Here is a 55538-nt window from a genome sequence, read left to right as displayed (position 1 = left end):
ACGCGCACCAGCTCAAGCTCGAACTCAACGTGTCCGACGCCGAACTCGCGAAGCGCCGGGAAGGATGGAAGGCCCCTGCCCCGCGCTACACGCGCGGCGTGCAGGCCAAGTTCGCGTTCAATGCATCGAGCGCGAGCTCGGGTGCGGTGCTCGACAAGTACTGATCACCCTGCCAACACCCACGCGCTGGTGCCGAACACGACAAAGCCCAGGCCGACGACGCTGTTTCGGGCTCTAGCGTCCGCCGCGGCGGCGGCGGTTGGAACGGCTGGTCAGAAGGCCCAGATTGCTGCGCTGCCGGTCGATGCGGTCCTGCCGGCGCGCGTTTTCGCGTTCGACCACCTTGCGCTTGGTGTAGCCTGACCAGTCGGCCCAGGCCCACCAGGCCGCGGCCAGCGCGAAGGGGAAGAGCACGATCCACCAGTCCCACTGGGCCACGAAGCCGACTTCGAAGTATTTGAGGGCCACGCCAAGAAGGCCCAGCAACAGAAACCACATAGAGAATCCCTCCGGTTTTCCAGGCCCGCATCGCGGCGGACCGTGCACCGCGCTACCTACAATCGCGTTGGATCGACTTTAACGCACCCACGCGACAAGGACTTCATGAAAAGAGCGCTTCTGCTGGCCGCCCTGGGCCTGGCTTCCGCCGCACCCGCCCTTGCCGACCTGGCCCTGGCCACCTCGAAGAACTGCATGAGCTGCCACGCGGTCGAGCGCAAGATCCTCGGCCCTTCGTTCAAGGAAGTCGCGGCCAAGTACAAGGACAACAAGGGCGCGGCCGACATGCTCGCCGGCAAGATCATCAAGGGCGGATCGGGCGTCTGGGGACAGGTGCCGATGCCGGCCAACAACCAGGTCAGCGAAGCGGACGCGAAAAAGCTGGCGGCCTGGATCCTGTTGACGAAGTAGCGCGGGCCTCAGACCGGCGGTGGCATGCCCACGGGCGGCGAAGACGCCACCGTCGCCGTCGCCGCCCGGCGGTCGACGCGATCTTCGAGCTGGCCGATGTGGGCTGCCAGCGTGTTGTCGGTCCGGTCGGAGCGCAGCTTGATCATCGTCTCCAGCTGCTCCACGCGCGCCAGCAGCGCCGCATGCCGCTCGGCATTGCGCGCCATGTGGACGTTCTCCTGGGTCTCGAGGAAACTGCGCAGCTCGGTGAAACGAGAAGCCTCGGCCCGGTCGGCCAGGCTGCGCTGGGCCTGCATTTCCTTCGTGTGGCGCCGCGTTTCGAGCAGCACCGTGGTCTGCAGGTAGACGATGTAGGCCACGAAGAAGATGCTCAGAAGCACCGTGAGGCCCAGCATGATCAACCCGAAGGGCGCCGTGATCTGCATGAAGCCGACCGACATGGCGGTGGGCGTGACGAGCAGGCCCCAGTTCAAGGCCGCGAGCGCCGCGATCAGCAGCACGACCACCAGCAGCACGCCTGTTCTCAATCCCATGGATGTCTCCTCAACAATCAATGGGCTGTTGTAACGCATCCGGCGCCAATGCCCTGTCGGACAGGGGCGCGGCTGCGAATCCCCAGGCCGGCGCCGGGCCGCCCAAGGCGGCCTGCGGCCCCCTCGGGGGGCAGCGAGTACACGCAGTGACGGAGCGTGGGGGCCGTTAGTAAGCCTGGCCGAGCTGTTCGAGGATGGCGGGGTTCTCGAGCGTCGAGGTGTCCTGCGTGATCGCTTCGCCCTTGGCGATGCTGCGCAAGAGGCGCCGCATGATCTTGCCGCTGCGCGTCTTCGGCAGGTTCTCGCCGAAGCGGATGTCCTTCGGCTTGGCGATCGGGCCGATTTCCTTGGCCACCCAGTTGCGCAGCTCGGCGGCGATCTGCTTCGCCTCGTCGCCGCTCGGGCGGCCGCGCTTCAGCACGACGAAGGCGCATACCGCCTCGCCGGTCACGTCGTCGGGCCGGCCGACCACGGCGGCTTCGGCCACGAGGTCGGTCTTGGCGACCAGCGCGGATTCGATTTCCATCGTGCCGAGCCGGTGGCCCGACACGTTGAGCACGTCGTCGATGCGTCCCGTGATGCGGAAGTAGCCGCGGTCGGCGCTGCGCACCGCGCCGTCGCCGGCCAGGTAGACGGTCCCGCCCATTTCCTCGGGGAAATAGCTCTTCTTGAAGCGCTCGGGGTCGTTCCAGATGGTGCGGATCATCGAGGGCCAGGGCCGCTTGATGACCAGCATGCCGCCGGCGCCGTGCGGGATGTCCTTGCCGGTCTCGTCGACGATCGCGGCCATGATGCCCGGCAGCGGCAAGGTGCAGGAGCCCGGCACAAGCGGCGTGGCGCCCGGCAGCGGCGTGATGACGTGGCCGCCGGTCTCGGTCTGCCAGAAGGTGTCGACGATCGGACATTTCTCGCCGCCGACGTTCCGGTAGTACCACATCCAGGCTTCGGGATTGATCGGCTCGCCCACGGTGCCGAGGATGCGCAGCGACGACAGGTCCCAGTTCTTGGGATGCACCTTCTCGTCGCTGTCGGCCGCCTTGATCAGCGAGCGGATCGCGGTCGGGGCGGTGTAGAAGATCGTGACCCCGTGCTTCTCGATCATCTGCCAGAAGCGGCCCGCATGCGGGAAGGTCGGGACGCCCTCGAACACCACCTGCGTCGCGCCCGCGGCGAGCGGGCCGTAGGCCACGTAGGTGTGGCCGGTGATCCAGCCGATGTCGGCGGTGCACCAGAACACGTCTTCGGGGCGCACGTCGAAGGTCCAGTCCATCGTGAGCTTGGCCCACAGCAGGTAGCCGCCGGTCGAATGCTGCACGCCCTTGGGCTTGCCGGTCGAGCCCGAGGTGTAGAGGATGAAGAGCGGATGCTCGGCGCCGACCGGCACCGGCGCGCATTCGGTGCTCTGGCCCTGGAGCGCCTCGTCGAAGGTCTTGTCGCGGCCGGCCACCATGTTGCAGGCGGTCGCGGTGCGCTGATAAACCAGCACGGTCTTGATCGATTCGCAGCCGCCGAGCGCGATGCCGTCGTCGACGATGGCCTTGAGCGGCAGTTCCTTGCCGCCGCGCAGCTGGTAGTTGGCCGTGATGACCGCCACGGCGCCGGCATCGATGATGCGTTCCTGCAGCGCCTTCGCGGAGAAACCGCCGAACACCACGCTGTGGGTGGCGCCGATGCGGGCGCAGGCCTGCATCGCAATCACGCCCTCGATGGCCATCGGCAGGTAGACGATGACGCGGTCGCCCTTCTGGATGCCTTGCGCCTTCAGCGCATTGGCGAACTGCGAAACGCGAGCCAGCAGCTCCTTGTAGGTGATCTTGGTGACAGCGCCGTCGTCGGCCTCGAAAACGATCGCGGTCTTGTTCTCGACCGCGGTGCCGATGTGCTTGTCGAGGCAGTTGGCCGAGGCGTTGAGCTCGCCGTCGTCGAACCATTTGTAGAAAGGCACGTTCGATTCGTCGAGCGTGCGGGTGAAGGGCTTGGTCCACACCACGTTGCTTCGCGCCTGGCGGGCCCAGAAGCCCTCGAAGTCGTCGGCGGCTTCCTTGCATAGCGCGTCGTACGCCGCCATGCTCGCGATGCGCGCACCCTGCGTGGCACGGGCATCCGGCGGAAACACGCGGTTCTCGACCAGGGTGGACTCGATCGTCGTCGGTGCACTGCTCATTCTTCGTCTCCTGTACCTGTCAATTGACGGGCGTTAATGTCGGCGGCCGCACTTACGGATGACTGACGCTCCATGTTAACGACAGGAGCGTGACACCGGGGCGCTCGCGCACACCCTAGAATCGCGCGTTTCCCGCCCACAACGACCCGATGTCCACCCTCGACCCCACCACCTCGAACAGCGGCAACGTCTCGCCCCTGCGCCCGCTGCCCAACCTGATCTTCGCCAGCCGCTGGCTGCAGCTGCCGCTGTACCTGGGCCTGATCGTCGCACAGGGCGTGTACGTGCTGCACTTCCTGGTCGAACTCTTCCACCTGGTCGAGGCCGCGTTCGGCAGCCAGGATGCGCTGCAACTGCTCATCACCAGCATCGGGTACAAGACCGCCGCGCCGATCACGACGCTCAACGAAACCGTGATCATGCTGGTGGTGCTGGCGCTGATCGACGTGGTCATGATCTCCAACCTGCTGATCATGGTGATCGTCGGCGGCTACGAGACTTTCGTGAGCCGCATGAACCTCGAAGGCCATCGCGACCAGCCCGAGTGGTTGAGCCATGTGAACGCCTCGGTGCTGAAGGTCAAGCTGGCCACCGCGATCATCGGCATCAGCTCGATCCACCTGCTCAAGACCTTCATCAACGCCGACAACTACACCGACCGGGTGCTGATCGCGCAGACCGCGATCCACATCACCTTCCTGCTGTCGGCGATGGCGATCGCGGTGACCGACAAGCTGATGGCACCCTCGCCCTCCGCCAATCACTGAGCGTCTATCGCCCGGTCATGTTCTCCGGCACCACCCAGGCATCGAACTGCTCCCCGGTCAGGTGACCTGAGGCTACCGCCGCCTCGCGCAGGCTCGTGCCTTCCTTGTGCGCCTTCTTCGCGATGAAGGCCGCCTTGTCGTAGCCGATGTGCGTGTTGAGTGCCGTCACCAGCATCAGCGAGCGCTGTACGAGTTCGGCGATGCGCTCGCGGTTGGGCTCGATGCCCACCGCGCAGTGGTCGTTGAAGCTCACCATGCCGTCGGCCAAAAGGCGCACGCTCTGCAGGAAGTTGTGCGCCACCATCGGGCGGAATACGTTGAGCTCGAAGTTGCCCGAGGCACCACCGATGTTGATCGCGACGTCGTTGCCCATCACCTGCGCCGCCAGCATCGTGACCGCCTCGCTCTGCGTCGGATTCACCTTGCCGGGCATGATCGACGAGCCCGGCTCGTTTTCGGGAATGCTCAGTTCGCCGATACCGCTGCGCGGGCCGCTCGCGAGCCAGCGCACGTCGTTGGCGATCTTCGTCATGCTCGCGGCCAGGGTCTTGAGCGCGCCGTGCGCATGCACCAGCCCATCGACCGAGGCCATGGCCTCGAACTTGTTCGGTGCGGTGACGAAAGACAGGCCGGTGAGCCTGGCAAGCTCGGCCGCCACCTGCTCGGCATAGCCCCTGGGCGCGTTGAGCCCGGTGCCGACCGCGGTGCCGCCCAGCGCCAGCTCGCACAGGTGCGGCAACGCGGCGCGCACGTGGGCTTCGCCGTGCGCGAGCTGCGCCACGTAGCCCGAGAATTCCTGGCCCAGCGTGAGCGGCGTCGCATCCTGCAGATGGGTGCGGCCGATCTTCACGATGTCGGCGAAGTCCTGCGATTTCTTTTCCAGCGTTCCGCGCAGCCTGGCGATGGCGGGCAACAGCCGGTTGGTGATCGCGTCGACCGCCGCCACGTGCATCGCGGTCGGGAACACGTCGTTCGAGGACTGGCTGCGGTTCACATCGTCGTTCGGATGCACGAGACGTCCTTCCCCGCGCTCGCCGCCCAGCAGCTCGCTCGCGCGGTTGGCCAGCACCTCGTTGACGTTCATGTTGGTCTGCGTGCCGGATCCGGTCTGCCACACGACCAGCGGGAACTCCTCGGGATGCGTGCCGGCGATGACTTCGTCGGCCGCAGCGACGATGGCCTTCGTCTTCGTCTCGTCCTGCAGGCCGAGCGCATGGTTGACCACTGCCGAGGCGCGCTTGACCTGCGCCAGGGCCTTGATGATCTCGCGCGGCTGCTGCTCGCCCGAGATGTCGAAGTTCTGCAGCGAGCGCTGGGTCTGCGCGCCCCAGAGCCTGTCTGCCGGTACTTCGATGGGGCCAAAGGTGTCGCGTTCGGTGCGTGTCTTCATGGGCGGGCCTGAGCTGTCAAAATGGAGGACCCGCCAGTATCCGTCCAAGCAAAAACCCCCATGACCACCACGATTCAACAAGCCGACCTGATCGAGTCGGTTGCCGCCGCGCTGCAATACATCAGCTACTACCACCCGACCGACTACATCGCCCACCTGGCCCGTGCCTACGAGCGCGAGCAAAGCCCGGCGGCCAAGGACGCGATGGCGCAGATCCTCACCAACAGCAAGATGAGCGCCACCGGCCAGCGCCCGATCTGCCAGGACACCGGCATCGTCAACGTCTTCCTCAAGGTCGGCATGGACGTGCGCTGGGGCGGCTTCACCGGCAGCCTCGACGACGCCATCAACGAAGGCGTGCGCCGCGGCTACAACCATCCCGACAACATGCTGCGCGCCTCGGTCGTGGCCGACCCGCAGTTCGATCGCAAGAACACGAAGGACAACACGCCGGCCGTGATCTTCACCGAGATCGTGCCGGGCAACACCGTCGAGGTGACGGTGGCCGCCAAGGGCGGCGGCAGCGAGAACAAGAGCAAGCTGGTGATGCTGAACCCCGGCGACAGCGTGGTCGACTGGGTGCTCAAGACCGTGCCCACCATGGGCGCCGGCTGGTGCCCGCCGGGCATGCTGGGCATCGGCATCGGCGGCACCGCCGAGAAGGCCGCCCTGCTCGCCAAGGAAAGCCTGATGGACGACCTCGACATGCACGAGCTGCTCGCCAAGAAGCGCTCCGGGGCCGAACTCGGCAAGGTGGAGGCGCTGCGCGTCGAGCTTTACGAGAAGGTCAATGCGCTCGGCATCGGCGCGCAGGGCCTGGGCGGCCTGGCCACCGTGCTAGACGTCAAGATCAAGATGTACCCCACGCACGCGGCGAGCAAGCCGGTGGCGATGATCCCGAACTGCGCGGCCACGCGCCATGCGCACTTCGTGCTCGACGGCTCGGGACCGGTGTACCTCGAAGCGCCCTCGCTGGACCTGTGGCCCAAGATCGAGTGGGCGCCCGACTACAACAAGAGCAAGCGCGTCGATCTCGACAAGCTCACGCCGGCCGAGGTCGCTAGCTGGAAGCCGGGCGACACCCTGCTGCTCAACGGCAAGATGCTCACCGGCCGCGATGCCGCACACAAGCGCATCGCCGACATGCTGGCCAAGGGCGAGAAGCTGCCGGTGGACTTCACCAACCGGGTGATCTACTACGTCGGCCCGGTCGATCCGGTCAAGGACGAGGCCGTGGGCCCGGCCGGCCCGACCACCGCCACGCGCATGGACGGCTTCACCGAGATGATGCTGGCGAAGACCGGCTTGATCGCAATGATCGGCAAGGCCGAGCGCGGGCCGGTCGCGATCGAGGCGATCAAGAAGCACCAGAGCGCCTACCTGATGGCGGTGGGCGGTGCCGCCTACCTGGTGAGCAAGGCGATCAAGACGGCCAAGGTGGTGGGCTTCGCCGATCTCGGCATGGAGGCGATCTACGAGTTCGACGTGGTGGACATGCCGGTCACGGTGGCAGTGGACGCCGGAGGCACCAGCGCCCACATCACCGGCCCGGCCGAGTGGCAGAAGCGCATCGCCAGCGGCGAGTTCAAGACCATCATGATGGAAGCCGCTTGAGCCACTTTCCGATCGGCGTGTTCGACAGCGGCGTCGGGGGGCTCTCGGTCCTCAACGCGCTGCGCGAGGAGCTGCCGCACGAGCGCTTCGTCTACTTCGCCGACACGGGCCATGCGCCCTATGGTGAGCGCGGCGATGCCTACGTGGCCGAGCGGACCCGCACGGTCGCGCGCTACCTGCTCGATCGGCATCGGATCAAGGCGCTGGTCGTCGCTTGCAATACCGCGACGGCGGCTGCCATCCATGAACTGCGGTCTTATCATCCGGCGCTGCCGCTGGTCGGTGTCGAACCGGCCCTCAAACCCGCGGTAGCGACGAGCCGCACCGGCCATATCGCGGTGATCGCGACCCGCGTGACCCTGGAAAGCCGCAAGTTCGAGACCTTGCACGCGTCGCTGGCCAAACAAGCGGTCTTCCGCATCGTTCCCTGCGACGGCCTGGCGGGCGCCATCGAGCGTTCCGACAGCGCCGAGATCGCGGCACTGAGCCAACGCTATCTGAGCGCGGCGGGCACGTTCGGCAGCGCACCGGGACAGATCGACACGCTGGTGCTGGGCTGCACCCATTACCCCTTCATCGCGGCCGAGTTGCGCCGCCATACCGGCGACACGGTGCACTTCATCGATACCGGCGCGCCGGTCGCGCAGCAGACGCGGCGGCTGCTGTCCCAGGCCGGGCAACTCGCCGAAGCAGACGACGGCGCCGTCGCACTCGTCAGCAGCGCTGCACCCGATGCGCTCGATGCCGCGGCCGCACGCTGGCTCACGCGCCCAGCCGGCCCTGCGACGACTGCCGGCGCATCGACGGCAACAAGCACCTGATCCTGTCCATGCGCGGCCGCCTGCTTCTCGCCCCGCTGCTGGCCGCCTTCTGCGTTGCCGGCCACGCCGCCTGCGATACCGGCCTTGCGGAGCGCATGCATGCCAAGCTGCATCCGAAGCGCCTGCTCGACCATGAACGCGCCGTGTGCCAGCCCTGGCGCGGCTTCGCGGGCCGCTTCATCGTGGTGCTGCCGATGCCGCGCCCATCGTCCGAACCGAACTTCACCGAGTTCGATCTCGACGTGCTCGTGGTGCAGCAGGCCGACAACGGCAACACCGAGCGTGCAACGGTCGTCAGCCGCTTGTTTCAGCCCGCAGCGCTGACCGAAGACGCGATCCGCATCGGCGAGATCAAGGTCGACACCGCGCGCTACGCGCTGGCCGGCGACGCGCGCGCATTCGGCGTGCGGGTCGTCCACCAGGGCTCGTCGCGTGCGAACCCGTACTCGAACGAAACGCTCACGCTCTACGTGCCGCAGGGCCCGAAGCTCGCCAAGGTGCTCGACGGGCTCGAGACGGCACTCGAGCGCGGCGAGTGGGACACCAACTGCGCCGGCAACTTCGAGACCGTGCGCGGCAGCCTGTCGATCGCGCGCAGCACGAGCAACGGCTATGCCGACCTGCTGCTGCGCCAGACCCGCACTCTAAGTCGCTCCAGCCCGCAGGGCGAAGAGTGCGTGACGCAGGAACGGCCGGCGAAGTTCACGTCGATGACGCTGCACTACGACGGGACGATCTACCGTGCCTCCAAGGGCACGGCTTCCGACTGAGACACTTCGCGCAGCGCAGCGGCGCGGCCGCGCCGCATGTCGATCGGTATCAACAGCAAGAGGCCGCCGACAAACAGCGCGGCGGTCGAGAGGATGGCGATGCGCTGGTTGCCCCCGGTCATCCACGTGATGGCGCCGTAGCTCAGCGGCCCGATGATGCCGGCCAGCCGCGTCGCGAAGGTCCAGAGCCCGAAGAATTCGGCGAGTTGGCGCGGCGGGGCCAGCACGCCGGTCATGGCGCGGCCGGCCGACTGGCTCGAACCCATCGCCAGGCCGGCGATGGATGCAGCCCACCAGAAGCCGCCCTTGGTCGTGACCGAGGCGGCGATCACGCACACGGCGATCCAGGCCACGAGCGCACCCGACAGCGCCCGCCGGTGGCCGATGCGATCCTGCAGGTAGCCGAAGCCGAAGGCACCGAGCGCGGCCGCGACGTTGAGCACGAAGATCAGCACCATGGTCTCGCTCGGGACGAAGCCAATCACCTGCTCGGCATAGATCGCCGCGAGCGTGATCGCCACCGCCACCCCACCCTGGTAGCAGACGGTACAGGCCAGGAGCCACATGAAGTCGCTGTAGGCGCGCGCCTCGCGGAAAGTGTGGCGCAGCTGCCGCCAGGCGCTCTGCCGCGCGCCGGCCGGCTGCGGCAGCGCACGCTCGGGCAGCAGCGCGAAGGTGGCGCAGGCCGCCGCGCCATAGAGCGCGGCCGTGATCAGCATCGCGACCGGCACGAAATGCGCGGCAGGCAATCCCTTGGCCTGCGCCGAGAGCACATAGGCCAGGCACAGGCCGAGCGAGAGCATGCCGCCGATGTAGCCGAAGGCCCAGCCCCAGCCGCTGACCTTGCCCATGCCCTCCGCCGTGGCGAGTTCCGGCAGGAAGGCGCCGGTCAGCGATTCGCCGTAAGAGTAGAAGGTGTTGGAGAAGATCACCAGGCCCATCGCCAAGGCCACCGCATACGGACCGCCGAGCTTCGGCGTGAGCGCAAGGGCCGCGGTGCCGAGCACACAGCCGGCAGTGACGATGGCCAGCAACCTCTTCTTGGCCGCATGCAGATCGGCCCAGGCGCCGATCGCCGGCATCGACAGCATCACGATCGCATAGGAAATGCTCAGCGCCGCCGTCCACGCGAAGGTGGCCCAGGGCTCGCCCTTGGCGATGCCGCCGACGAAGTAGGCAGCGAACACCGCCGTGATGACCACCGTGGTGTAGCCCGAGTTGGCGAAGTCGTACATCGCCCAGCCGAAGACTTCGCGCTTGCGCACGCCGGGACGGAGGGCAGATTGTGAAAACAAGGCCAAGCGACTCTCCTCGAACAGAAGGTCGCCGAGCATAGCGGAGCGGCTTGACCGCTCCGTGGCACGCTCTTGCTAGTGCAGGTGGCGCGGGCGGCGTCCGCCACCGTGGCCGCCCGTACCCGGACCACCGGTGCCGCCGCGGGGGCGCTTGCCGATCTCGAGCGAGTTCACGAGCGCATCGAAGCGGTCGCCGAAGAGCTTGTCGATTTCCGCCACCACGCCGCCGAGTTCGGAACCGTCGAAGTGGCGCTCCATGAGGTTGACCACGTCTTCCACCAGGAGGTCGCGCTGCACCTGCATGATCGCGGCCGGGTTCGGCCCCACGAAGAGCATGAGGAAGTCGTCGCGCGACTCTTCGTCGGGGTCGCCCTCTTCCTCGTCGAAATCGGTGTCGTAGAAAGTGACCTCGAGCGCAGCGCCTTGTTCGGCGAGCTCGTTGAGTGCCATGCACATCTCGTCGAGTGCTTGGCGGAAATCCTCATCGCCGGCGACCGTCCAGCAGATCTGGAGCATGTGCTCCTTCTGCTCGAAACGGATGCCCGGCTCTTCTTCGTAGACGCTGGTCGCGCCATCGGCCAGCGACTTGGCGCCGGCATATTTCCAGAGTGGACTGAGCGCTTCCTGGATCTGCTCGAAGCTCACATCGGAGCGCAGCGGCACATCGCCGTGCACATGGATTTCGAACGGAGCGTTGTAGCGAGGCATGTCATTGCTCCCTTGTATGTGATGGTGCCCGGAACCGGGGTCGAACCGGTACGCCCCTTATGCAGGAAGCGGCGGATTTTAAGTCCGATGTGTCTACCAATTTCACCATCCGGGCGGCCGGGCAGATATGCACGATACCCGAAACGAAAACAGCCCCGGCAACGATGGTTGGTGGGGCTGTCGGATCGATATCGATATGGATGGAGGCGCGACCCGGAGTCGAACCGGGCTAGACGGATTTGCAATCCGTTGCATAACCGCTTTGCTATCGCGCCCTGCTGTTTGAACTCGCGAAAAAAAGGGAAGCCCGAAGCTTCCCTTTTTCAAAACTGGAGCGGGAAAAGAGTCTCGAACTCTCGACCTCAACCTTGGCAAGGTTGCGCTCTACCAACTGAGCTATTCCCGCGTTTCGAGCCTCGAATTATATAGTATTTTTTCGAGGTCCCGCAAGTCTCGCGACTCAATGTTTGACTGAACCTTCCGCGGGTTGCGAGCCGCGCTGTTTCGCGAGCTCGGCCACGGCCGCTGCAGAGGCTGCGACCTCTTCATCGGACAAGGGCGTGGGCGTCTTTTCGAGCGCGATCTCGAGCACCTTGTCGATCCACTTCACGGGCACGATCTCGAGGCCGTTCTTCACGTTCTCCGGAATGTCTTGCAGGTCCTTCGCGTTCTCTTCGGGAATCAGCACGGTCTTGATGCCGCCGCGCAATGCGGCCAAGAGCTTTTCCTTCAGGCCGCCGATGGCCGTGACCTCGCCGCGCAGCGTGATCTCGCCGGTCATCGCGACGTCGCCGCGCACCGGGATGCCGGTGAGCGCCGAAACGAAGGCCGTCGTCATCGCAGCGCCTGCGCTGGGGCCGTCCTTCGGCGTTGCGCCATCGGGCACGTGGATATGGATGTCGCGCTTCTCGAAGACCTCGTCCTTGATGCCGAGGCGCCGTGCGCGGCTGCGCACCACCGTGCGCGCGGCCTCGACCGATTCCTTCATCACGTCGCCGAGCGAACCGGTGCGGCTGATGACGCCCTTGCCGGGCATCGTGACCGCTTCGATCGTCAGCAGATCGCCGCCCACTTCGGTCCACGCAAGGCCGACCACCTGGCCCACCTGGTTCTGCTTTTCGGCCAGGCCGAAGCTGTACTTGCGCACGCCGAGGAAGTCATTCAGGTTCTTGCCTTCGACGATGACCTTGGGCGTCATCTTCTTGAGCAGCAGCCCCTTGACCACCTTGCGGCAGATCTTCGAGAGCTCGCGCTCGAGCGAGCGCACGCCGGCTTCGCGCGTGTAGTAGCGCACGATGTCGCGCACGGCTTCTTCGGTGATCAGGAGTTCTTCTTCCTTCACGCCGTTGTTCTTCATCTGCTTGGGCAGCAAGTACTTCAGCGCGATGTGCGTCTTCTCGTCTTCGGTGTAGCCCGCGAGGCGGATGACTTCCATCCGGTCGAGCAGCGCCGGCGGGATGTTCATCGAATTCGAAGTCGCGACGAACATCACGTCGGAGAGGTCGAAGTCGACCTCGACGTAGTGGTCGCCGAAGGTATGGTTCTGCTCGGGGTCGAGCACTTCCAACAGCGCGCTCGACGGGTCGCCGCGAAAGTCGGTGCCCAGCTTGTCGATCTCGTCGAGCAGGAACAGCGGATTGCGCGTGCCGACCTTGTTCAAGCTCGACAGCACCTTGCCCGGCAGCGCGCCGATGTAGGTGCGGCGATGGCCGCGGATCTCGGCCTCGTCACGCATGCCGCCCAGCGCCATGCGCGTGTACTTGCGGCCGGTCGCCTTGGCGATCGACTGCCCGAGCGAGGTCTTGCCCACGCCCGGCGGGCCGACCAGGCACAGGATCGGGGCCTTCACCTTGTCGACGCGTTGCTGGACCGCGAGATATTCGAGGATGCGGTCCTTGACCTTCTCGAGCCCGTAGTGGTCTTCGTTGAGCACCTCTTCGGCGTGCGCGAGGTCGTGCTTGATCTTGGTCTTCTTGCTCCACGGCAGGCCGATCAGCACGTCGATGTAGTTGCGCACCACGGTCGCCTCGGCCGACATCGGCGACATCAGCTTGAGCTTCTTGAGTTCGCCCTCGGCCTTCTTGAGCGCTTCCTTGGGCATCTTGGCGAGCTTGATCTTCTTCTCGATCTCCTCGATGTCCGCGCCCTCCTCGCCTTCGCCGAGCTCCTTCTGGATCGCCTTGACCTGCTCGTTGAGGTAGAAGTCGCGCTGGTTCTTCTCCATCTGGCGCTTCACGCGGCCGCGGATCTTCTTGTCGACGTTGAGGATGTCGACCTCGCGCTCCAGCTGCCCGTACAGGTTCTCGAGCCGCGACTTGATGTCGGCCAGGTCGAGCACCGCCTGCTTGTTGTCGAGCTTGAGCGGCAGGTGGGCGGCGATGGTGTCGGCCAGGCGGCCCGGATCGTCGATGCTCGAGATCGAAGTCAGGATCTCGGGCGGGATCTTCTTGTTGAGCTTCACGTACTGGTCGAACTGCTGCATCACCGCGCGGCGCAGCGCCTCGACCTCGGTGCCCTTCTGAGCGGCGGCCTCGACCACTTCCACCGGCGTCACGTTGGCCGAGAAGTGGGTTTCGCCGTCGTCGATGCGGTTGACGCGCGCGCGCTGCTGGCCTTCGACCAGCACTTTGACCGTGCCATCGGGCAGCTTCAGCATCTGCAGGATGGTCGAGATGCAGCCGACCTCGAACATGTCCTCGACCGAGGGCTCGTCCTTGGCGGCGGCCTTTTGCGCCACCAGCATGATGCGGCGCTCCGCTTCCATCGCGAGCTCGAGCGCCTTGATGCTTTTCGGGCGACCGACGAACAGCGGAATCACCATGTGGGGGAAGACGACCACATCGCGCAACGGAAGCAGCGGCAGGTCGAGTTCGGTGGCAGGCAGGGGGGTATGACCGGACATGGGAATCCTTTACTTGATCATGGAAAGATGGTCGGCCACGCGCGCTTTTCAAGCCCGCGGGCACGGTAATCGCCGAAGACGCCGGTCGCCTGTATCGGAGGAGCCGGCCAGGAAGTCACTCAGTCAGGCCTTCTTGGCCGCCTCGCGGTACACGAGGAGCGGTGGCTTGTTTTCGTCGATTGTCGATTCTTCGACCACGACCTTGTCGACGTTGGTGGCATTCGGCAGTTCGAACATGGTGTCGATCAACGACTGCTCCAGGATCGAGCGCAATCCACGCGCGCCGGTCTTGCGGGCCAGCGCCTTGCGAGCGATGGCCTTGAGCGCCGTCGGACGAATCTCGAGGTCGACGCCTTCCATCTGCAGCAGCTTGGTGAACTGCTTGACCACGGCGTTCTTCGGCTCGGTCAGGATCTGCACCAGCGCGTCTTCGCTGAGCTCGGCCAGCGAGGCCACGACCGGCATGCGGCCGACGAGCTCGGGAATCAGGCCGAACTTGATCAGGTCTTCGGGTTCGACCTCGCGGAACACCTCGGTGATGCTGCGCTGCTTCTTGCTCTTGACCGAGGCGCCGAAGCCGATGCCCGAGGCCTCGGTGCGGTTCTCGATCACTTTTTCGAGCCCGGCGAAAGCGCCGCCGCAGATGAACAGGATGTTGGTCGTGTCGATCTGCAGGAAATCCTGGTTGGGATGCTTGCGCCCGCCCTGCGGCGGTACGCTGGCCATGGTGCCTTCGATCAGCTTGAGCAAGGCCTGCTGCACGCCCTCGCCCGACACGTCGCGCGTGATCGAGGGGTTGTCGGATTTGCGCGAGATCTTGTCGATCTCGTCGATGTAGACGATGCCGCGCTGGGCGCGCTCGACCTCGTAGTTGCAGCTCTGCAGCAGCTTCTGGATGATGTTCTCGACGTCTTCGCCCACGTAGCCGGCCTCGGTCAGCGTGGTGGCGTCGGCCATCACGAAGGGCACGTCGAGCATGCGCGCGAGGGTCTGGGCCAGCAGGGTCTTGCCCGAGCCCGTGGGGCCGATCAGAAGGATGTTGCTCTTGCTGAGCTCGACGTCGTCGCCCTTGGCCTTGTCCTTGTGGCGCAGGCGCTTGTAGTGGTTGTAGACCGCGACCGACAACATGCGCTTGGCCGGCTCCTGGCCGATCACGTAGTTGTCGAGGTTGGCCTTGATCTCCGACGGGGTCGGCAGGTCGCTGCGCGCCTCGCGCGCCTCTTCGCCGGCGGGCAGCTCGTCGCGGATGATCTCGTTGCAGAGATCGATGCACTCGTCGCAGATGAAAACCGACGGTCCTGCGATCAGCTTCTTGACCTCGTGCTGACTCTTCCCGCAGAACGAGCAATAAAGCGTTTTTTCGCTGGAGGAGCCTTTTTTCTCGGCCATGGACAGATGCCTCGTAACAGGGGTTTAACAATGATAGCGAAGATGAAAGCCCCCCGAACCGGCGAACACCGGAACAAAAACGGCGCTTTCCACACGGAAAGCGCCGTTTTTTCCTGGGCGCCTCGGCGCCGGGGTACCTTAACTGCGCTTGGCGATCACCTGATCGATCAGTCCGTATTCCTTGGATTCGTCGGCCGTCAGGAAGTAGTCGCGCTCGGTGTCGCGGGCGATCTTCTCGAACGACTGGCCGGTGCGCTCGGCCAGGATGCGGTTCATCTGCTCGCGCGTCTTCAGGATGTCGCGGGCATGGATCTCGATGTCGGTGGCCTGGCCGCGGGCGCCGCCCAGCACCTGGTGGATCATGATCTTGGAGTTGGGCAGCGAGAAACGCTTGCCCTTCTCGCCGGCTGCCAGCAGGAAGGCGCCCATGCTGGCCGCGAAGCCGATGCACAGGGTGGACACGTCGGGTTTGATGAACTGCATGGTGTCGTAGATCGCCATGCCGGCGCTCACGCTGCCACCCGGGGAATTGATGTAGAACGAAATGTCCTTGTCCGGGTTTTCACTCTCGAGGAACAGCAGCTGCGCCACCACCAGGTTGGCGGTCTGATCGTTGACCTCGCCGACCAGGAAGATCACCCGCTCCTTGAGCAACCGCGAATAAATGTCGTAGGACCGCTCGCCGCGACCCGATTGCTCGATGACCATCGGAATCATGCCGAGGCCCTGAATTTCCTGTGCGCTCATGTTTTGCTCTCCAGAGAGGGGTTGTACTGTACCCAGACGAAATGGGGCTCGCGCATCAAAGCACAAGCCCCATGGGAACGCAGCGAACCGGCGTTCAGCCTTGCTGGGCCATCAGTTCGTCGAAGGACACCGGCTTGGCGTTGACCTTGGCCTTGCCGAGCACGAAATCCGTGACATTGTTCTCGATCACCACCGCCTCGACCTCCGCCAGGCGGCGGTTGTCGCTGAAGTACCAGCGCACCACGTCGGCCGGCTTCTCGTAGCTGGCGGCCAGCTCGTCGATGTGGGCCTTGATCTGCTCGGGCTTGGCCTGCAGGTTGTTGGCGCGCACGAGTTCGGCCACCACCAGGCCCAGGCGCACGCGGCGCTCGGCCTGCGGGCGGAACATGTCGTCGGGGATCGGGGCCTTGTCGGCATCCTTGATGCCGCGCTGCTTGAGCTCGGCGCGGGCGCCTTCGACCATGCGGTCGACTTCGGCCTGCACGCTGGACTTGGGCAGATCGAGTTCGGCGTTGGCGATCAGCGCGTCCATTACCGCGGTCTTGTTGCGGGCCAGCAGGCGGAACTTGACCTCGCGCTCGAGGTTGCGCTTGATGTCGGCGCGCAGGCCTTCGACCGTGGCGTCGGCGATGCCGAGCGACTTGGCGAGCTGCTCGTTGACTTCGGGCAGGTGCGAAGCCTCGACCTTCTTCACGGTGACCATGAAGTCGGCCTGCTTGCCGGCCACGTCCTTGCCGTGGTAGTCGGCCGGGAAGGAGAGCGGGAAGGTACGGCTGTCGCCGGCCTTCAGGCCGCGCACGGCATCTTCGAACTCCTTGAGCATCTGGCCTTCGCCGACGATGAACTGGAAGTCCTCGGCCTTGCCGCCCTGGAAGGTCTCGCCGTCGATCTTGCCTTCGAAGTCGACCGTCACGCGGTCGCCGTCCTGCACGGCCGCGTCCTGCGCGCGCTGCGCGAAGGTGCGGCGCTGCTTGCGCAGGATCTCGAGCGTCTTGTCGATCGCGTCGTCACCCACTTCGGCGCTGAGCTTTTCGACTTCGGCGTTGGCCAGGTCGTTGATCTTGACGTCCGGGAAGACCTCGAACACCGCGTCGAAGGCGAGCTGGCCTTCGGGCGACTCTTCCTTCTCGGTGATGCGCGGCTGGCCGGCCACGCGCAGCTTGGCCTCGTTGGCCGCCTGCGAGAAGGCCTCGCCGACCTTGTCGTTCATGACTTCGTAGTGGACCGAGTAGCCGTAGCGCTGGGCCACGACGTTCATCGGCACCTTGCCCGGACGGAAGCCGTCCATCTTGACGGTGCGGGCCAGCTTCTTGAGGCGCGAATCGACCTCGGACTGGATGGTGCCGACAGGCAAGGTCAGCGTGATCTTGCGTTCGAGCTTGTCGAGGGTTTCAACGTTCACGGTCATTTGAATCTTCCTTGAGAGGGTCTTGTGCTGGTGCGCGGGGCCGGACTCGAACCGGCACGTTCTTGCGAACGTCAGGACCTAAACCTGGTGCGTCTACCAATTTCGCCACCCGCGCGGTTCCAGTTTTTCAGGTGATGAATACCGAAGGCGGCCCGGAGGCCGCCTTCGGTCATTCGCGGCGGGCGGCCTGTGAGGCCTCCCGCCTGAAATCGGTCAACCGCGTATTTTAAGCGCGAACCAGGGCCTCTTCGGCCTCATCGGCCGGCCTGGGCTCGTCGCGCTTGACGCGGAACCAGGCCGCGTACATCGCCGGCAGCGCCAGCAGGGTGAGCACGGTGGCCACGATGAGCCCGCCCATGATCGCCACCGCCATCGGCCCCCAGAACACGCTGCGCGACAGCGGGATCATCGCCAGCACGGCCGCCGCGGCGGTCAGCACGATCGGCCGCAGGCGCCTGACTGCCGATTCGACGATCGCGTCCCAGGTCGGCACGCCGGCTTCCCGATCGCTTTCGATCTGGTCGATCAGGATCACGGCGTTGCGCTGGATCATCCCCATCAGCGCGATCACGCCCAGAAGCGCCACGAAGCCGAAAGGCCGGTTCAGCACCAGCAGCGCACCCGCCACGCCGGCGATGCCGAGCGGGCCGGTGACGAACACCAGCATCGAGCGGCTGAAGCTGTGCAGCTGCAGCATCAGGAGCGTGAAGACCAGGAACAGCATGATCGGCACGCCCGTCACGATCGAGGCCGAACCCTTGCTGCTCTCCTCCACCGCGCCCGCCACCTCGATGCGGTAGGCGCCTTGGCCGTCGGCGTGCCATTTGGCTTCGAGCTTGCGCAGCGCCGGCAGCAGTTGCTCGGTGACGGTCGCGCCCTGCAGGCCTTCGATGATGTCGCCCTGGACGGTGATCGCGTAGTCGCGGTTCTCGCGCCACATCACGCCGGGCTCCCAGCTGAACACCGGCCGCGCGATCTGCGTCAGCGGGATCGAGCGGCCCGAGCTCGTGGGCAGGTAGGCGTTGCCGATGTCCGAGATCGCCTCGCGCTCGTCCGGCGACTGGCGCAGCACGATGTCGATCAAGAGGTCGTTCTCACGGTACTGGCCGACATTCGTGCCGCTGAACATGGTGCGCGAAGCCTGCGCGATGGCCTGACTGGTGACGCCGAGCGCACGCGCCTTGTCCTGGTCGATCTCGAGCTTGATCACCTTGACCGATTCGTTCCAGTTGTCGTTGACGCCGCGCATGTTGGCGTTCTCGCGCATCACGGCTTTGACCTCGTCGGCATGGATGCGCAATTGCTGCGGCTCGGTTCCGACCACGCGGAACTGGACCGGGTACGCCACCGGAGGCCCGTTGGGCAGCAGCTTCACGCGGCCGCGCACCTCGGGGAACTCCTCGGCCAGCAAGGCCGGCAGCTTGAGGCGCAGCGTCTCGCGGTATTTCAGGTCCTTGGCCAGCAGGATCAGCTGCGAGACGTTGGTCTGCGGGAACACCTGGTCGAGCGGCAGGTAGAAGCGCGGCACGCCGGAGCCGACCCAGGTGCTGACGGTGGTGACGCCCTCTTCCTTCAGCAGGCGCTGTTCGACCCGCTTGGCCACCTCTTCGTTGGCCGCGAAAGACGTGCCTTCGGGGAACCACAGGTCGACCATGATCTCGGGCCGGCTGGAATCGGGAAAGAACTGCTGCTGCACCTTGCCCATGCCGACAATGCCGAGCGCGAAGATCAGCAAGGTGGCGCCGATGGTCAGCCAGCGATGCTTCACGCACCAGTTCACGGTGTGCCGGAAGGTGTTGTAGAAGGGCGTGTCGAAGAGCTCGTGCGGCCCTTCGCCAAGCTCAGGATGACCGGATGATGGGTGCGGCTTCACCTTGAGCAGCAGCGTGCCGAGATAGGGCACGAAGTACACCGAGACGATCCAGCTCAGCACCAGCGCGATCACCGTCACCGCGAAGATCGCAAAGGTGTATTCGCCGGTCACCGACTTCGCGATGCCGATCGGCAGGAAGCCCGCGGCCGTGATCAGGGTGCCGGTCAGCATCGGCTTGGCCGTGACGTCGTAGGCGAAGGTGGCGGCACGCACCTTGTCGTAGCCCTCCTCCATCTTCCGCACCATCATCTCGACCGCGATGATCGCGTCGTCCACCAGCAGGCCGAGCGCGATGATCAGCGAGCCGAGCGAGATCTTGTGCAACCCGATGCCGAAGTAGTTCATCGCCAGGAAGGTCACGGCCAGCACCAGCGGAATGGTGATCGCCACCACCAGCCCGGGCCGGATGTCGATGTACCAGCCGAAGCGCCCGCCCTTGTGCAGGCCGAGCGCGACGAAGCTGACGGCCAGCACGATCGCCACCGCCTCGATCAGCACGCTCACGAACTCGTTGACCGATCTGGAGACCGCCACCGGCTGGTTCTGCACCTGCGCCAGCGTCACGCCGGCCGGCAGCCGCCTGTCGATCTCGGCGGTGGCGACGCGCAGCGCCTTGCCGAGCGCGATGATGTCGCCGCCCTTGCCCATCGAGACGCCGAGCGCGATCACCTCTTTGCCCTGGTGCCGCACCTTGACCGCCGGCGGATCGACGTAGGCCCGGTGGATCTCCGCAATGTCGCCGAGCCGCATCTGGTTGCCCGAGCTGCCGCGGATCGGCATCGCGCGCAGCTGCTCCACGCTCGTGAACTGGCCGCCCACGCGCACCTGCACCACATCCTGCGGCGACTGGATCGTGCCGGCGCTCTCAATCGCGTTCTGCGATCCGATCTGCGCCAGCACCGCGTTGAAATCGAGCCCCAGCTGCGCCACGCGCTTCTGCGAGACCTCGATGAAGACCTTCTCGTCCTGGACGCCGAACTGCTCGACCTTGGCCACGTCCTTCACGCGCAGGAGTTGCTGGCGCACGTCGTCGGCAAAAGTCTTGAGCTCGGCGTAGCTGAAGCCATCGCTCTCCAGCGCGTAGATCACGCCGTACACGTCGCCGAAGTCGTCGTTGAAGAAGGGCCCCTGGATGCCGGCCGGCAGGGTGCCGCGCATGTCGGCGATCTTCTTGCGCACCGTGTACCAGACGTTCGCGACATCGCCCGGCCGCGACGAATCCTTGATCTGGAAAATGATCTGCGACTCGCCCGGCTTCGAATAGCTGCGGATCTTGTCGGCGTAGGGCGCTTCCTGCAGCGTGCGCTCGAGCTTGTCGGTCACCTGCTCGGCCACCTGCTGCGCGGTCGCGCCCGGCCAGTAGGTGCGCACCACCATCGCGCGAAAGGTGAAGGGCGGGTCCTCGTCCTGGCCGAGCTGGAAGTAGGCCGCGAAGCCCAACACCATCAGCACCAGCATCAGGTAGCGCGTGAGCGCGGCGTGCTCGAGCGCCCATTTCGAGAGATTGAAGCCGGCCTTGCCGGCAGCTGCGGTCTGCTGCGACGTCATGGCGGCGTCCTCAGCGGGTGGCAACCGGAGCCGCCGCTGGCGCCTGCACGTTGACGGCCTCACGCAGCGGATTGGCCGGCGCGGCCGTCTTCTCCCTGTAGATCGAGACCTTCTGGCCCGGCGACAGCACGTGCACGCCCGCGACCACCACCGTCGTGCCCGGCGTGATGCCGGCGGCGATCACCGCTTCGTTGCCGTCCGCCGTGGCCACCTGCACCGGCTGCGAGCGCACCGTCATGCTGCTCTTGTCGAGCACCCAGACCGCGCTGCCCTGCCCTTCCTGGCGCAAGGCGCTGGTCGGCAGCTTGAGCACCGGGGTGCCGGTGCGCGACAGCGCCTGCGGCCGCGCATAGACGGTGGCACCCAGCGCGGGCGCGGTGGCGGCATCGATCGCGACCTTGACGCTGTAGGTGCGGGTCACCGCGTCGGCGCTGGCCGCCACTTCGCGCACCTTGCCTTCCATCTCGGCGCCGCCCGCCCAGCCGCGCACCGTGACGGGCGACCCCGGCTTGACCAGCGCGGCGCGGTCTTCCGGCACCGCGAACACCACATCGCGCGCGCCGTCCTGTGCGATGCGCACGACCGGCGTGCCGGCCGACACCACCTGGCCCGGCTCGGCCTCGATCGCCGTGATGATGCCCGGCACGTCGGCCACCAGCGTCGTGTAGTTGGCCTGGTTGCCTTGCGATGCGAGCTGGGCCTGCGCCTGCTCGAGCTGCGCCTGGGCGGCCTTGTAGGTGGTTTCGCGCCGCTCCAGTTCCGCCGCGCTGATGAAGTTCTGCTCGCGCAAGCCGCGGTAGCGCTTGAGGTCCGCCTCGGCCAGGTCGCGGTTGGTCAGGGCCCCGGCCTGCTGCGCGCGGGCGGCATCGGCGGCCAGCCGGTAGTCCTGCGGATCGAGCTGCGCCAGCACCTGTCCGGCCTGCACATGCTGGCCGAGCTCGGCCTGGCGGCGCGTGATCTTGCCGGCCACCCGGAAGCCGAGCCGGGAGTCGACGCGGGCCCGCACCTCGGCCGAGAACTCGGGCTCGGTGCCATAGGCGCTGGTGCCCACCGTCATCACCTTGACGGCGCGCAGGGGCTCCTCAGCGGCCGGCGGGCGGGAACAGCCGGCGAGCGCCAGGGCGGCGAGCAACAAGAGGCTGGCGGAACGAAAAACGGGGGAGGCGGACGCGGTCATGGAACACCCTAGAAAAGACAAACGGGGTCATTAATGACCAGCCGGTTAGTAATCTAGGGTAAACGAGAACCCGTGTCAATCACGGCCGCCGTCGGGGGCCCATTTACGTTCGTTGTCCCAGCTCGACCAATCTGTTGCCGGGGATTTCGAAATAGTCCGACGCACGCCCCGCATTGCGCTGCAGCCAGCCGAACAAAGCCCGGCGCACGGGATTCATGCCCGGCAGCGGCTTGTCGCCCAGCGAGGCGCGCGAGACGAAGTACGAGGTGCTCATCGATTCGCAGGCCAGCCCCTGCTGGTACGCCAGGATGCGGATGAATTCGGGCACGTCGGGCCGCTCCATGAAGCCATGGCGCGCGGTCACGACCCACACGCCATGCCCGAGCGAGCGGGCCTCGATGCGCTGCCGCGCGTCGACCCGCGGCGTGTGGCAGGCCAGCACGCGCAGCACGATCACCTGCTCGTGCAGCACCTGGTTGTGCTTGAGGTTGTGCAGCAGCGCATGCGGCACCGCGTCTGCGTCCGAATTCAGGAACACCGCGGTGCCTCGCACCCGATGCGGCATGTTGGCGGCAAGCGATTCGACGAAGGGCTCGAGCGGCATGCTCTGCGCCGCGGCAGCCTCGAGCCCCAGGCGCCGCCCCTTGGCCCAGGTGGTGAACAACACCATCACGAGCACCGCCACCGCCAGCGTGAGCCAGCCGCCGTCGAAGACCTTGAGGCTGTTGGCGACGACGAAGGTGATGTCGATCACCGCGAAGGCCAGCACGCCGACCACGACCGCGACACGGTTCCAGCGCCAGAGCCGGTAGGCGACCACGCCGGCCAGCAGCGTGGTCGTCACCATCGTGATCGACACCGCGATGCCGTAGGCCGCCGACAACGCGCTCGATGTGCGAAAGCCCAGCACCAGCAGCAGCACGCCCGCCATCAGCAGCCAGTTGACAACGGGCACATAGACCTGGCCGATCGACTCTCCGGATGTCTGCACCACGCGCATGCGCGGCAGGTAGCCCATGCGCATCGCCTGGGTGGTGAGCGAGAAGGCGCCCGAGATCACGGCCTGCGATGCGATCACCGTCGCCATCGCGGCCAGCACCACCATCGGCAGCACGCCCCACGCGGGGAACAGCCGGAAGAAAGGGTTGTCGATCGCGGCCGGATTCGCGAGCACCAGCGCGCCCTGCCCGAAGTAGTTGAGCACCAGCCCGGGCATGGCGATGAAGAGCCAGGCCAGCCGGATCGGCCGGGCGCCGAAATGCCCCATGTCGGCATAGAGCGCTTCGCCACCGGTGAAAGCCAGGAACACCGCGCCCAGCACCGCCAGCGACTGCGCGCGGTGCGAGACGAGAAAGCCGATGGCATGGCGCGGATCGAGCGCCGCCAGCACCTGCGGCTGCTGCAGCACCTGCCACAGACCCGCCGCCGCGAGCACCGCGAACCACAGCAGCATCACCGGCCCGAAGACCTTGCCGACCACGCCCGTGCCCTTGCGCTGCACCCAGAACAGACCGACGAGGATCGCGATCGTGATCGGGATCACGAAGGGCTTGAGCCCGTGCGCCTGCACCTCCAGGCCCTCGACCGCCGACAGCACCGAGATGGCCGGCGTGATCAGGCAATCGCCGTAGAACATCGCGGCGCCCACGAGGCCCAGCAGGCCGACCATCAGCCAGACCCAGGGCCGCGTGGCCGGGCCGGCGACCGCATTGCGCGCCAGCGCCTGCAGCGCGAGGATGCCGCCTTCGCCGTCGTGGTCGGCGCGCAGCACGAACACCACGTACTTCAGCGTCACCACGAAGGTCAGGCCCCAGAACACCAGCGACAGCAGGCCCAGCACCGCGTCCGGCGTCAGCGGCACGCCATGGTCGGGGTTCAGCGTCTCCTTGAAGGCATAGAGCGGCGAGGTCCCAATGTCGCCGAAGACCACGCCCAGCGCGGCGATCAGAAGAACAGGCCCACCCTTGGCATAGGCGGCAGGCTCCGTGGGACTCAAGGTCTGCGCGGAAGAGGTCATGGTGCGGTGTGCGAGCGGTGGCGCGACGATGGTACTGCGCGGTACACGACAATCCGGCGCGTGTCCTCCTCGCCCCACCCGGTCGCCGCGCCTGCGCCGACGCACTACGAGAATTTCCCGGTCGCCTCCTGGCTGTGCCCGCCACGGCTGCGGCCGCCGATCGCCGCGATCTACGGCTTTGCGCGCACGGCCGACGACATCGCCGACGAAGGCGAGGCCGGCGCGGCCGAGCGGCTCGACGATCTGCGCGCCTTTCGCGCCGATCTCGCCGCCGCCGCCCGCGGCGCGGCGCCATCGGCGCGCTGGCCCGAGGTCTTCGGTCCGCTCGCGCATGCCATGCGCAGCTTCGCGCTGCCCGAGCCGCTCCTGGCCGACCTGCTCTCCGCCTTCATGCAGGACATCGAGAAGACGCGCGACGGCCAGGGCTACGCCGATCGCGCCGAACTGCTCGACTACTGCCGCCGCTCGGCCAACCCGATCGGCCGCCTGCTGCTGCACCTCTACGGCGTGGACGATGCACGCGCCCTCGCGCAGAGCGACGCCATCTGCAGCGCGCTGCAGCTCATCAACTTCTGGCAGGACCTGAGCGTGGACCTGCCGCGCGGCCGCTTCTACCTGCCGCACGCCGACAGCGCCGTGCATGGCCTCGCAGCGAAGGACTTCGAAGGCTTCCGGCCGCTGGCCCCGGCCGCACCGCCACCCGCCGCCATTGCATTGATCGCCGGTGAGGTGGCCTGGGCGCGTGCGCTGATGAACGAAGGCGCGCCGCTGGTGCACCGCCTGCCGGGCCGGGCCGGCTGGGAACTGCGCTTCGTGGTGCAGGGCGGACTTCGCATCCTCGACAAGATCGAGGCGCTGGGTTGCGACAGCTTTTCGCAGCGTCCGACCATCGGCAAGGCGGATGCGACGCTTCTGGCCTGGCGCGCCTTCTGGATGCGGAGACAATCCCCCGCGATGAAGAGTTTTCCACGATGACGCCCGAGCAGTACGTCCAGGACAAGGCTGCCGCTTCGGGCAGCAGTTTCTATTACGCCTTCCTGTTCCTGCCGAAGCCGCGGCGCGCCGCGATCACGGCCTTCTATGCCTTCTGCCGCGAGATCGACGACGTGGTCGACGAGGTCAGCGACCCCGGCGTCGCCGCGACCAAGCTGGCCTGGTGGCGCACCGAGGTCGCCCAGTCCTTCGCGGGCCGGCCGCAGCATCCGGCGATGCAGGCGCTGATGCCGCACGCCACGGTCTACGGTATCGAGGAGCGCCAGCTGCACGAAGTGATCGACGGCTGCCAGATGGACCTGGACCAGACCCGCTACCTCGACTTCCAGGCCCTGAAGCGCTATTGCCACCTGGTGGCCGGCGTGGTGGGCGAAGGCGCGGCGCGCATCTTCGGCCAGACCGACGCGCAGACCACCGCCTACGCCCACAAGCTGGGCCTGGCGCTGCAGCTGACCAACATCATCCGCGACGTCGGGGAGGACGCGCTGCGCGGACGCATCTACCTGCCGGTCAGCGAGCTGCAGCAGTTCGACGTCAAGGCGCACGAAATCCTGAACCGCCTGTACTCCGAGCGCTTCGTCGCGCTCATGAAGTTCCAGGCCGAGCGCGCGCATGCGGCCTACGACGAGGCGCTCGCCCTGCTCCCGGCTGCCGACCGGCGCACCCAGAAGCCGGGCCTGATGATGGCCAGCATCTACCGCACGCTGCTGCGCGAGATCGAACGCGACGACTTCCAGGTGCTGCAGCAGCGCGTGAGCCTGACTCCGGTGCGCAAGCTGTGGCTCGCGTGGCGAGTCCAAGCGCTAGGGAAACTTTGAGTCAGGTTGCCGTCATCGGCGCCGGCTGGGCCGGCCTGGCCTGCGCCATCGAAGCGACGCGCGCCGGTCATGCGATCACCGTGTTCGAAGCCGCCCGCACCCTCGGCGGCCGTGCGCGCGCGCTGCCCGCGCAGATGCCCGACGGGCAACCGGTGCTGCTGGACAACGGCCAGCACATCATGATCGGCGCCTACAGCGCCACGCTGGCGCTGATGCGCGAGCTCGGCGTCGATCCCGGTGCCGTGCTGCATCGCATGCCGCTCACGCTGCGATTTGCCGACGGCGGCGGGCTGCAGGTGCCGCATTGGCCGCCGCCGCTGGACCTGCTGGCCGGCATCCTGGGGGCGCGCGGCTGGTCCTGGCGCGACAAGGCCGCACTGATGCGCGCCGCATTGCGCTGGCGCTGGAATGGCTTTCGCTGCGACCCCGGCGCATCGGTGGCCGCGCTCTGCGCAACGCTGACGCCGCGCGTCATGGCCGAGCTGATCGAGCCGCTGTGCGTCTCGGCCCTTAACACGCCGACCGGATACGCGAGCGGCGAGGTCTTCCTGCGCGTGCTGCACGACGCCCTGTTCGTCGAGCGCGGCGGCGCCGACCTGCTGCTGCCGCGCGTCGACCTCGGCGCGCTGTTTCCGGATGCCGCGGCGCGCTGGCTCGCGCAGCATGGCGCCCAGGTGCGCAGCGGCACGCGCGTGCAGGCCATCGCCCACGAACCAGCGGGCTGGCAGGTCGACGGCGAAAGCTTCGACCGCGTGGTGCTCGCCTGCGCGCCGTGGGAAGCCGCCCGCCTGGCCGCTGGCGTGACGCTGCCCGCCGCAGCGGCCTGGTCGCAGACGGCCGAGGTACTGCAACACGAAAGCATCGCGACCCTCTACATGGCAGGCGGCGCTGCATTGAGTGCGCCGATGCTGGCGCTGCGTGCGAGTGCCGGCGCGCCGGCGCAGTTCGTCTTCGATCGCGGACAACTCGGCGGACCGCAAGGCCTGCTGGCCTTCGTGGTCAGCGCCAGCGGCGACGAGCGCGAAACGCTGCAACACCAGGTGCTCGCGCAAGCCCGCGAGCAACTCGGCTTGACCGGTTTGCAGCCGGTGCAGACCGTCGTGGAACGCCGCGCCACCTTCGCCTGCACACCGGCGCTGGTGCGCCCCGCGGCCCAGGTGGCGCCGGGCCTGCTGGCCTGCGGAGACTATGTCGAAGGTCCGTATCCCGCGACGATCGAAGGCGCCGTGCGCAGCGGCCGCGCGGCGGCCGCCGGTTGCGGGTCCACGTAAGGGCTCAGCAGCGCACTCAACGCGATGCTGTGCTTGCCCATCAGGCGGTACAGCGTCATGCGCGAAACGCCGAGCTCGCGCGCCGCGTGCGCGCTGAGTCCTCTCAACCTGCGTCGAGCGCCATGCACAAGGCATGCAGGTTCGGCACGATCAGCTGCGGCCGCGCGCCATGTTCCCAGGGCCGCTCGTCGCGCACCAGCCAGGCGGCCTGCATGCCGGCATCGAGCGCACCGACCACGTCGAGCGCCGCATCGTCACCGACGTGGAGCACATCCTTGGGCAGCAAGCCGACCGAGGCCGCGGCGGCGCGGAAGATCGGCGCATGCGGCTTGCCGCTGCCGAACTCGCGCGCGTTGAAGGCGGCGCGAAACCAGCGCCCGACTCCGGTCTGATGGACATCGGCATTGCCGTTGGAGACGGCCACCAGCGGATAGCGTTCGCTGAGCCACTTGAGCGCGGGCAAGGCGTCGTCGTAGAGCGTCACGCGCTGGCGTTCGGCGAAGAAGATCTCGAAGGCCGGATCGGCCAGCGCCGGGTCTTCGCCCGCGCGCCTGAGCGCCGTGCGTATCGATTCGCGCCTGAGCGCACTCAGGTCGTGCGCAAGATCGGAACGCTCCTTGGCCGTGGCCTCGCGCAGTTCGCGCAAAACGCCGGGCGTCACCAGCAGGTTCGCGGTCTTCGGCGCCTCGCGCACCAGCCATTCGTAGAGCACGCGCTCGGCGCGTTCGATGGTGGGCCAGATCGGCCAGAGCGTGTCGTCGAGGTCGAGCGTGATCGCGGCGATGCGCTTCACGTCGAGGGTCAGGGAATCGGGGGTCGCAAAGGCCATGACCGAGAATAGCGCATGCCTTTTCGCCCTGAAGCTCCTGCCGTCGAAACGAACCAGGAGCGCACCGCCGTGCTCTGGTGCAACCTCGGCTCGCCCGACGAGCCGACCGCCGCCGCGGTGCGTCTCTACCTTGCCGATTTCCTGGGCGACGCGCGCGTGGTCGAGATTCCGCGGGCCCTGTGGGCGCTGATCCTGCACGGCATCATCCTGCGCACGCGACCCGCCAAGTCGGCTGCCAAGTACGCCAGCATCTGGACGCCCGAAGGCTCGCCGCTCAAGGTCTGGACGAAGAAGCAGGCCACCCTTTTGGCGGGCTGGCTCGGCGAGCGCGGCCACCGCGTGACGGTGCGCGACGCGATGCGCTACGGCAACCCGTCGATCGCCGCGCAGCTCGATGCGCTCAAGGCCGAAGGCGCGACCCGCGTGCTGGTGCTGCAGGCCTATCCCCAGTATTCGGCCACCACCACGGCGAGCGTGATCGATGCCGTCAACGCCTGGAGCGCGCGCGTGCGCCGCGTGCCGGAGTTCCGCTTCGTCAATCAGTACCAAGACGAGCCGCTCTACATCGAGGCCTTGGCCCAGAGCGCGCTCCGCTACTGGAAAGACCACGGCCGGCCCGACCAGCTGGTGATGAGTTTCCACGGCATCCCCGAGCGCAATATCCGGCTCGGCGACCCCTACCAGGCCCAGTGCCTAGTAACCGCCGGCCTGCTGGCCGAACGGCTGCAACTCACGCGCGAGCAGTACCGCGTCGCCTTCCAGTCCCGCTTCGGCCGCGCGAAATGGCTCGAACCCTACACCGAGCCGACCCTGCGAGAACTCGGCGCGACGGGCGTCGCGCGCGTCGACGTGATGTGCCCCGGCTTTCCGGCCGACTGCCTGGAGACGCTGGAAGAGATCGCGATGGAAGGCCGCGAGGCCTTTCTGCATGCGGGCGGGAAGGAATTCCACTACATCCCCTGCCTCAACGACAGCAGCGCGTGGATCGCGGCGCTGGCCGCGATCGCGGAACGCCACTTGAGCGGCTGGCCGACGCGTTCGGCCTGAGTTCAATAGCGGCCCAGGTAGTCGCGCTTGCCGATCGGCACGCCGCTGTGCCGCAACACGTCGTAGGCCGTGGTCACGTGAAAGAAGAAGTTGGGCAGCGCGAACTGCAGCAGGTAGCGCTGGCTCGTGAACTCCAGCTCGTTGCTGCCCACCTTCATCGAGACGGACCGTTCCTCGAAGCCGTCGATCTGGGCGCGATCGACGCTGTTCAGGAAGTCGACCGTCTTGGCGATGCGCGCCTGCAGTTCGTCCCAGGTCTTCTCGGTATCGGGAAAGCTCGGCGCCGTGATCGCGGCCAGCCGCGCGGCACCGAGCTTGGAGGCGTCGCTGGCGCGCTGGATCTGCCCTGCCAAGGTCAGCATGTCCGGCGCGAGCCGCGCATCGACAAGCGTCGCTGGGTCGATTCCCGAGGCCTGCGCATGCGCGAGCCCCTTGTCCAGCAGATGGGAGAGTTGGCCGAGCCCGCGGATGAACACCGGGATCGAGATGTCGTAGAGGGAAAGCGTCATGAAAGCTCCGGATTGATGCAGCGGCCGATTGTGGCCATTGCATCAATCACGTGCCGGCGGCGCGCACAAAGGCCTCGATCGGCGCCAGATGCTCCGGCACATTGAGCGCCGGCGCATGACCGCAGCCCGGCACTTCGATGATCTGCAGGCGCCCCGCGGCGCCGGGGCCTCGGCGACGCATCTCGTCCAGCGTCGCCGGCAGCACGAGATCCGACTCCGCACCGCGCAGGCACAGCACCGGCACTTCGATCGCGTCGTAGTGCGACCAGAGCAGGTAGTCCTCCGGATGGGCAACGAACTGGCGCACCATGGCCGGGTCGTAGTGCGGCGTCACGCGGCCGTCGGGCAGGCGGCGCGTGGAGGTCTCGGTGAGCCGGCGCCATTGCGCGTCGCTGAGCCAGCCGTAGGGCTTGTAGACCGTGCGGAAGAAAGCCTCGAGCTCGGCCACGGTGTCGAAGGCGGGCGGCTGGCCGGCATAGGAACGGATGCGCTCGACCGCGGCTTGCGCGATCTGCGGCGCGTTGTCGTTGAGCACCAGGCTCGCGATGCGCGGTTTCATGCGCGGCTCCAGCAGCCCGCCGGCACAGACCATGCCGATCGCGCCGCCCATCGAGGTGCCGACCCAGTGCACGCGCTCGAGCGCGAGCGCGTCGCAGAGACCGGTCGCCAGGCGGGCATAGAAGGACAACTGGTACTCGTCGTCCGGCGCCGGGCTCCACTGGCTCAGGCCGCGGCCGATGGTGTCGGGGCAGATCACGCGGAAACCGCGTTCGGCGAAGTGCACGGCCAGCTCGTCCATGTCGCGAGCGGTGCGGGCCAGCCCGTGCCAGGCGATGAGCACAGGGCCGCCGGGCGTGCCCCAATCCATCCAGTGAATCTCGCGTCCCGCGATCTGCAGGTAGTTCGAAGTCGGTGCGTTCATCGGAGAGCCCTCGCACGCAGGCGACCGACGATGCCGGTCGGGAAGTAGTAGACCGAGAGCACGAACAGCACGCCCAGCCACAGCAGCCAGCGATCGGGCGAGAGCAGCGCCGCCAGCCAGGGCGCGCCGCTCGTGGCTTCGCTGCCGATGCGCAGCAGGTCCTGCAGGTAGCTCTGCGCGACCACGAAGAGCGCCGCGCCGACAGCCGCGCCGTAGAGCGTGCCCATGCCGCCGATCACGACGATGAGCAGCACGTCGACCATGATCTCGAAGCTGAGCGAGGTGTCGGGTCCGTTGTAGCGCAGCCAGATCGCGAGCATCGCGCCGGCCAGCGTCGCGAACAGCGCCGACAGCACCGAAGCCGTCGTGCGGTAGACCACCACGCGGTAGCCTATCGCCTCGGCGCGGAACTCGTTCTCGCGGATCGCCTGCAGCACGCGCCCGAAGGGCGAGTTCACGATGCGCAGCAAGGCCAGCACGAGCACCACCGCGGTCACGAACAGCAGGTAGTAGCAGAGCAGCCGCCCGTCGAGCGAGACGCCGAGAAAAGGTTCTTCGGCGAACTCGAAGCTCGGCGAGATCAGCTCGGGCAGCTTGAAGGTCAGGCCGTCCTCGCCGCCGGTGAAATCCGACAGCTGCGAGGCCAGCGTCTGGAAGGCCGAGGCCACCGCGAGCGTGATCATCGCGAAGAAGATCGCGCGCACCCGCAGCGAGAACAGCCCGATCGCGAGCGACAGCACCAGCGAAACCGCGAGCGCCGCGCCCAGGCCCAGCAGCACGGTGCCCCAGCCGGGCCCGAGCCGCGTCGCCGAGATCGCGATGCCGTAGGCGCCGATGCCGAAGAACATGGTGTGCGCGAAGCTCACGATGCCGGTGTAGCCGAGCAGCAGGTCGAAGCTCGCGACCAGCACGATGAACACCAGCACCTTGGCCGCGACGCTCAAGGCCTTGACGCCAGGGAAGATGAAAGGCGCGAAGGCCAGGCCCAGCACCAGCACGACGAGCAGCACCGCGAGCACGCGACTGCGCGGCATGTCGTTGGAAAGAAGGCGAGACAGCATGAATGAATCCGATCGTCCTGAGTCCTGAGCGTGTCGAAGGATCAACGGCTGCTGGCGACGGGGTACACGCCCTGCGGCCGCCACAGCAGCACCGCCACCATCAGCGCGATGCTGGCGAACTGCGTCGCGGTCGGCAGCAGGAAGCCGGTGTAGTTGGTCATGAGGCCGACCAGCAAGGCGCCGATCAGCGCGCCGGTGGTCGAGCCCAGGCCGCCGATGATGATCACGATGAAGATCAGCACGTTGACCTGCGCGCCCATCTGCGGAATGAGGTTCTGCTGGAACAGGCCCCACATCACGCCGCCCAGTCCCGCGAGCGCGCTGCCGACCACGAACACGCCGACGAACAGGCGCCCGATGCGGTAGCCGAGCGACTCGACCATCTCGCGGTCCTGCACGCCGGCGCGGATCAGCAAGCCGATCTTGGTGCGGCCCAGCGTCCAGGCCAGGAGCCCGAAAACGAAGACGCCGACCGCCACCGCAAGGATGCGGTACTTGCTGATCGCCGCATCGCCCACCAGCAGCGAGCCGCGCAGTGCATCAGGCAGCGGCAACGGAAGTTGTCCCGGGCCCCAAATCATCTTGATCAGCTCTTCGCCGATGATCAGGCCGCCCACGGTGATGAGGATCTGCTTCAGGTGCTGGCCGTAGACCGGCCGCACGATGAAGCGCTCGAAGGCCAGGCCGACCGCGCCGGCCACCGCCATCGCGACCAGCATGGCGGGGAAGACCGCTACCAGGTTGCGCCACAGCTCCTGCGAGCCGGTCCAGTCGCTCATGCCGCCGAGCACCGTGCTGGCCACGAAGGCGCCCAGCGCGATGAACACGCCGTGGCCGAAGTTGAGCACGTCCATCAGGCCGAAGATGAGCGTCAGGCCCGAGGCGATGATGAAGATGATCATGCCCATCGCGAGTCCGGCGACGGTGAGCGTGAGCCAGGTGGAGAAGGAGCCGGTCAGCGGGAACGCGATCAGCGCGATCACCGGCACGAGCGCCATCGGCTTCCAGTCGAAGTCGAGTTTCATAGTGCCAGCCCCAAGAGCGATTGCTGCAGTTGTTCGTCGGCCGAGAAGGCCGCCATCGTCCCGCTGTGCACCACGCGCCCGTTGTCCATCACGGCCACGGTGTCGCCCAGGCGCTGCGCGAAGTTGATGTTCTGTTCGACCAGCAGGATCGTGACGCCGCTCCTCTTGAGCTCGCTGAAGGCGTCGATCATGTTGTTGATGATGGCCGGTGCGAGACCCTTGCTGGGCTCGTCGATGATCAGCAGCTCGCGCGGCTCGACGATCGCCCGGGCCACCGCGAGCATCTGCTTCTGGCCGCCCGAGAGCTTGCCGGCCGGATGATTCCAGAATTTCTCCACCGCGGGGAAGAGCTTGAAGATCCACTTCAGGCGTGCGTCGTCCATTTGCTCGGCGTTCTTGGCCGCGCGCGCCGCGAGCAGCATGTTCTCCTTGACCGTGAGGTCGGAGAAGATGCCCATGTTCTCGGGCACGTAGGCGATGCCGAGCCCGGCGATCTGCGGCGTGTGCAGCGCAGTGATGTCCTGTTCGCCGAAGCGCACGCGGCCTTCGGACGCATGCCACAGGCCCATGATGGTCCTGAGCGTGGTGGTCTTGCCGGCGCCGTTGCGGCCCAGCAGCATCGTGAGCTGGCCGCGGGGCACCGCAAGGTCGACGCCGTGGAGGATGTGATAGGCGCCGATGTGGGTATGGACGCCTTCGAGTTGCAACAAGGCTGGATGGCTCATGGTGTTGCTCCTTCCCCCGCGCGGGGGAAGGCCGGGATGGGGGGGGTCACATGTCGCGAAGCGTCCTCGGCGCCAGCCGCAGGCAAGCCGAGGTAAGCCTCCTGCACGATCGGCGAAGCGATCACCTCCGACGGCTCGCCATCGGCCACGAGCTGCCCGTTGTGCAGCACGATGATGCGGTCCGCCAGCTCGCGCACCACGTCCATCTTGTGCTCGACCAGGAGGATGGTCTTCGTCCTGTCTTTCTTGAGCGCGCGGATCAGGTCGAGGATCACCGGCGCCTCGGCCGCGTTCATGCCGGCCGTCGGTTCGTCGAACATGAAGACCTTCGGTTCGAGCGCCATCAGGAGCGCGACTTCGAGCTTGCGCTGGTCGCCGTGGGGCAGACTTGCGACCGTCGCATGCTCCTTGGCCTTGAGCGCGACCTCGGCCAGGATCGCATCGGCGCGCTCGGTCAGCGCGCGATGATCGCTCCAGATGCTCCAGAGATTGAGCCCGCGCCGGTGCGCGCCCTCGCGTGTCGCCTGCACCGCGAGGCGCACGTTCTCGAGCACCGTGAGATTGGGAAAGAGATTCGTCAACTGGAAGGCCCGGCCCAGCCCGGCGCGCGTGCGCGCCGAGGCGCTCTGCCCCGACAGCAACTGCCCGTCGAGCAACACCGTGCCCGCCGTCGCCTTGAGTTGCCCCGAGATCAGGTTGAAGTAGGTGGTCTTGCCCGCGCCGTTCGGGCCGACGATCGCGGTCAGCGTGCCGGGTGCAAAGCTGCAACTGACATCGTTGACCGCGACATGGCCTCCGAAACGGACGGTGAGTCCGCGCGTTTCGAGCATCGGGCTAGCGCTTGTTCTTTACCGGGATGTCCATCTCGGACGCCTTGATCTCGTGCACCAGCTCCGGCACGCCCCAGGCAAACGCCGGGTCAGCCTTGATCTTGAAGTGGTACATGCTCTGCAGCGCCTGGTGGTCTTCCTTGCGGAAGGTCATCGGGCCCTTGGGCGTGTCGAAGCTCATGCCTTCCATGGTGGAAATGAGCTTGTTGGTGCCGGTGTCGCCGCCGGTCTTCTTGAGCGCCGTCACCACCGCCATCGCAGCCGAGAAGCCGCCGGCCGTGAAGAAGTCCGGCGGCGTCTTGAACTGCTTGTAGTGGGCCGCGACCAGCGCCTCGTTCACCGGATTCTTCGGGATGCCGAAGTAGTAGTAGGTCGCGCCTTCCATGCCCGGGAACTGCTTGTAGCTGGCCATCGCCGGCAGGATGTTGCCGCCGGTGGCGATCTCGATGCCGTAGCGCTTCAGGTCGAGGTCGGCGATCTTGAACGGGTTGCCGGCGCCGGCCCACACGATCCAGATCACCTTGCGGCCCGGCAGGTCCTTGAGCTTGTCGATCAGGCGCTGGGCGCCGGCCGTGAAGTCGGTGGTGTTCTGCGGCAGGTACTCCTCGTGGACGACCTTGGCCTTCTTGACCGAATCCTTGAAGGCCTTCACGCCGTCGCGGCCGAAGGCATAGTCCTGTGCCAGCGTGGCGATGCTGACGCCGGGCTTGTCGAGCGCCACCGCATTGCTGATCGCATCCTGGCTCGAATTGCGGCCGGTGCGGAAGATGTACTTGTTCCACTTGTCGCCGGTGATCGAGTCGGCCACCGCGGGCTCGACCAGCAGGATCTTCTTGTACTCCTCGGCCACCGGCAGCATCGCCAGCGCAACGCCGGAGGACGTGGGGCCGACCGCGAGCGCTGCCTTGTCGTCGGCATAGGCCGCCGCCAGCAGCGACTTGCCGAGGTCGGGCTTGCCCTGGTCGTCCTTCTCGATCACGACGAGCTTCTTGCCGTTGACGGCCATGGTGCCGCCCGTGGCGTATTCGAGGCCCATCATGAAGCCGGTCTGGGTCTGCTTGCCATAGGCTTCGAGCGGACCGGTCTTGCTGTAGATGTGGGCGATCTTGATCTCGTTCGACTGGGCCCAGGCGGGGGTCGTGAGAGCCGAAGCGGCCAAGCTGGCGAGCGCCGCGATAGCGACGATGTGACGACGGTGCATTCTTTGTCTCCTGATTTGGGATGACTGAATATTGCACAGTTCGTGCCAGTCACGATCGCCTTGATGGCAAAGGACTTTCCCTCGTATGAAGACGCGGAAGACTGGAATCAAGACACTTGAAATGCCTTAATTTCAGACAGTTGTACGTTTCTCAGTCAGGGTTTTCCAGACGTTCATAGAGCGTCGCGCGCGAGATGCCGAGCAGCCTGGACGCCGCCAGCTTGTTGCCGCCGGTCTCCGCCATCGCGGCGGCGATCGCCCGGCGTTCCAGCTCCGCGATCTGCTGCGCGAGCGGCCGCAGCAGCGCCTTGCCGTCGCCGGCTTCGGAGGCCGCCGGCAGCGCATCGGGCGCCGCAATCTTTTCCTGCCCGGTCTCGCGCAGGATGCGCTCAAGCTGCGCCGCGTCGATGCGCTGCGAATCGCTGCGCATGGTCACCTGCTCCAGCACGTTGCGCAGCTCGCGGATGTTGCCGCGCCAGTGCTGCGCGGCCAGCAGCGCCAGCGCATCGGGCGTGAGCTCGGGCGGCGCCTCAGCGCTGCGCAGCGCCATGTCCTCGCCCAGCGCCTCGACCAGCGCCGGAATGTCGGCGCGCCGCTCGCGCAGCGGCGGCACGCGCACCGGCAACACGTTGAGCCGGTAGTACAGGTCTTCTCGAAAACGCCCTTCCCGCACCAGCACCGCGAGGTCGCGCGAAGTGGCCGCGATCACGCGCGCATCGAAGGGCACCAGCTTGTTCGAGCCCAGCGGCTCGATCTCGCCCTCCTGCAGCGCGCGCAGCAGCTTGGCCTGCAGGCCGAGCGGCATGTCGCCGATCTCGTCGAGGAACAGCGTGCCGCCGTCGGCCAGCTTGAACTTGCCTTCGCGCGCCTTGCGGTCGGCGCCGGTATAGGCGCCGGGCGCGACGCCGAAGAACTCGGCCTCCAGCAGCGTGTCGGGCACGGCCGCGATGTTCACGCTCACGAAGAGCTTCTGTGCGCGCGCCGAGGCCGCGTGGATCGCATGCGCGAGCAGCTCCTTGCCGGTGCCGGTTTCGCCCAGGAGCAGCACCGGGCTGGAAGACTGCGCCGCACGCCGCGCATGGCGCTTGACCTCCACCGCCGCCGGGCTGCTGCCGATGAAGCTGGCGAAGGTGTACTTCGAGCGGCGCAAGCCGTCGGCCGACTGCTGGTAGAGCGGGTTGTTGCGCTGGCTCGCGAGTTCGCGCCGCGCATCGTCGAGGTCGCGCTGCAGCAGCGCGAACTTGCTGATGAGCGGCTGCAGCGTGTCTTCCGGATGGTCGAACAGCACGATGCCGATCGCGCCGATGACCGCGCCGGCCGCGCCGCCCTCGCCCTCCTCGCGCAAGGGAATGCGGCTGACGACGAAGGTGCCGGCCTTGTTGGTGAGCAGGTCGATCAGGATCGGCTCGCCGGTTTCGAGCACGCGATGCATCAGCGTGTTGGGAATCACGTCCTCCACCTGGTGGCCGAGGAACTGGTCGATGGACGAGAAGCCCAGCGCCGGCAGGAAGCGCCGGTAGCCCTCGTTGACCCAGACGATGCGCCCGCCGCGGTCGACCAGGAACATGCCCTGGCTGATGCTGGAGAACAAATGGAACATCGAGCGCGCGGCGAGCGCGAGGATGCCATCGGCATCGAGCGGCAGTGCGGGCGGTGGCGCGGTGGCGGCGGACATGGCCGGATCGTAGCGCGCGCATCCTGCGGCGCATCAATGGCCGACGAGTTCGGCATCAATGAATTCTTAGCACTTGGTTAGGATGCGAGGTTTTTCGAATTGCAGTAAGGGCAATGGTTCTCGAGGCTCGCAGACTTGCTATGCTGCGCGCCTTGCACGGCCCACCCGGCTGCGCCCCGGCCCAGCGGCGAACGATCGGTTCGCCGGCCACGCCACTTTTGCGGAACGCTTTTCTCATGAGGAATTCCCGGCTTCCCGCGCTCTGGCTCGCGCTTCCCCTGCTGCTGTCGGCCTGCGCACTGCCGCGCCCGCCCGAGCAGGTGACGGCACCGACGCCCGCGCAATGGCACACGCCCCTGCCCCATGGCGGCTCGCTGCCCGTGCTGGCCGACTGGTGGCGCCAGCTCGACGATCCGCTCCTGGTCGAATTGATCGACGCGGCACAGGCCGCGAGTCCCAGCGTGGCCAGCGCGGCCGCGCGCATTGCCGAGGCGCGCGCGACGCGCGTGTCTGCGGGTGCGGCACTGGCACCGAATCTCACGGGCAACGTATCGGCCAGCCGCGGCAACTCGCCCACCAGCGGCTTCGGCGGCACCGGCAGCAGCGGCGGCGGCCTCACCGCGATTCCGCCGGTCACGACGATCCAGGCTGGCCTGCAATCGAGCTGGGAAATCGACCTGTTCGGCGGCCTGCGCGCGAGCCGCGATGCGAGCCAGGCTCGGCTTGCGGGCGCCGATGCGAAATGGCACGAGGCACGGGTCTCGATCGCAGCCGAGACCGCCACCGCCTACCTCGGCGAACGCGCTTGCCGGCGCCAGCTCGCCGTGGCCACATCCGACACGCAGTCGCGTGCCGAGACCGCACGGCTGAACGATCTGTCGATGCGCGCCGGCTTCACCGCGCCGGCCGACGCCGCACTCGCACGCGCCGGTGCCTCCGATGCGTCGGCGCGCCTCACGCAGCAGCGGGCGCAGTGCGCGGTGCAGCAGCAGGCGCTGGTCGCGCTGAGCGGCATCGATGCGCGCACGCTTCAGGCCAAGCTCGATGCCGCGCCGGTCGATCGCCCGCTGCCGGCAGTCCAGGCCGTCGCCAGCGTGCCGGCCGAGGCGCTTGCGCAGCGGCCCGACGTGTACTCGGCGGAGCTCGGCGTGGCCGCGGCGAGCGCCGACGCCGGCGCGGCGCTGGCGCAGCGCTTTCCGCGCCTCACGCTGCAAGGCTCGATCGGGCGGCTGCAGATCCGCACCAGCGGCATCCGCGAGACGATGGACAGCTGGACCATCGGCCCGGTCGCGCTCAGCGTGCCGATCTTCGACGGCGGCACGCTCGCGGCCAATGTCGATGCCGCGCGGGCGCGCTACGACGAGGCCGTCGCGCTCTACCGCGCCAACGTGCGCCAGGCGGTGCGCGAAGTCGAGGAAGCGCTGATCAACCTGCAGAGCACCGATGCGCGCGCCGGCGATGCCGATGCCGCGGTGCAGAACTACCAGGCCTCCTTCGATGCCACCAGCGCGCGCTACCAGAGCGGCCTGGCCAGCCTGTTCGAACTCGAGGATTCGCGGCGCACGCTGTTCGCGGCGCAGACCGCGCGCGTCTCGCTGCAGCGCGAGCGCGCCGAGGCCTGGGTGGCGCTCTATCGCTCGATGGGCGGCGGCTGGACGCGGCCCGGATCCGCAACGACAACAACGACCTCAACGATAGCAACGTCGCCATCATGAAAAGAATGAAGCGTTCCACCCTCGTCATCGTGATCGCCTTGGTCGTGCTGCTCGCCGCGGCCGCGTTCATGTTCTCGCGCGGCAAGCCGGAGGGCGCTGCCGCCAAGCCCAAGGATGCGGCGGCAACGCCGGCCAAGCCGGCGCTGACCGTGACCGTCGCCAAGCCCGAGACCAGCGAGCTCACCGTCACGCTCGCGGCCAACGGCAATGTCGCGGCCTGGCAGGAAGCCAGCATCGGCTCCGAATCCAACGGCCTGCGCCTGGCCGAGGTGCGGGTCAACGTCGGCGACGTGGTCAAGAAGGGCCAGGTGCTCGCCACCTTCTCGGCCGAGACCGTGCAGGCCGACGTCGCGCAGGCACGCGCCTCGCTCGCCGAGGCCAAGGCCACCGCCGCCGATGCAGCCGGCAACGCCGCGCGAGCCCGCACGCTGCAGGCCACCGGCGCGCTGAGCCAGCAGCAGATCAACCAGTACCAGACCACCGAGCAGACGGCCAAGGCCCGCGTCGAAGCGGCCGAGGCCGTGCTCGCGGCGCAGCAGGTGCGCGGCCGCAACACGCAGGTGCTGGCGCCCGACGACGGCGTGATCTCCTCGCGCACCGCCACCGTAGGCAGTGTGCTCAGCGCCGGCACCGAGCTGTTCCGGCTGATCCGCCAGGGCCGGCTCGAATGGCGCGCCGAGGTGACCTCGGCCGAACTGAGCCGCGTCGCGGTCAGCACGCCGGCCATCGTCATCAGCGCCAGCGGCGCCCAGGTCAGCGGCAAGGTGCGCAGCATCGCGCCGACGGTCGATCCGCAGACGCGCGCGGCGCTGGTGTACGTCGACATTCCCAACGTTTTGGAGAACACCGGCATCAAGGCCGGCATGTTCGCGCGCGGCGATTTCCAGCTCGGCCGCAGCAGCGCGCTCACCGTGCCGCAGGCGTCGATCGTGCCGCGCGACGGTTTCAACCATCTGCTCTTGCTGCAGCCGGACAACCGCGTCGCGCAGCTCAAGGTCGAGACCGGCCGCCGCGTCGGCGATCGCGTCGAGATCACGACCAGGCTGCCGGCCGATGCGCGCGTGGTGGTCCAGGGCGCCGGCTTCCTCAACGACGGTGACCTGGTGCGGGTGGTGGACGCCTTGCCGAACAAGGAGCAGCGTCCATGAACGTCTCGGCCTGGTCCATCCGCAACCCGATCCCGGCGGTGATGCTGTTCGTGCTGCTCACCTTCGCGGGGCTGCTGTCCTTCAACGCGATGAAGGTGCAGAACTTCCCCGACATCGACCTGCCGACCGTCACCGTCTCGGCCTCGCTGCCGGGCGCCGCGCCCTCGCAACTCGAGACCGACGTCGCGCGCAAGCTCGAGAACTCGATCGCCACCGTGCAGGGCCTGAAGCACATCACGACCAAGGTGCAGGACGGCGCGGCCACGCTGATCGTCGAGTTCCGCCTCGAGAAGCCGGTGCAGGAAGCGGTCGACGACGTGCGCTCCGCGGTGCAGCGCGTGCGCGCCGACCTGCCGGCCGACGTGCGCGACCCCGTAATCAGCAAGCTCGACTTCGCGGCCCAGCCGGTGCTGGCCTTCACCATCGCCTCCTCGCGCATGGACCCGGAGGGGCTCTCTTGGTTCGTCGACGACACGGTGACCAAAAAGCTGCTCGCCATCAGCGGCGTCGGCGCCGTCAACCGCGTGGGCGGCGTCACGCGCCAGGTGCACATCGACCTCGATCCGGGCAAGCTGCAGGCGCTCGGCGCCACCGCGGCCGACATCTCGCGCCAGCTGCGCCAGGTACAGACCGAAAGCGCCGGTGGCCGCACCGACCTGGGCGGCAGCGAGCAGCCGGTGCGCACGCTGGCCACCGTGCGCTCGGCCGACGAGCTGGCGGACATGCAGATCCCGCTCTCGGACGGCCGCCGCATCCGGCTCGACCAGGTGGCGCGCGTCTCCGACACCATCGCCGAGCCGCGCGCTGCCGCGCTACTCGACGGCAAGCCGGTGGTCGGCTTCGAAGTCGCGCGCAGCCGCGGCGCGAGCGAGGTCGAGGTCGGCGGCGCGGTGCAGAAGGCGCTGGCCGAGCTGCGCGCGCAGCATCCGGACATCCAGCTCACCGAGGCCTTCAACTTCGTCGAGCCGGTGCAGGAAGAGTACGACGGCTCGCTGCACCTGCTCTACGAAGGCGCCCTGCTCGCCGTGCTCGTGGTGTGGCTGTTCCTGCGCGACTGGCGCGCCACCTTCGTCTCGGCCGTGGCGCTGCCGATGTCGGCGATCCCGGCTTTCATCGGCATGTACCTGTTGGGCTTCTCGATCAACGTGGTCACGCTGCTGGCGCTCTCGCTGGTGGTCGGCATCCTGGTGGACGACGCGATCGTGGAGGTCGAGAACATCGTGCGCCACCTGCGCATGGGCAAGAGTCCCTACCAGGCGGCGATGGAGGCCGCCGACGAGATCGGCCTGGCGGTGATCGCCACCACCTTCACGCTGATCGCGGTGTTCCTGCCCACCGCCTTCATGAGCGGCGTGGCCGGCAAGTTCTTCAAGCAGTTCGGCTGGACCGCCTCGCTGGCGGTGTTCGCCTCGCTGGTGGTGGCGCGGATGCTGACGCCGATGATGGCGGCCTATATCCTGAAGCCCCTGGTCGGCGCCGAGAAGGAGCCGCGCTGGCTCGCCTTCTACATGCGCCTGGCCGAGCGCAGCCTGCGGCACCGCTTCACCACCATGGTGCTGGCCACCCTCTTCTTCTTCGGCTCGGTGGCGATGATCCCGCTGCTCAAGACCGGCTTCATCCCCCCCGACGACAACTCGCAGACCCAGGTCTATCTGTCGCTGCCGCCGGGCGCCACGCTGGCCCAGACCATGGCGATGGCCGAGGAGACGCGGCAACGCGTGATGGCGGTCGAGCATGTGAAGAGCGTCTACACCACAGTGGGCGGCGGCAGCGCGGGCGGCGATCCCTTCGCCAACTTCGGCACGCCCGAAACGCGCAAGGCCACGCTCACCATCAAGCTAGCGGACCGCGGCGACCGGCCGCGCAAGCAGGGCATCGAGAACGAGATCCGCAGGGCGCTCGAGACCCTGCCCGGCGTGCGCAGCACCGTGGGCCTGGGTGGCTCGGGCGAGAAGTACATCCTGGTGCTGACCGGCGAAGACCCGGCGGCGCTCACAAGCGCGGCGCGCGCGGTCGAGAAGGACCTGCGCACCATTCCCGGCCTGGGCAACATCACTTCGACCGCGAGCCTGATCCGTCCCGAGATCGCGGTGCGCCCGAACTTCGCGCGCGCGGCCGACCTGGGCGTCACCAGCTCGGCCATCGCCGAGACGCTGCGCGTCGCGACCCTGGGCGACTACGACCAGGCGCTGCCCAAGCTCAACCTGGCGCAGCGCCAGGTGCCGATCGTGGTCAAGCTCGAGGACTCGGCGCGCCAGAACCTCGCGCTGCTCGAACGGCTCAGCGTGCCCGGCAAGAACGGGCCCGTGATGCTCGGCCAGGTCGCCACGTTGACGATGGAAGGCGGCCCGGCTGTGATCGACCGCTACGACCGCTCGCGCAACGTTAACTTCGAGATCGAGCTCTCGGGCGTCGGCCTGGGCGATGCGAAGACCGCGGCGATGAAGCTGCCCTCGATCCAGAACCTGCCGCCCGGCGTGCGGGTGGCCGAGGTCGGCGACGCCGAGATGATGAGCGAGCTGTTCGCGAGCTTCGGCCTGGCGATGCTGACCGGCGTGCTGTGCATCTACATCGTGCTGGTGCTGCTGTTCAAGGACTTCCTGCACCCGGTCACGATCCTGTGCGCGCTGCCGCTGGCGCTCGGCGGCGCCTTCCTCGGCCTGCTGATCGGCCAGAAGGCGCTCTCCATGCCCTCGATGATCGGCTTCATCATGCTGATGGGGGTAGCGACCAAGAACTCGATCCTGCTGGTCGAATACGCGATCGTCGCTCGCCGCGACCACGCCATGAGCCGCTGGGACGCGTTGCGCGACGCCTGCCACAAGCGCGCGCGGCCGATCATCATGACCACGCTGGCCATGGGTGCCGGCATGACGCCGATCGCCTTCGGGCTGAGTGCGGCCGATTCCAGCTTCCGCGCGCCGATGGCGATGGCGGTGATCGGCGGCCTGATCACCTCCACCGTGCTGAGTCTGTTGGTGGTGCCGGCGGTGTTCACCTACATCGATGACATCGAACACTGGATCAAGCGCACGGTCGCGCGCATCCGCGGCCGCGCGCCCGACCCTGCCGATGCGCCGGAAGGGGCGCCGCCGCTGAAGCAGCAGCCGGCGCCGAACTGAGGCAGCATGGGCCATCGTGATCCCACACGGAGGCAAACCATGAACCCGAAGCGCATTCCTGCCGCGATGTTCTGCGCCGTCCTGCTGGCGGCGGCCACGGCCGCAGGCGCCCAATCGGCCCAAGAGGTGCAGGCCCGGCAACGCTACGAAAGAGAGATCGCGGCCTGCAACAGCGGCACGCTGCCGGCGCCGGCGCGCGAAGCCTGCATCCGCGCCGCCGGCAACGCGCTGGACCGCGCCCTCGGCGGCCCGCCAACGGACGTCACGGCGCCCTCCGCCGACGGCCGCGCCACGATCGTCAGCCCGGCCGGCGCGCCACTGCCCTCCAGCGGCTCCGATGCGGTTCGCTCGCGCGACGGCCGCGCAACCATCGTGCTGCCGGCCGATCGCACCGCGCCTCGCTAGCCGGCATCATTGCAGTCCGGCCAGGGCGGCCTGGATGCGCTGGCCCTGCGCAGGCGTGATCAGCCCCGTCAGCAGTTCGCCGAAGCGCGCCTGGCCTGCACCCGAGTGGATGTACTGCCACCGGTAGGCCGCCAGCAAGGTCTTGCGGATGGTCTCTACCTCGCCCGCGTCCAGCACGCCGGCCTGCGGCTTGTTGGCCATGAAGTACGCACTATCGGCCTCCGCCTGCAATTGCAGCAGGCCGTCGATGCCGGCCACCAGCGCGATGAGATCGTCGACGGCCGCATCGCGTTCTTCCGGCGTGAGCTTCGCGTCCTCGCGCTGCCACTCGAGTTCGTCGAGCACGGCATGCTGCGACTCCTCCTTCCAGTGGAAGAGGAACACGTCCTTGAAGAGCGCCGAGATCTCGGCATCCACCGCAATGCTCTCGCGGTAGTGCACCTGCGTGATGAGTTCGACGTCGCAGGTCAGCGCGAGCACAGCCCAGGTGCACTTGCCGAGCACGAACTGCGCCACCGTGTTGGGCTCGGGCACGAACAGGTAGCCGGCCGGCATGCAGCGCGCGGCCAGGCCTTCGATGCGGCGGAACAGCTCCTGGTGCTTGAGCTCCTCGTCGGTGAAGCGCACCAGCGCCTCCAGCGCCACCTGGTCGCCCAGCCAGTGATCGCGGCTCACTTCGAGAATCTTGGCGCCGACGAAGCGTTCGAGCAGGCCGAACATGTTGGCGTAGGTGCGGCCCTGGATCCGGTTCAGGAAACGCCGCTCGCCGGAGCTCAGGAAAGCGAGGCGCTCCTGCAGCAGCGTCAGCCCGTCGGGCGGGAACTTGTCGGCCGCGCCGAACTCGCGCTGGCGGATCACGTCGCGATCGATGTCCCAGCGGATGCGCTTCGAGTTCTCGATGCAACGGGCATAGCGGAGGGTGGATGTCGCCTGGGACGACACGGTCTGTACGGACTGCATGGTGGGCTCCTTCGAACGCGTCAGGGGATGAACTCATTGTTCGAAGAAGCAGCCTTCGGGACCATGAGGTGGTGGTCCCGGAAATCGCGTTCGGCGGGCCGCACGACACGCAAAGCCCGGGACCACGGTCCGGGGTAGGCCTCAGCCGCGTCCCAAACCGGCGTTGCGGGCCAGCACGATCGCCTGCGGCCGGTTTTCGACTTCAAGCTTGGCGAAGATGCTGGTGATGTGGTTGCGCACCGTCTTTTCGCTGAGCTGCAGCGCCGCCGCCGCCTGGGTGTTGTCGCGGCCCTGCGCAATGAGTTCCAGCACCTCGCGCTCGCGTGCGGTCAGGCGTGCGAGCGCCGGGTCTTGCGCCCCGGCATCGACGGTGCCGAGGAAGTCCCGCACCTCTTCGACCCACAGCGGCCAGACCTCGTCCTGCGCGAGCATCAGGTGGTGCACGCTGTGCAGCGGCACGAAGCGGGCTTGCGTGATGGCGCCCGCGATGAGGCGGCCTTCGTCGAAGGGCACGCGCAGATCGCCGGTGGCATGCAGCACCAGCGTCGGGCAATGCACCTGCGGCAGCAGGTCGGACACGTCGATGCTGTCGAAGGCCCGCAAGGTGCGCGCCGCGTTGGAGGGCGAGGTCGACACGCGCGCCAGCTCGTTGAACCACTGATGCTGTTCGGGCGTTCCTTCGGGCAGGAACTGGCTCGTGAAGAACTGGCGGAAGGCCGCATCCGCACGGCCCCAGCCGATCTCCATCAGCTTCGCCTGCGTTTCGGCTTCCTCGTCGAGCACCCGCCCACCGCCGCGCTTCCTGCGCCCGCGCGCATAGCCGCCCTGCAGCACCAGGCGGCTCACCCGCTCGGGATGGCGCGCCGTGTAGGCGATGGCCAGGCTGACGCCCTGGGAGATCGCGAGCATCGGAAAGCGTTCGAGGCCGGCGGCATCGATCACCGTCTCCAGATCTTGCAGCCAGACTTCGAAACTCACCTGCTCGACCTCCCGGTCCGACAGGCCGGTGCCGCGCTGGTCATAGCGCACCAGGGTGTTGCGGGACGACAGCATCTCGAGGACGTGGCCCCAGACCGGGCTGGTGAGGTCGAACTCGAGATGCGAGAGCCAGTTGCCGACTTTCAGCAGGGGCGGCCCCCTGCCGCTCGTGGCATAGGCGATCCGCACGCCGTCGGGCGCGGTGCAGAAGCGGATCTGCTGTTTCAGCGGCATCCCATCACCCCCGGCTGGGCAGTGCCAGCGGAGGGTTATGGTGCCATGGCGGGATCGGCTTGTCAGCCGCGCTCTAGCATGCGCGCCACGTCATCCGGGATCGAAATCTCATTCTTCGTCAGCGGCTCGCACCACGGGTCGCTGGACAAGGCGACGTTTCTTGACGACAACGGTCGGAACCACGAGCGGCGGCGTTCGATGGCCGGACTGGCTCGGAACATGCGCCTCGAAGTCGCGCCCCAGGGCTTTCTTGACGCGGCTGGTATTGAGCACACGAACCACGTCGCCATTGATCTGCACATAGGAGCCGTCCTCCATCTGCGCCAATGCGCCGATCTGCATGCCTTCCTGAACGGTCCCGAGCAAGCGCACGTCGGTACGCGAGTAGGTAAAGAAGGTCCAGCGGCTGCCCAATCGAATTCGCAGGGGTTGTCGACTCATGGTGAGATCTTGTGCATGGCTGTGGTCCGGCTTCAAGAACTCGCGCCAAGACCAAACACCGCCGTCACGCGCGCCGCTCGCCAGCCTTGTGGCTTGGCGATCAGCGCAGCGGCGAAGAGATCGTAGCTTAGCGGACCCGCCGCTTCAGGCCGCAGCGCCCGCGCGCCGCTCCTTGCGCTCCGCCATCGCCTTGGCCACGCGCGGCAGGATCAGCACCGCCAGCACGACCACGATCAGCACGAAGGACATGGGCCGCTGGAAGAACACCGCCGCGCTGCCCTCGCCGATCGACATCGCGTTGCGCAGTTGCGCTTCGGCGAGCGGGCCCAGGATCATGCCCACCACCACCGGCGCGGTCGGGAAATCGAAGCGCCGCATGACGACGCCCAGCACACCGATCACGTAGAGCAGCACCAGGTCGAAGGCGCTCTGGCGCATGCCGTAGGCGCCGACCGTGGCGAAGATCAGGATGCCGGCGTAGAGCTGCGGCTTCGGGATCTTGAGCAGCTTGACCCACAGGCCGACCATCGGCAGGTTCAGCACCAGCAGCATCACGTTGCCGATGTAGAGCGACGCGATCAGCGCCCACACCAGCGCGGCTGAGGTGGTGAAGAGCTGCGGCCCGGGCTGGATGCCGTAGTTCTGGAACGCGCCGAGCAGGATGGCCGTTGTGTTCGAGGTCGGGATGCCGAGGGTGAGCAGCGGGATCAGCGCGGCGGTCACGGTCGCGTTGTTGGCGGCTTCGGGGCCGGCCACGCCTTCGATCGCGCCCTTGGTGCCGAACTCGGCCTTGCTGTCCGGGTCCTTGGCCAGCTTCTTCTCGGTCGCGTAGCTGAGGAAGGTCGGGATCTCGGTGCCGCCGGCCGGAATACAGCCGAAGGGCGCGCCGATCGCGGTGCCGCGCAGCCAGGCCGGGATCGAGCGCTTCCAGTCGCGCGCCGTCATGTGCACGCGGCTCAGCTTGTTCTGGCTTTCGACCACGCGGCCTTCGTATAGCACCGCATAGAGCACCTCGGCCACCGCGAACAGGCCGACCGCGACCAGCACGATCTCGATGCCGTCGAGCAGCTCGGGAATGCCGCCGGTGTAGCGCCCCTGGCCGGAAATCTGATCGAGCCCGATGCAGCCGGCTGCGAGGCCGATGAAGAGCGCCGTCATGCCGCGCAGCGTGCTCTTGCCGAGCACGGCGCTCACGGTCGTGAAGGCCAGCACCATCAAGAGGAAATATTCGGGCGGCCCGAGCTGGACGGCGAAGTCGGCCACGAAGGGCGCGAACAGCGTGACGACCACGGTGGCGATGCTGCCGGCCACGAAGGAGCCGATGGCAGCGGTGGCCAGCGCGGCGCCGGCGCGGCCGCTCTTGGCCATCTTGTTGCCCTCCATCGCCGTCACCATGCTCGCCGTTTCCCCCGGCGTGTTGAGCAGGATGGAGGTGGTCGAGCCGCCGTACATGGCGCCGTAGTAGATGCCTGAGAAGAAGATCATCGAGGCCGTGATGTCGACCTTGCCGGTGATCGGCAGCAGCATCGCCACTGCCACCGCGGGGCCGATGCCGGGCAGCACGCCGACGGCCGTGCCGAGGGCACAACCCACCAGGCACCAGAGCAGGTTGACGGGCGTGATCGCGAGCGCGAAGCCCTGCATCAATGCATTGAAGATGTCCATGTCAGAGCCATCCCGTGGTCGTCAGGCCCGGCAGGTTGATCGCCAGGAACTTGGTGAAGAGCCAGAACACCGGTGCCGAGATCAGCAGGCCGGTCACGATGTCGGTGGTCCAGGTGCGCGGCGCATTGACGGCCGCCTGGCCGCTCGCGCGCCGCAGGCCCTGCACGGCCAACAGGTAGCACAGCGTGCAGCTCAGGATGAAGCCGATGGTGGTGATCAGCGCCGCGTTGAGCAGCAACCCGGCCGTCACCCAGGCGAAGCCGCTCCAGTAGGTCTGCACCGCACCGGAAGGCGCATCCATCTCGCGGAAACCGCCGGTGCGCGACTCCCAGATGATCCAGGCGCCGCACACCGTGAGCGCGACCGACACCAGCCAGGGCAGGAAGTTGGGGCCGACGCCGCCGTAGCCGGCCTCGGACGAGATGCCGATCGCGCCGAAGCCGAGCGCCAGGCCGGTGAGAAGGATGCCGACGCCGACCAGCGTCTGCGGCCAGACGGCAGGCGGCGGCGATTGGGGCTCGAGCGACGCGTATCCGCTCGAGAGGGGGTCGATGTTGGACATTGTTCTGGACCTCGCGTTGGTCAAGGAAGAAAGGAGCACGCCGCCGGGCGTGCTCCCGCGCTTTCGCGAATGCGCGCTCAGACCATGCCGGACTTGATCATGGTCGCGCGCAGGCTCGCGAACTCGTCGTCCACGAACTTGGCGAAGGCCTCGCCCGACAGGACGGCCGGCGTCCAGTCGTTCTTCTTCATGGCCTCGGCCCAGGTCGGCGTCTTGATCGCCGCCAGCACCAGGTCGGTCAACGCCTTGCGCTGCTCGGCCGTGATGCCGGGCGCGCCGTAGACGCCGCGCCAGTTGCCGATCTCGACGTCGATGCCTTGCTCCTTGAGCGTCGGCACGGTGCTGCCGGGCAGGCGCGTGCCGGAGGTGACGGCGATGGCGCGCATCTTGCCCGTCTTGATGTATTCGGCGAACTCGCTGTAGCCGCTGCCGCCGACGGTGACGTTGCCGCCCAGGATGGCCGCCGTGGCTTCGCCGCCGCCGCGGAAGGCGACGTAGTTGATCTTGGACGGATCGACGCCGACCTTCTGCGCGATCATGGCCGCGGCGATGTGCTCGGTGGAGCCGCGCGAACCGCCGCCCCACTTGACGCTGCCCGGGTCCTTCTTGAGCTGCTCGACCACATCCTTCATGGTCTTCAGCGGCGAACTCGCCGGCAGCACGAACACGTTGTACTCGCTCGTGATGCGCGCGATCGGCGTGGCCTGCGAGAGGTTGACCGGCGGCTTGCCGGTGATGATGCCACCCAGCATCACGGCGCCCATCACCATCAGCGCATTCGGGTCGCCCTTGGAGCCGTTGACGAACTGGGCCAGGCCGAGCGCACCGGCGGCGCCGCCCTTGTTGTCGTAGGTGACCGTGTCGGCGAGCTTGCTGTCGGTCATCGCCTTGCCCAGCGCACGGCCCGTGGTGTCCCAACCGCCGCCAGGATTGGCCGGGATCATCATCTTGACGTTGGGGCCGGCCCAAGCCGAGAGTGGCAAGGCACCGGTGGCGGCCAGGGCGGCCAGGGACTTCAGAAAGGTATCTCGACGCATGCATGTCTCCTTGGATCTAGGAAGCTGAACGCCCGCTATGATGCGCCGCCCCGCTGTCAGTTGGCTGTCCGGCACACTGGGGTAAACACCGAAATTCCGGCCATGAAGCTGCTGCTAGTCGAAGACGATCCGTCGATGCAAACCACGCTGCAGCGCACGCTCGGGCGCCGCATGATCGACGTGCGTCTTTGCGGCGACGGCGCGGAGGCGCTCGCGCAATGGCGCGCCCTCGAGCCCGACGTGGTGGCGCTCGACCTCAGCCTGCCCACGCTGGACGGCCTGCAGGTGCTGGCGCAGGCGCGTGCCGAAGGCCTGCGCACGCCGGTGCTGCTCCTGACCGCGCGCGGCACGGTCGGCGACCGCGTCGTCGGCCTCAACGCAGGCGCCGACGACTACCTGCCCAAGCCCTTCGACCTCGACGAACTCGAAGCGCGCATCCGCGCCCTGCACCGGCGCCACCGGAGCGCTGGGCCCGAGGCCTTGACCCAGCTGCAGGTCGGCGGATTGCGCTACGAAGCCGACAGCGGCGCCATCTACCACCGCGCCGAGGTGCTCGAGCTCACGCCGCGCGAGCTCGCGCTGCTCAAGGCGCTGATGGTCAAGCCGGGTCACGCGGTCAGCAAGGAACGCCTGTTCGAGCTGGTCTTTCCCGGTGAGACGGACGTGCAGTACGAAGCGATCGAGGTCGTCGTCTACCGGCTGCGCAAGAAGCTGGCCGGCACCGGCGCCGCCTTGATGACGCTGCGCGGCCTGGGCTATCTGCTGCGCGAAGAACGATGATCCGGCCCTTCTCGCTGCGCGCCAGGCTGCTGGTCGGCATCCTGGCGCCGGTCGCGCTGTTCATCGTGATCAACAGCGTGAGCCTCTACCGCCAGAGCCTTGCGGCCGCGACCACCGCCTATGACCGCACGCTGCTCGCCTCGGCCAAGACCATCGGCGAGCAGCTCGATGTGGAGGGCTATGACGAGGCCGCGTCGCTGCGCGCCATCGTCCCCTACTCCGCGCTCGAAGCCTTCGAGGCCGACAACAAGAGCCGCATGTTCTACCGCGTGTCGGCGCAGGACGGCGAAATGATCTCGGGCTTTGCCGAACTTCCCTTCTGGCGCGGCAAGCTGCCGGACCGGCCGCCTTATGCGGCGCTGGTGGACTTCTACGATGCACGCTTCCGCGAGCAGCCGGTGCGCGTGGCGGTGCTGCTGCAGCCGGTGGCAAGCGCGCGCGGGCGCGGCATGGCCGTGGTTCAGGTGGCCGAGACGTTGGAGCTGCGCGAGACGCTGGCGCGCAAGCTGCTCATCGACACGCTCTGGCGCCAGCTGGTGCTGCTGGGCGTGATCGCGGGGGTCACCGTGTTCGTGGTGCAGCGCGCGACCCGGCCGGTGCGCGAGCTGGGCGAAGCCATCGAGGCCCGGGCCGCCGACGACCTCTCGCCGATCGACGCACCCGATGCGCCGCGCGAGCTGCGCCCGCTGGTCGACGCCACCACCCGGGTCATGGGTCGGCTGCAGCGGCTCCTGGACCACCAGAAGCGTTTCGTGCGCGACAGCGCGCACCAGCTGCGCACGCCGCTGGCCGTGCTCAAGGCCCAGGTGCAGTCGGCGCGCCGCGGCGACGTGCCGACCGCGCAGGCGCTGGGCGAGATCAGCGAAACAGTGGAGCGCGCGACCCTGCTTGCCAACCAGATGCTCTCGCTCGCCAAGGTGGAGCAGTTGCGGCAGCAGCCCGAGTCGGCGACGCTGGAGCTCGGCGAGGCGGTGCGCCAGGTGGCGCTCGACCTGTCGCCGCTGCTGGCGGACAAGGCACTCGACTTCGAGCTCTCGGTCGACGCGGCGCCGGTATGGGTGCGCGCGCACCGCTGGATGCTGCAGGAACTCGCGCGCAACCTGCTGCACAACGCCATCAAGCACAGCCCCCGCGGCGGCGCGCTCGCGGTCCGCGTGCATGCCGAGGGCGAGATGGCGGTGCTCGGCGTGTGCGACGACGGACCCGGCATCTCCGACGAATTGCGGCAGCGCCTCTTCGCGCCCTTCGCGGCCGGCGACCTGGCCAGCGGCTCCGGACTCGGGCTGGCGATCTGCCGCGAAATCGTGCTCGCGCTGGACGGGCGCATCGCACTCGACAACCGGGAAGCCAGCGGACAGCATGTCGGGCTGGATGCCGTCGTGCATCTCCCGCTGGCGCGCGATACTTGAAGCACATGGATCGACTTCGCATCGACAAGTGGCTCTGGGCCGCACGCTTCTTCAAGACCCGCTCGCTCGCGGCCGAAGAGATCGCAAAGAACCGCGTGCAGGTCAACGGCGACGTGGCCAAGGCCTCGCGCGAGGTGAAGGTGGGCGACACGGTGGCGATGCGGCTCGGCGCCCTGACGCGCATCGTCCTGGTGCGCGGCCTCAGTGGCCAGCGCGGCCCGGCGCCGGTGGCGCAGCAGCTCTACGAAGAAACGCCCGAGAGCCTGGCGGCGCAGGCGGCCGCGCGCGAGCAGCGCCGCATGGGCAGCGAGCCGGCGCTCAGCATCGAACAGGGGCGGCCCACCAAGCGCGACCGGCGCGAGCTCGACCAGGCGCGCCGCGTCGACTGGGACAGCCGCTGGAGCGCATCGCTGGATCCCGACGACAGTTGAACATCGCGTACCCTCTCGGGCTTGTCGTTTCCGAGAGGAGTACCTGCGCATGCCCAGCTTCAAGAAGTACCGCGTCGGCAGCAAGTTCAAGTTCGCCGCCATCGATTCCGCCGATACGACTTTCATCGAAGGGCACGAGGACACGCAGCGCGAGCGGCTCGATGCGCTGGCGGTCGAACTCGACGAGCTGCAGAACCTGCTGCATGCCGAGGGCCGACGCAAGCTGCTGCTGGTGCTGCAAGGCATGGACACCAGCGGCAAGGACGGCACCATCCGCTGGGTGTTCTCGCGCACCTCGCCGCTCGGCGTGCGGGTGACGGCCTTCAAGGTGCCGAGCGAAGAGGAACGCGCACACGACTACCTGTGGCGTTGCCACGCCGCGGTACCGCGCAACGGCGAGATCATGGTGTGGAACCGCAGCCACTACGAAGACGTGCTGGTGCCGGTGGTCGAAGGCTGGATCGACAAGGCCGAGATTCAGCGCCGCCACGCGCAGATCAACGACTTCGAGCGACTGCTCGCCGAGACCGGCACGGTGATCGTCAAGTGCATGCTGCACATCAGCAAGGAAGTGCAGCGCGAACGCCTGCAGGCGCGCATCGACGAGCCCGACAAGCGCTGGAAATTCAAGCTGGGCGACCTGGACGCGCGCAAGAAGTGGGACGACTACCAGCGTGCCTACGAACAGGCGCTGGCCGCCACCTCCAGCGCCCACGCGCCCTGGCACGTGGTGCCGGCCGACAGCAAGCGCCATCGAAACCTGATGATCGCGCAGCTGCTTGTGAAGACCCTGCGCGAGATGAAGCTCAAGGCGCCGGCCGCCGATCCGGCCCTGGACGGGCTGGTCGTTCAGTAGCCACCTCCCCCAAATGGCGTATTGAAGGGGCTGGGGCCCGGTGGGAGACTTCGCGCTCGCTCGATTCCGGGCCATCACTAACGCCAAGGACAAAGATGGACGTCTTGACCTACTCAGAGCTGCTCACGGGCCTTCTTGCGGCCCTTGGCACCGGCATGCTGCTCCTCACGGCAACCAGCAGGGAGCCGAAGGCGCTGCACGACGAGATCGCGCACCGGGTCGAACAGTCGATCGCCCTGCTCGACGACTGCAAGGACGCGCCCTCGCGCTGACCTCCGCCACAGCCGGAGCGCTGCCGGCTGTCATCAAAGATCGGTCAGCTCGTCATTGATGGCGCGCGCGGTCTTCATGAGATCCGGAACCAGGCGGCGCAGCACGTCCGCCAGCAGCCAGCGCGGCGAAGGCACCGCGATGTTGACGGCGCCGACCGGCTCGCCCGCGCGGTTCACGAGCGGCGCCGCGATCGAGATGTCGCCTACAAAGGCTTCCTGGTCATTCAGCGCATAGCCGAGTTCGCGCACTTTCGCGAGCACTGCGCGCAACCCCGGTAGATCGGTCACGGTGCGCTTGGTCATTGGCGTTCGCTTGGCCGCCGCCAGTATCGCGAGCGCCGCCTCTTCGTCGAGCTGCGCCAGGATCGCGCGGCCGGCAGCGCTGCAGAAGGCCGGCAGGCGCGAACCCACGTGCAGGTCGACGCTGACCGCGTGCAGGCTCGGGAAACGCGCGACATAGACGATCTCCTGGCCTTCCAGCTCCATCAGGTTCACGGTTTCGCCGGTCTTGCGGTTCAGCGCATCGAGATGCGGCGTCACCTTGTCGCGCAGGCGGTCCGTCGCCAGCACGGTGTGGCCGAACTCGAGCATCCGACCTGAGAGCGTGAAGGCCCGCGTGACGGGATGCTGGCGCAGGTAGCCCAGCGCGTGCAGCGTGTGCGTGATGCGCTGCACCGCGCTGCGGTCCATCTGCGCAATGGCTGACAGTTCCGTCAACGCCACCGCGCGCCCGGCGGCGTTGAGCGCCTCCAGCACCTGGAAGCACTTGGCGACCGAACCCATGAAGAGCGGGCTTTCGAGCCCGGCGCCGGCCTTGCGCGCCTTGCGGGCGGCCGCTGCAGCAGTGGATCTGGCTTGGGACATGCTTGCCTCGAGATCGATCGCGCATTATTGCATTGCGATATCACATATTGATAAACAATATGACAGGTAATACAGTGCGCGATTCACGAATCCTCGATGTTGCGACGTTCCCTTTTGACCGCCTTCCTGCTCGCCGCCGCCCTGCCCGGCGCCGCGGCGCACGCGCTGCAGCGCCGACGATCCGGCGCCGCTGCCGATGCCGGACGTGCCGGTGCGTGAAACGCAGCTCGCCGTCGCGGTCGTCGGTGCAGGCGTCGTCGGCAGCTGCATTGCGCTCGCGCTGCAGAAGCGCGGCGCCGCGGTCACGCTGATCGATCGCGACGAGCCCGGGCGCGGCTGCAGCTACGGCAACTCGGGCGCCATCAGCCCGGGCTCGCTGGCGCCGCTCGCGATGCCGGGGATTCTGTCCTCGGTACCCGGCATGCTGCTGGACGAGGAAAGCCCGCTGCACCTTCCGATGCGCTACCTGCCGACGGCGCTGCCCTGGCTGCTGCGCTTCGTCGCCTCCGCGCAGCCCTCGCGCGTCGCGCTCTCGGCCGCCAAGCTGGCCGCGCTGCACGCGGGCGCCGTCGACCGCCACGCCCAGCTTGCGCGCGAGCTGGGCGTGCCCGAGTTGTTCGTGCGCCGCGGACATCTGCATCTCTATCCCGACGCGCGGGCGCTGGCCAAGGACGCCGGCACCTGGCGCATGCGCAGGTACTACGGCTACCAGTTTCAGCAACTCGACCGCGCCGGCATCCTGGCGCTCGAGCCGCGCGTGGGCGAGCGCTACCAGGTCGGCGTCTTCATGGCCGACCACGCGACCATCGTCAATCCCTTCCGCTACGTGCAGGCGATGGTGCGCGGCTTCGCCAGGCGCGGCGGCCAACAGCGGCGCGACGAGGTGCAGGCGATGACGCCGCTGGCCGACGGGCGCTGGCAACTGCGCACGGCCGCCGAGGCCGATGCCGCGGCCAACACCTTCGATCGGGTCGTGGTGGCCGCCGGCGCGTGGGCGCGCCGGCTGCTGGACCCCCTCGGCGTGCGGCTCGCACTCGAAAGCCAGCGCGGCTACCACGTGCAGTTCGACGGCGGTCGCGACACCGTCTCGCGCACCGTGATCCTGGCCGACCGCAAGATCTTCGTCACGCCGATGGAAGACGGCCTGCGCGTGGGCGGCACGGTGGAGTTCGGCGGCCTCGCGAGCCCGCCCGAACCGCGCCGCGCCGCGATCCTCGAGCGCATTGCACGCGAGACCTTCGGCGGGCTCGAGGCGCTGTCGTCCACGCAGTGGATGGGCCACCGGCCCTGCATGCCCGATTCGGTGCCGGTCATCGGCCCGGCAGCCGGCCGGCCCGGCCTGTGGCTCGCGGTCGGCCACGGGCACCTGGGCCTCACGGATTCCATCAACACCGCGCAGCGCATTGCCGATGGCATGCTCGCCGCGCGGCCGGGATAGCCTCGTTGCCTCGCGGCTGGTGGCGCCCAGCGCCAGCTGTGCCTCGATCGCTGCGCGGCGCGCCGCCACCTCGCCGAAGAAGCTGTCCAGCCCGAGGCTGGCCGAGTTCAGCACGCTGCCCAGCACGATGCCCATCAGGGGAATGGCGTAGCGCGGGTCGTACCAGGGCTCGGGTCTGATCGCGGTCGCCAGCGCCAGCACCACGGTCGCCACGCTCGACAGCGTCACCACCAGCGCGCCGATGCGGTAGTTGCCGCCGCCCTGGAGCCTTTGCCTCGGCCGG

Annotated in this window: 50 protein-coding genes, 4 tRNA genes and 1 pseudogene (2 of these 55 only partly in view); 21 read left to right on the top strand and 34 right to left on the bottom strand. The window is 67.6% G+C overall.

The features are described from left to right. A protein-coding gene (gene ilvD / locus ACSQ9A_RS12100) for a dihydroxy-acid dehydratase (RefSeq protein ID WP_436292522.1) crosses the window boundary here: on the top strand, positions 1–164 show its end. The gene continues 1531 nt to the left of window position 1, outside the view; 164 of the gene's 1695 nt are visible here — the last part of the coding sequence; its start codon lies beyond the left edge, outside the window; the stop codon is at positions 162–164. A 70-nt stretch (positions 165–234) separates the two neighbouring features. Here ilvD and ACSQ9A_RS12095 read toward each other — a convergent pair whose 3' ends face one another. Next, the gene (locus tag ACSQ9A_RS12095) at positions 235–498 is read right to left on the bottom strand and encodes a TIGR04438 family Trp-rich protein (protein ID WP_436303822.1); all 264 of its coding nucleotides are present in this window, start codon (positions 496–498) and stop codon (positions 235–237) included. A 105-nt stretch (positions 499–603) separates the two neighbouring features. On the opposite strand from ACSQ9A_RS12095, the gene ACSQ9A_RS12090 reads away from it, so the two are divergent. Then, on the top strand, positions 604–909 hold the full coding sequence (locus ACSQ9A_RS12090) for a c-type cytochrome (protein WP_093109192.1): 306 nt from the start codon (positions 604–606) through the stop codon (positions 907–909). A gap of 8 nt (positions 910–917) precedes the next feature. Here the strand turns inward: ACSQ9A_RS12090 and ACSQ9A_RS12085 are convergent, their stop codons facing one another. Together ACSQ9A_RS12085 and acs are read right to left on the bottom strand one after the other, a co-directional pair. Continuing rightward, complete coding sequence (locus tag ACSQ9A_RS12085) at positions 918–1442, bottom strand: LapA family protein (protein ID WP_436303820.1); 525 nt, start codon at positions 1440–1442, stop codon at positions 918–920. Between the two features lie 166 nt (positions 1443–1608). Beyond that, entirely contained in the window at positions 1609–3606 is a 1998-nt protein-coding gene (gene acs / locus ACSQ9A_RS12080; RefSeq protein ID WP_436303819.1) for an acetate--CoA ligase, read from the bottom strand. A gap of 149 nt (positions 3607–3755) precedes the next feature. On the opposite strand from acs, the gene ACSQ9A_RS12075 reads away from it, so the two are divergent. Further along, positions 3756–4373, top strand: a complete 618-nt coding sequence (locus ACSQ9A_RS12075; RefSeq protein ID WP_436303818.1) for a TIGR00645 family protein — start codon at positions 3756–3758, stop codon at positions 4371–4373. A gap of 4 nt (positions 4374–4377) precedes the next feature. Here ACSQ9A_RS12075 and fumC read toward each other — a convergent pair whose 3' ends face one another. Next, positions 4378–5763, bottom strand: coding sequence for a class II fumarate hydratase (fumC, locus tag ACSQ9A_RS12070; protein ID WP_436303817.1), 1386 nt, complete (start codon positions 5761–5763; stop codon positions 4378–4380). A gap of 60 nt (positions 5764–5823) precedes the next feature. Between fumC and ACSQ9A_RS12065 the strand changes: the two genes are divergently transcribed. The 3 genes from ACSQ9A_RS12065 to ACSQ9A_RS12055 are packed head-to-tail and all read left to right on the top strand — an operon-like array spanning position 5824 to position 8968. Then, a complete protein-coding gene (locus ACSQ9A_RS12065; RefSeq protein WP_436303816.1) occupies positions 5824–7377 on the top strand; it encodes a fumarate hydratase in 1554 nt (517 codons plus the stop codon). Next, entirely contained in the window at positions 7374–8198 is an 825-nt protein-coding gene (murI, locus tag ACSQ9A_RS12060; RefSeq protein ID WP_436303815.1) for a glutamate racemase, read from the top strand. Before ACSQ9A_RS12065 ends, murI begins: the two co-directional genes overlap by 4 nt. Positions 8199–8206: 8 nt before the next feature. After that, positions 8207–8968, top strand: a complete 762-nt coding sequence (locus ACSQ9A_RS12055) for a hypothetical protein (RefSeq protein ID WP_436292518.1) — start codon at positions 8207–8209, stop codon at positions 8966–8968. On the opposite strand, the gene ACSQ9A_RS12050 is transcribed toward ACSQ9A_RS12055, so the two are convergent. The 13 genes from ACSQ9A_RS12050 to ACSQ9A_RS11990 all read right to left on the bottom strand — a co-directional run bounded on the left by ACSQ9A_RS12050 (position 8935) and on the right by ACSQ9A_RS11990 (position 24032). Continuing rightward, positions 8935–10269, bottom strand: a complete 1335-nt coding sequence (locus ACSQ9A_RS12050) for an MFS transporter (protein WP_436303814.1) — start codon at positions 10267–10269, stop codon at positions 8935–8937. The two genes, ACSQ9A_RS12055 and ACSQ9A_RS12050, sit on opposite strands and share 34 nt — an antisense overlap. A 69-nt stretch (positions 10270–10338) precedes the next feature. Then, positions 10339–10971 carry a DUF6806 family protein gene (locus tag ACSQ9A_RS12045; RefSeq protein WP_436303813.1) on the bottom strand — a complete coding sequence of 211 codons (633 nt, stop codon included), beginning with the start codon at positions 10969–10971 and terminating at the stop codon, positions 10339–10341. 22 nt (positions 10972–10993) lie between these two features. Further along, positions 10994–11086 (bottom strand) — tRNA-Leu (locus tag ACSQ9A_RS12040). 86 nt (positions 11087–11172) lie between these two features. Beyond that, positions 11173–11246: transfer RNA gene (locus tag ACSQ9A_RS12035), tRNA-Cys, on the bottom strand. A gap of 55 nt (positions 11247–11301) precedes the next feature. Further along, positions 11302–11377 (bottom strand) — tRNA-Gly (locus ACSQ9A_RS12030). Positions 11378–11431: 54 nt separating this feature from the next. Continuing rightward, positions 11432–13873 (bottom strand): endopeptidase La, encoded by a 2442-nt coding sequence (gene lon / locus ACSQ9A_RS12025; protein ID WP_436303812.1) that lies wholly within the window; start codon positions 13871–13873, stop codon positions 11432–11434. A 123-nt stretch (positions 13874–13996) separates the two neighbouring features. Continuing rightward, complete coding sequence (gene clpX, locus ACSQ9A_RS12020) at positions 13997–15262, bottom strand: ATP-dependent Clp protease ATP-binding subunit ClpX (protein ID WP_093109182.1); 1266 nt, start codon at positions 15260–15262, stop codon at positions 13997–13999. A gap of 138 nt (positions 15263–15400) precedes the next feature. Beyond that, the gene (gene clpP / locus ACSQ9A_RS12015) at positions 15401–16009 is read right to left on the bottom strand and encodes an ATP-dependent Clp endopeptidase proteolytic subunit ClpP (protein WP_093109181.1); all 609 of its coding nucleotides are present in this window, start codon (positions 16007–16009) and stop codon (positions 15401–15403) included. 94 nt (positions 16010–16103) lie between these two features. Next, positions 16104–17417 (bottom strand): trigger factor, encoded by a 1314-nt coding sequence (tig, locus tag ACSQ9A_RS12010; RefSeq protein WP_093109180.1) that lies wholly within the window; start codon positions 17415–17417, stop codon positions 16104–16106. 28 nt (positions 17418–17445) lie between these two features. Beyond that, positions 17446–17532: transfer RNA gene (locus ACSQ9A_RS12005), tRNA-Leu, on the bottom strand. A gap of 111 nt (positions 17533–17643) precedes the next feature. Further along, entirely contained in the window at positions 17644–20838 is a 3195-nt protein-coding gene (locus tag ACSQ9A_RS12000) for an efflux RND transporter permease subunit (protein ID WP_436303811.1), read from the bottom strand. A gap of 10 nt (positions 20839–20848) precedes the next feature. Then, positions 20849–22015, bottom strand: a complete 1167-nt coding sequence (locus tag ACSQ9A_RS11995; protein WP_436292516.1) for an efflux RND transporter periplasmic adaptor subunit — start codon at positions 22013–22015, stop codon at positions 20849–20851. Between the two features lie 103 nt (positions 22016–22118). Then, the gene (locus ACSQ9A_RS11990) at positions 22119–24032 is read right to left on the bottom strand and encodes a potassium transporter Kup (RefSeq protein ID WP_436303810.1); all 1914 of its coding nucleotides are present in this window, start codon (positions 24030–24032) and stop codon (positions 22119–22121) included. A 60-nt stretch (positions 24033–24092) separates the two neighbouring features. Here ACSQ9A_RS11990 and hpnC point away from each other — a divergent pair, with 60 nt between their 5' ends. From hpnC to hpnE, 3 genes are read left to right on the top strand one after another with little or no spacing between them, the layout of a single operon-like run. After that, the gene (gene hpnC, locus ACSQ9A_RS11985; protein WP_170855674.1) at positions 24093–25007 is read left to right on the top strand and encodes a squalene synthase HpnC; all 915 of its coding nucleotides are present in this window, start codon (positions 24093–24095) and stop codon (positions 25005–25007) included. After that, positions 25004–25843 (top strand): presqualene diphosphate synthase HpnD, encoded by an 840-nt coding sequence (gene hpnD, locus ACSQ9A_RS11980; RefSeq protein ID WP_093109177.1) that lies wholly within the window; start codon positions 25004–25006, stop codon positions 25841–25843. The genes hpnC and hpnD overlap by 4 nt, the downstream gene beginning before the upstream one ends. After that, on the top strand, positions 25840–27114 hold the full coding sequence (gene hpnE / locus ACSQ9A_RS11975) for a hydroxysqualene dehydroxylase HpnE (RefSeq protein WP_436303809.1): 1275 nt from the start codon (positions 25840–25842) through the stop codon (positions 27112–27114). Before hpnD ends, hpnE begins: the two co-directional genes overlap by 4 nt. A gap of 103 nt (positions 27115–27217) precedes the next feature. On the opposite strand, the gene ACSQ9A_RS11970 is transcribed toward hpnE, so the two are convergent. Further along, positions 27218–27943 carry an HAD family hydrolase gene (locus tag ACSQ9A_RS11970; RefSeq protein ID WP_093109170.1) on the bottom strand — a complete coding sequence of 242 codons (726 nt, stop codon included), beginning with the start codon at positions 27941–27943 and terminating at the stop codon, positions 27218–27220. A gap of 15 nt (positions 27944–27958) precedes the next feature. On the opposite strand from ACSQ9A_RS11970, the gene hemH reads away from it, so the two are divergent. Next, the gene (gene hemH, locus ACSQ9A_RS11965; RefSeq protein WP_436303808.1) at positions 27959–28990 is read left to right on the top strand and encodes a ferrochelatase; all 1032 of its coding nucleotides are present in this window, start codon (positions 27959–27961) and stop codon (positions 28988–28990) included. A 2-nt stretch (positions 28991–28992) separates the two neighbouring features. Here the strand turns inward: hemH and ACSQ9A_RS11960 are convergent, their stop codons facing one another. The 8 genes from ACSQ9A_RS11960 to ACSQ9A_RS11925 all read right to left on the bottom strand — a co-directional run bounded on the left by ACSQ9A_RS11960 (position 28993) and on the right by ACSQ9A_RS11925 (position 36938). Beyond that, complete coding sequence (locus ACSQ9A_RS11960; RefSeq protein ID WP_436303807.1) at positions 28993–29499, bottom strand: DUF1993 domain-containing protein; 507 nt, start codon at positions 29497–29499, stop codon at positions 28993–28995. 46 nt (positions 29500–29545) lie between these two features. Beyond that, on the bottom strand, positions 29546–30421 hold the full coding sequence (locus ACSQ9A_RS11955) for an alpha/beta fold hydrolase (RefSeq protein ID WP_436303806.1): 876 nt from the start codon (positions 30419–30421) through the stop codon (positions 29546–29548). Continuing rightward, a complete protein-coding gene (locus tag ACSQ9A_RS11950) occupies positions 30418–31482 on the bottom strand; it encodes a branched-chain amino acid ABC transporter permease (protein ID WP_093109166.1) in 1065 nt (354 codons plus the stop codon). The genes ACSQ9A_RS11955 and ACSQ9A_RS11950 overlap by 4 nt, the downstream gene beginning before the upstream one ends. Before the next feature lie 41 nt (positions 31483–31523). Continuing rightward, entirely contained in the window at positions 31524–32507 is a 984-nt protein-coding gene (locus ACSQ9A_RS11945; protein ID WP_436292508.1) for a branched-chain amino acid ABC transporter permease, read from the bottom strand. Beyond that, a complete protein-coding gene (locus ACSQ9A_RS11940; protein ID WP_436303805.1) occupies positions 32504–33232 on the bottom strand; it encodes an ABC transporter ATP-binding protein in 729 nt (242 codons plus the stop codon). Before ACSQ9A_RS11940 ends, ACSQ9A_RS11945 begins: the two co-directional genes overlap by 4 nt. Further along, complete coding sequence (locus tag ACSQ9A_RS11935; RefSeq protein WP_436303804.1) at positions 33229–34062, bottom strand: ABC transporter ATP-binding protein; 834 nt, start codon at positions 34060–34062, stop codon at positions 33229–33231. Before ACSQ9A_RS11935 ends, ACSQ9A_RS11940 begins: the two co-directional genes overlap by 4 nt. A gap of 4 nt (positions 34063–34066) precedes the next feature. Continuing rightward, positions 34067–35263: a substrate-binding domain-containing protein gene (locus ACSQ9A_RS11930; protein ID WP_436303803.1), complete on the bottom strand. Its 1197-nt coding sequence runs from the start codon at positions 35261–35263 to the stop codon at positions 34067–34069. Between the two features lie 151 nt (positions 35264–35414). Then, positions 35415–36938 (bottom strand): sigma-54 interaction domain-containing protein, encoded by a 1524-nt coding sequence (locus tag ACSQ9A_RS11925; RefSeq protein ID WP_436303802.1) that lies wholly within the window; start codon positions 36936–36938, stop codon positions 35415–35417. 236 nt (positions 36939–37174) lie between these two features. Between ACSQ9A_RS11925 and ACSQ9A_RS11920 the strand changes: the two genes are divergently transcribed. Genes ACSQ9A_RS11920 through ACSQ9A_RS11905 form a run of 4 tightly spaced genes read left to right on the top strand, consistent with a single transcriptional unit; the run spans position 37175 to position 43328 of the window. After that, on the top strand, positions 37175–38653 hold the full coding sequence (locus ACSQ9A_RS11920; RefSeq protein WP_436303801.1) for an efflux transporter outer membrane subunit: 1479 nt from the start codon (positions 37175–37177) through the stop codon (positions 38651–38653). Continuing rightward, positions 38650–39801, top strand: coding sequence for an efflux RND transporter periplasmic adaptor subunit (locus tag ACSQ9A_RS11915; RefSeq protein ID WP_436303800.1), 1152 nt, complete (start codon positions 38650–38652; stop codon positions 39799–39801). The genes ACSQ9A_RS11920 and ACSQ9A_RS11915 overlap by 4 nt, the downstream gene beginning before the upstream one ends. Continuing rightward, the gene (locus tag ACSQ9A_RS11910) at positions 39798–42923 is read left to right on the top strand and encodes an efflux RND transporter permease subunit (protein WP_436303799.1); all 3126 of its coding nucleotides are present in this window, start codon (positions 39798–39800) and stop codon (positions 42921–42923) included. The genes ACSQ9A_RS11915 and ACSQ9A_RS11910 overlap by 4 nt, the downstream gene beginning before the upstream one ends. 39 nt (positions 42924–42962) lie before the next feature. After that, entirely contained in the window at positions 42963–43328 is a 366-nt protein-coding gene (locus ACSQ9A_RS11905) for a hypothetical protein (RefSeq protein WP_436303798.1), read from the top strand. A 6-nt stretch (positions 43329–43334) separates the two neighbouring features. Here ACSQ9A_RS11905 and ACSQ9A_RS11900 read toward each other — a convergent pair whose 3' ends face one another. The 6 genes from ACSQ9A_RS11900 to ACSQ9A_RS11875 form a co-directional block, all read right to left on the bottom strand. Next, a complete protein-coding gene (locus ACSQ9A_RS11900; protein ID WP_436303797.1) occupies positions 43335–44288 on the bottom strand; it encodes a hypothetical protein in 954 nt (317 codons plus the stop codon). 141 nt (positions 44289–44429) lie between these two features. Next, positions 44430–45500, bottom strand: a complete 1071-nt coding sequence (locus ACSQ9A_RS11895) for an alpha/beta fold hydrolase (protein WP_436303796.1) — start codon at positions 45498–45500, stop codon at positions 44430–44432. A gap of 108 nt (positions 45501–45608) precedes the next feature. Next, the gene (locus ACSQ9A_RS11890; RefSeq protein ID WP_436303795.1) at positions 45609–45977 is read right to left on the bottom strand and encodes a hypothetical protein; all 369 of its coding nucleotides are present in this window, start codon (positions 45975–45977) and stop codon (positions 45609–45611) included. A 108-nt stretch (positions 45978–46085) separates the two neighbouring features. Further along, entirely contained in the window at positions 46086–47606 is a 1521-nt protein-coding gene (locus ACSQ9A_RS11885) for a tripartite tricarboxylate transporter permease (protein ID WP_093109153.1), read from the bottom strand. Position 47607: 1 nt separating this feature from the next. Continuing rightward, entirely contained in the window at positions 47608–48168 is a 561-nt protein-coding gene (locus ACSQ9A_RS11880; RefSeq protein WP_436303794.1) for a tripartite tricarboxylate transporter TctB family protein, read from the bottom strand. A gap of 77 nt (positions 48169–48245) precedes the next feature. Then, positions 48246–49205: a Bug family tripartite tricarboxylate transporter substrate binding protein gene (locus ACSQ9A_RS11875; protein WP_093109151.1), complete on the bottom strand. Its 960-nt coding sequence runs from the start codon at positions 49203–49205 to the stop codon at positions 48246–48248. Positions 49206–49307: 102 nt separating this feature from the next. Between ACSQ9A_RS11875 and ACSQ9A_RS11870 the strand changes: the two genes are divergently transcribed. The 5 genes from ACSQ9A_RS11870 to ACSQ9A_RS11850 all read left to right on the top strand — a co-directional run bounded on the left by ACSQ9A_RS11870 (position 49308) and on the right by ACSQ9A_RS11850 (position 52953). Continuing rightward, the gene (locus tag ACSQ9A_RS11870) at positions 49308–49985 is read left to right on the top strand and encodes a response regulator (RefSeq protein ID WP_436303793.1); all 678 of its coding nucleotides are present in this window, start codon (positions 49308–49310) and stop codon (positions 49983–49985) included. Continuing rightward, positions 49982–51394, top strand: a complete 1413-nt coding sequence (locus ACSQ9A_RS11865) for a sensor histidine kinase (RefSeq protein WP_436303792.1) — start codon at positions 49982–49984, stop codon at positions 51392–51394. The genes ACSQ9A_RS11870 and ACSQ9A_RS11865 overlap by 4 nt, the downstream gene beginning before the upstream one ends. Before the next feature lie 5 nt (positions 51395–51399). After that, complete coding sequence (locus tag ACSQ9A_RS11860; RefSeq protein WP_093109148.1) at positions 51400–51825, top strand: RNA-binding S4 domain-containing protein; 426 nt, start codon at positions 51400–51402, stop codon at positions 51823–51825. 49 nt (positions 51826–51874) lie between these two features. Then, the gene (locus ACSQ9A_RS11855; RefSeq protein WP_436303791.1) at positions 51875–52681 is read left to right on the top strand and encodes a PPK2 family polyphosphate kinase; all 807 of its coding nucleotides are present in this window, start codon (positions 51875–51877) and stop codon (positions 52679–52681) included. Positions 52682–52776: 95 nt separating this feature from the next. Further along, complete coding sequence (locus ACSQ9A_RS11850; protein ID WP_170855677.1) at positions 52777–52953, top strand: hypothetical protein; 177 nt, start codon at positions 52777–52779, stop codon at positions 52951–52953. A gap of 33 nt (positions 52954–52986) precedes the next feature. Here the strand turns inward: ACSQ9A_RS11850 and ACSQ9A_RS11845 are convergent, their stop codons facing one another. Beyond that, on the bottom strand, positions 52987–53817 hold the full coding sequence (locus ACSQ9A_RS11845; RefSeq protein ID WP_436303790.1) for an IclR family transcriptional regulator: 831 nt from the start codon (positions 53815–53817) through the stop codon (positions 52987–52989). 96 nt (positions 53818–53913) lie between these two features. Between ACSQ9A_RS11845 and ACSQ9A_RS11840 the strand changes: the two genes are divergently transcribed. Both ACSQ9A_RS11840 and ACSQ9A_RS11835 read left to right on the top strand, forming a co-directional pair. Further along, the gene (locus tag ACSQ9A_RS11840; protein WP_280142649.1) at positions 53914–54036 is read left to right on the top strand and encodes a hypothetical protein; all 123 of its coding nucleotides are present in this window, start codon (positions 53914–53916) and stop codon (positions 54034–54036) included. Further along, positions 54014–55255 carry an NAD(P)/FAD-dependent oxidoreductase gene (locus ACSQ9A_RS11835; protein ID WP_436303789.1) on the top strand — a complete coding sequence of 414 codons (1242 nt, stop codon included), beginning with the start codon at positions 54014–54016 and terminating at the stop codon, positions 55253–55255. Before ACSQ9A_RS11840 ends, ACSQ9A_RS11835 begins: the two co-directional genes overlap by 23 nt. A 12-nt stretch (positions 55256–55267) precedes the next feature. Here the strand turns inward: ACSQ9A_RS11835 and ACSQ9A_RS11830 are convergent. Next, positions 55268–55538 (bottom strand): annotated as a pseudogene (locus ACSQ9A_RS11830) (ABC transporter permease); its annotated part runs 248 nt beyond the window's last position; the annotation flags it as partial.

Source organism: Variovorax sp. LjRoot290 (assembly GCF_964253985.1).
Lineage (GTDB): Bacteria > Pseudomonadota > Gammaproteobacteria > Burkholderiales > Burkholderiaceae_C > Variovorax.
Note: the sequence above shows the minus strand (reverse complement) of the source record. Positions and strands in the feature narration are given on the sequence as shown.

What these genes read in the sequence shown, in the direction of transcription:
- ACSQ9A_RS12095 (WP_436303822.1), bottom strand. Translation starts at nt 498, where the DNA reads ATGTGGTTTCTGTTGCTGGGCCTTCTTGGCGTGGCCCTCAAATACTTC.
- ACSQ9A_RS12090 (WP_093109192.1), top strand. Translation starts at nt 604, where the DNA reads ATGAAAAGAGCGCTTCTGCTGGCCGCCCTGGGCCTGGCTTCCGCCGCA.
- ACSQ9A_RS12085 (WP_436303820.1), bottom strand. Translation starts at nt 1,442, where the DNA reads ATGGGATTGAGAACAGGCGTGCTGCTGGTGGTCGTGCTGCTGATCGCG.
- acs (WP_436303819.1), bottom strand. Translation starts at nt 3,606, where the DNA reads ATGAGCAGTGCACCGACGACGATCGAGTCCACCCTGGTCGAGAACCGC.
- ACSQ9A_RS12075 (WP_436303818.1), top strand. Translation starts at nt 3,756, where the DNA reads ATGTCCACCCTCGACCCCACCACCTCGAACAGCGGCAACGTCTCGCCC.
- fumC (WP_436303817.1), bottom strand. Translation starts at nt 5,763, where the DNA reads ATGAAGACACGCACCGAACGCGACACCTTTGGCCCCATCGAAGTACCG.
- ACSQ9A_RS12065 (WP_436303816.1), top strand. Translation starts at nt 5,824, where the DNA reads ATGACCACCACGATTCAACAAGCCGACCTGATCGAGTCGGTTGCCGCC.
- ACSQ9A_RS12055 (WP_436292518.1), top strand. Translation starts at nt 8,207, where the DNA reads ATGCGCGGCCGCCTGCTTCTCGCCCCGCTGCTGGCCGCCTTCTGCGTT.
- ACSQ9A_RS12045 (WP_436303813.1), bottom strand. Translation starts at nt 10,971, where the DNA reads ATGCCTCGCTACAACGCTCCGTTCGAAATCCATGTGCACGGCGATGTG.
- lon (WP_436303812.1), bottom strand. Translation starts at nt 13,873, where the DNA reads ATGTCCGGTCATACCCCCCTGCCTGCCACCGAACTCGACCTGCCGCTG.
- clpX (WP_093109182.1), bottom strand. Translation starts at nt 15,262, where the DNA reads ATGGCCGAGAAAAAAGGCTCCTCCAGCGAAAAAACGCTTTATTGCTCG.
- clpP (WP_093109181.1), bottom strand. Translation starts at nt 16,009, where the DNA reads ATGAGCGCACAGGAAATTCAGGGCCTCGGCATGATTCCGATGGTCATC.
- tig (WP_093109180.1), bottom strand. Translation starts at nt 17,417, where the DNA reads ATGACCGTGAACGTTGAAACCCTCGACAAGCTCGAACGCAAGATCACG.
- ACSQ9A_RS12000 (WP_436303811.1), bottom strand. Translation starts at nt 20,838, where the DNA reads ATGACGTCGCAGCAGACCGCAGCTGCCGGCAAGGCCGGCTTCAATCTC.
- ACSQ9A_RS11995 (WP_436292516.1), bottom strand. Translation starts at nt 22,015, where the DNA reads ATGACCGCGTCCGCCTCCCCCGTTTTTCGTTCCGCCAGCCTCTTGTTG.
- ACSQ9A_RS11990 (WP_436303810.1), bottom strand. Translation starts at nt 24,032, where the DNA reads ATGACCTCTTCCGCGCAGACCTTGAGTCCCACGGAGCCTGCCGCCTAT.
- hpnD (WP_093109177.1), top strand. Translation starts at nt 25,004, where the DNA reads ATGACGCCCGAGCAGTACGTCCAGGACAAGGCTGCCGCTTCGGGCAGC.
- ACSQ9A_RS11970 (WP_093109170.1), bottom strand. Translation starts at nt 27,943, where the DNA reads ATGGCCTTTGCGACCCCCGATTCCCTGACCCTCGACGTGAAGCGCATC.
- hemH (WP_436303808.1), top strand. Translation starts at nt 27,959, where the DNA reads ATGCCTTTTCGCCCTGAAGCTCCTGCCGTCGAAACGAACCAGGAGCGC.
- ACSQ9A_RS11960 (WP_436303807.1), bottom strand. Translation starts at nt 29,499, where the DNA reads ATGACGCTTTCCCTCTACGACATCTCGATCCCGGTGTTCATCCGCGGG.
- ACSQ9A_RS11955 (WP_436303806.1), bottom strand. Translation starts at nt 30,421, where the DNA reads ATGAACGCACCGACTTCGAACTACCTGCAGATCGCGGGACGCGAGATT.
- ACSQ9A_RS11950 (WP_093109166.1), bottom strand. Translation starts at nt 31,482, where the DNA reads ATGCTGTCTCGCCTTCTTTCCAACGACATGCCGCGCAGTCGCGTGCTC.
- ACSQ9A_RS11945 (WP_436292508.1), bottom strand. Translation starts at nt 32,507, where the DNA reads ATGAAACTCGACTTCGACTGGAAGCCGATGGCGCTCGTGCCGGTGATC.
- ACSQ9A_RS11940 (WP_436303805.1), bottom strand. Translation starts at nt 33,232, where the DNA reads ATGAGCCATCCAGCCTTGTTGCAACTCGAAGGCGTCCATACCCACATC.
- ACSQ9A_RS11935 (WP_436303804.1), bottom strand. Translation starts at nt 34,062, where the DNA reads ATGCTCGAAACGCGCGGACTCACCGTCCGTTTCGGAGGCCATGTCGCG.
- ACSQ9A_RS11930 (WP_436303803.1), bottom strand. Translation starts at nt 35,263, where the DNA reads ATGCACCGTCGTCACATCGTCGCTATCGCGGCGCTCGCCAGCTTGGCC.
- ACSQ9A_RS11925 (WP_436303802.1), bottom strand. Translation starts at nt 36,938, where the DNA reads ATGTCCGCCGCCACCGCGCCACCGCCCGCACTGCCGCTCGATGCCGAT.
- ACSQ9A_RS11920 (WP_436303801.1), top strand. Translation starts at nt 37,175, where the DNA reads ATGAGGAATTCCCGGCTTCCCGCGCTCTGGCTCGCGCTTCCCCTGCTG.
- ACSQ9A_RS11915 (WP_436303800.1), top strand. Translation starts at nt 38,650, where the DNA reads ATGAAAAGAATGAAGCGTTCCACCCTCGTCATCGTGATCGCCTTGGTC.
- ACSQ9A_RS11910 (WP_436303799.1), top strand. Translation starts at nt 39,798, where the DNA reads ATGAACGTCTCGGCCTGGTCCATCCGCAACCCGATCCCGGCGGTGATG.
- ACSQ9A_RS11905 (WP_436303798.1), top strand. Translation starts at nt 42,963, where the DNA reads ATGAACCCGAAGCGCATTCCTGCCGCGATGTTCTGCGCCGTCCTGCTG.
- ACSQ9A_RS11900 (WP_436303797.1), bottom strand. Translation starts at nt 44,288, where the DNA reads ATGCAGTCCGTACAGACCGTGTCGTCCCAGGCGACATCCACCCTCCGC.
- ACSQ9A_RS11895 (WP_436303796.1), bottom strand. Translation starts at nt 45,500, where the DNA reads ATGCCGCTGAAACAGCAGATCCGCTTCTGCACCGCGCCCGACGGCGTG.
- ACSQ9A_RS11885 (WP_093109153.1), bottom strand. Translation starts at nt 47,606, where the DNA reads ATGGACATCTTCAATGCATTGATGCAGGGCTTCGCGCTCGCGATCACG.
- ACSQ9A_RS11880 (WP_436303794.1), bottom strand. Translation starts at nt 48,168, where the DNA reads ATGTCCAACATCGACCCCCTCTCGAGCGGATACGCGTCGCTCGAGCCC.
- ACSQ9A_RS11875 (WP_093109151.1), bottom strand. Translation starts at nt 49,205, where the DNA reads ATGCGTCGAGATACCTTTCTGAAGTCCCTGGCCGCCCTGGCCGCCACC.
- ACSQ9A_RS11870 (WP_436303793.1), top strand. Translation starts at nt 49,308, where the DNA reads ATGAAGCTGCTGCTAGTCGAAGACGATCCGTCGATGCAAACCACGCTG.
- ACSQ9A_RS11865 (WP_436303792.1), top strand. Translation starts at nt 49,982, where the DNA reads ATGATCCGGCCCTTCTCGCTGCGCGCCAGGCTGCTGGTCGGCATCCTG.
- ACSQ9A_RS11860 (WP_093109148.1), top strand. Translation starts at nt 51,400, where the DNA reads ATGGATCGACTTCGCATCGACAAGTGGCTCTGGGCCGCACGCTTCTTC.
- ACSQ9A_RS11855 (WP_436303791.1), top strand. Translation starts at nt 51,875, where the DNA reads ATGCCCAGCTTCAAGAAGTACCGCGTCGGCAGCAAGTTCAAGTTCGCC.
- ACSQ9A_RS11850 (WP_170855677.1), top strand. Translation starts at nt 52,777, where the DNA reads ATGGACGTCTTGACCTACTCAGAGCTGCTCACGGGCCTTCTTGCGGCC.
- ACSQ9A_RS11845 (WP_436303790.1), bottom strand. Translation starts at nt 53,817, where the DNA reads ATGTCCCAAGCCAGATCCACTGCTGCAGCGGCCGCCCGCAAGGCGCGC.
- ACSQ9A_RS11840 (WP_280142649.1), top strand. Translation starts at nt 53,914, where the DNA reads ATGTTGCGACGTTCCCTTTTGACCGCCTTCCTGCTCGCCGCCGCCCTG.
- ACSQ9A_RS11835 (WP_436303789.1), top strand. Translation starts at nt 54,014, where the DNA reads ATGCCGGACGTGCCGGTGCGTGAAACGCAGCTCGCCGTCGCGGTCGTC.